This is a genomic window from Streptococcus cristatus, from assembly GCF_001578775.1.
Classification (GTDB): Bacteria; Bacillota; Bacilli; order Lactobacillales; family Streptococcaceae; genus Streptococcus; species Streptococcus cristatus_A.
This window is the reverse complement of the sequence record NZ_KQ969062.1, coordinates 1,163,510-1,221,180: the sequence shown is the minus strand read 5'-3', so window position 1 is coordinate 1,221,180 and position 57,671 is coordinate 1,163,510. Positions and strand designations below refer to the sequence as shown.

Annotated in this window: 54 protein-coding genes and 1 pseudogene (1 of these 55 cut by a window edge); 24 read left to right on the top strand and 31 right to left on the bottom strand. The window is 38.9% G+C overall.

Annotated elements, in window-relative coordinates:
* Both SCRDD08_RS06115 and SCRDD08_RS06110 read left to right on the top strand, forming a co-directional pair.
* Positions 1-264, top strand: partial view of an alpha/beta hydrolase gene (locus tag SCRDD08_RS06115; RefSeq protein ID WP_061422865.1) — the 3' portion only. Its footprint begins 588 nt before the window's first position; only the last 264 of its 852 coding nucleotides appear in the window; the start codon falls outside the window, past its left edge; its stop codon occupies positions 262-264.
* A 169-nt stretch (positions 265-433) separates the two neighbouring features.
* Entirely contained in the window at positions 434-1,414 is a 981-nt protein-coding gene (locus tag SCRDD08_RS06110; protein ID WP_061422864.1) for a DUF1002 domain-containing protein, read from the top strand.
* A 59-nt stretch (positions 1,415-1,473) separates the two neighbouring features.
* Here SCRDD08_RS06110 and guaA read toward each other — a convergent pair whose 3' ends face one another.
* Positions 1,474-3,033, bottom strand: coding sequence for a glutamine-hydrolyzing GMP synthase (guaA, locus tag SCRDD08_RS06105; protein ID WP_061422863.1), 1,560 nt, complete (start codon positions 3,031-3,033; stop codon positions 1,474-1,476).
* A 240-nt stretch (positions 3,034-3,273) separates the two neighbouring features.
* Here guaA and SCRDD08_RS06100 point away from each other — a divergent pair, with 240 nt between their 5' ends.
* From SCRDD08_RS06100 to SCRDD08_RS06065, 6 genes are all read left to right on the top strand, one after another.
* Entirely contained in the window at positions 3,274-3,972 is a 699-nt protein-coding gene (locus SCRDD08_RS06100) for a GntR family transcriptional regulator (protein ID WP_061422862.1), read from the top strand.
* Between the two features lie 120 nt (positions 3,973-4,092).
* Complete coding sequence (locus SCRDD08_RS06095; protein WP_005590307.1) at positions 4,093-4,425, top strand: putative DNA-binding protein; 333 nt, start codon at positions 4,093-4,095, stop codon at positions 4,423-4,425.
* 56 nt (positions 4,426-4,481) lie between these two features.
* Positions 4,482-6,050 carry a signal recognition particle protein gene (gene ffh, locus SCRDD08_RS06090; RefSeq protein ID WP_061422861.1) on the top strand — a complete coding sequence of 523 codons (1,569 nt, stop codon included), beginning with the start codon at positions 4,482-4,484 and terminating at the stop codon, positions 6,048-6,050.
* Positions 6,051-6,111: 61 nt separating this feature from the next.
* Positions 6,112-6,906 carry an alpha/beta hydrolase gene (locus SCRDD08_RS06085; protein WP_061422860.1) on the top strand — a complete coding sequence of 265 codons (795 nt, stop codon included), beginning with the start codon at positions 6,112-6,114 and terminating at the stop codon, positions 6,904-6,906.
* A gap of 52 nt (positions 6,907-6,958) precedes the next feature.
* Positions 6,959-7,402, top strand: a complete 444-nt coding sequence (locus SCRDD08_RS06080) for a MepB family protein (protein WP_061422859.1) — start codon at positions 6,959-6,961, stop codon at positions 7,400-7,402.
* A gap of 1,426 nt (positions 7,403-8,828) precedes the next feature.
* The gene (locus SCRDD08_RS06065) at positions 8,829-9,599 is read left to right on the top strand and encodes an ATP-binding protein (protein ID WP_061422857.1); all 771 of its coding nucleotides are present in this window, start codon (positions 8,829-8,831) and stop codon (positions 9,597-9,599) included.
* A 67-nt stretch (positions 9,600-9,666) separates the two neighbouring features.
* Here the strand turns inward: SCRDD08_RS06065 and SCRDD08_RS06060 are convergent, their stop codons facing one another.
* Entirely contained in the window at positions 9,667-11,937 is a 2,271-nt protein-coding gene (locus tag SCRDD08_RS06060; RefSeq protein ID WP_061422856.1) for an N-6 DNA methylase, read from the bottom strand.
* Between the two features lie 395 nt (positions 11,938-12,332).
* Between SCRDD08_RS06060 and SCRDD08_RS06055 the strand changes: the two genes are divergently transcribed.
* The 9 genes from SCRDD08_RS06055 (at position 12,333) to SCRDD08_RS06025 (ending at position 18,613) form a co-directional block, all read left to right on the top strand.
* Complete coding sequence (locus tag SCRDD08_RS06055) at positions 12,333-13,250, top strand: IS1595 family transposase (protein ID WP_061422855.1); 918 nt, start codon at positions 12,333-12,335, stop codon at positions 13,248-13,250.
* Positions 13,240-13,698, top strand: coding sequence for a hypothetical protein (locus SCRDD08_RS06050; RefSeq protein ID WP_061412771.1), 459 nt, complete (start codon positions 13,240-13,242; stop codon positions 13,696-13,698). Before SCRDD08_RS06055 ends, SCRDD08_RS06050 begins: the two co-directional genes overlap by 11 nt.
* Positions 13,698-13,985, top strand: a complete 288-nt coding sequence (locus SCRDD08_RS06045; RefSeq protein ID WP_061412768.1) for a hypothetical protein — start codon at positions 13,698-13,700, stop codon at positions 13,983-13,985. Before SCRDD08_RS06050 ends, SCRDD08_RS06045 begins: the two co-directional genes overlap by 1 nt.
* Positions 13,978-14,526 (top strand): DUF6036 family nucleotidyltransferase, encoded by a 549-nt coding sequence (locus SCRDD08_RS06040; protein ID WP_061412765.1) that lies wholly within the window; start codon positions 13,978-13,980, stop codon positions 14,524-14,526. Before SCRDD08_RS06045 ends, SCRDD08_RS06040 begins: the two co-directional genes overlap by 8 nt.
* A 222-nt stretch (positions 14,527-14,748) precedes the next feature.
* Positions 14,749-15,060, top strand: a complete 312-nt coding sequence (locus SCRDD08_RS11935; protein WP_231089346.1) for a hypothetical protein — start codon at positions 14,749-14,751, stop codon at positions 15,058-15,060.
* On the top strand, positions 15,012-16,049 hold the full coding sequence (locus tag SCRDD08_RS06035) for a sensor histidine kinase (RefSeq protein ID WP_231089345.1): 1,038 nt from the start codon (positions 15,012-15,014) through the stop codon (positions 16,047-16,049). Before SCRDD08_RS11935 ends, SCRDD08_RS06035 begins: the two co-directional genes overlap by 49 nt.
* Positions 16,050-16,053: 4 nt before the next feature.
* The gene (locus SCRDD08_RS11665; RefSeq protein WP_196756175.1) at positions 16,054-16,758 is read left to right on the top strand and encodes a hypothetical protein; all 705 of its coding nucleotides are present in this window, start codon (positions 16,054-16,056) and stop codon (positions 16,756-16,758) included.
* Positions 16,759-16,773: 15 nt separating this feature from the next.
* Positions 16,774-17,331 (top strand): hypothetical protein, encoded by a 558-nt coding sequence (locus SCRDD08_RS11660; RefSeq protein ID WP_196756174.1) that lies wholly within the window; start codon positions 16,774-16,776, stop codon positions 17,329-17,331.
* 28 nt (positions 17,332-17,359) lie between these two features.
* A complete protein-coding gene (locus SCRDD08_RS06025; RefSeq protein WP_061422854.1) occupies positions 17,360-18,613 on the top strand; it encodes a DNA cytosine methyltransferase in 1,254 nt (417 codons plus the stop codon).
* Between the two features lie 258 nt (positions 18,614-18,871).
* On the opposite strand, the gene SCRDD08_RS06020 is transcribed toward SCRDD08_RS06025, so the two are convergent.
* Genes SCRDD08_RS06020 through SCRDD08_RS06005 form a run of 4 tightly spaced genes read right to left on the bottom strand, consistent with a single transcriptional unit; the run spans position 18,872 to position 21,641 of the window.
* Positions 18,872-19,180, bottom strand: coding sequence for a DUF5960 family protein (locus tag SCRDD08_RS06020; RefSeq protein ID WP_061422853.1), 309 nt, complete (start codon positions 19,178-19,180; stop codon positions 18,872-18,874).
* Positions 19,167-19,535, bottom strand: a complete 369-nt coding sequence (locus tag SCRDD08_RS06015; RefSeq protein WP_061422852.1) for a hypothetical protein — start codon at positions 19,533-19,535, stop codon at positions 19,167-19,169. The genes SCRDD08_RS06020 and SCRDD08_RS06015 overlap by 14 nt, the downstream gene beginning before the upstream one ends.
* A 4-nt stretch (positions 19,536-19,539) precedes the next feature.
* Positions 19,540-20,946 (bottom strand): Y-family DNA polymerase, encoded by a 1,407-nt coding sequence (locus SCRDD08_RS06010; RefSeq protein WP_061422851.1) that lies wholly within the window; start codon positions 20,944-20,946, stop codon positions 19,540-19,542.
* Positions 20,947-20,957: 11 nt separating this feature from the next.
* Positions 20,958-21,641, bottom strand: coding sequence for an XRE family transcriptional regulator (locus SCRDD08_RS06005; RefSeq protein ID WP_061422850.1), 684 nt, complete (start codon positions 21,639-21,641; stop codon positions 20,958-20,960).
* Between the two features lie 143 nt (positions 21,642-21,784).
* Between SCRDD08_RS06005 and SCRDD08_RS06000 the strand changes: the two genes are divergently transcribed.
* The 7 genes from SCRDD08_RS06000 to xerS all read left to right on the top strand — a co-directional run bounded on the left by SCRDD08_RS06000 (position 21,785) and on the right by xerS (position 30,549).
* Positions 21,785-23,053, top strand: coding sequence for a site-specific integrase (locus SCRDD08_RS06000; protein ID WP_061422849.1), 1,269 nt, complete (start codon positions 21,785-21,787; stop codon positions 23,051-23,053).
* Positions 23,050-24,903, top strand: a complete 1,854-nt coding sequence (locus SCRDD08_RS05995) for a hypothetical protein (protein WP_061422848.1) — start codon at positions 23,050-23,052, stop codon at positions 24,901-24,903. The genes SCRDD08_RS06000 and SCRDD08_RS05995 overlap by 4 nt, the downstream gene beginning before the upstream one ends.
* Entirely contained in the window at positions 24,900-26,576 is a 1,677-nt protein-coding gene (locus SCRDD08_RS05990; RefSeq protein WP_061422847.1) for a hypothetical protein, read from the top strand. The genes SCRDD08_RS05995 and SCRDD08_RS05990 overlap by 4 nt, the downstream gene beginning before the upstream one ends.
* A complete protein-coding gene (locus SCRDD08_RS05985; RefSeq protein ID WP_061422846.1) occupies positions 26,551-27,252 on the top strand; it encodes a hypothetical protein in 702 nt (233 codons plus the stop codon). The genes SCRDD08_RS05990 and SCRDD08_RS05985 overlap by 26 nt, the downstream gene beginning before the upstream one ends.
* Positions 27,253-27,268: 16 nt before the next feature.
* Complete coding sequence (locus tag SCRDD08_RS11930; RefSeq protein WP_231089344.1) at positions 27,269-28,159, top strand: zinc-ribbon domain-containing protein; 891 nt, start codon at positions 27,269-27,271, stop codon at positions 28,157-28,159.
* A gap of 9 nt (positions 28,160-28,168) precedes the next feature.
* A complete protein-coding gene (locus SCRDD08_RS11925; protein ID WP_231089343.1) occupies positions 28,169-29,122 on the top strand; it encodes a zinc-ribbon domain-containing protein in 954 nt (317 codons plus the stop codon).
* A 356-nt stretch (positions 29,123-29,478) separates the two neighbouring features.
* Complete coding sequence (gene xerS, locus SCRDD08_RS05975) at positions 29,479-30,549, top strand: tyrosine recombinase XerS (protein WP_061422845.1); 1,071 nt, start codon at positions 29,479-29,481, stop codon at positions 30,547-30,549.
* A 77-nt stretch (positions 30,550-30,626) separates the two neighbouring features.
* On the opposite strand, the gene SCRDD08_RS05970 is transcribed toward xerS, so the two are convergent.
* From SCRDD08_RS05970 to SCRDD08_RS05850, 25 genes and pseudogenes are all read right to left on the bottom strand, one after another.
* The gene (locus SCRDD08_RS05970; RefSeq protein ID WP_061422844.1) at positions 30,627-31,259 is read right to left on the bottom strand and encodes an ABC transporter ATP-binding protein; all 633 of its coding nucleotides are present in this window, start codon (positions 31,257-31,259) and stop codon (positions 30,627-30,629) included.
* Position 31,260: 1 nt separating this feature from the next.
* Entirely contained in the window at positions 31,261-33,270 is a 2,010-nt protein-coding gene (locus tag SCRDD08_RS05965) for a DUF1430 domain-containing protein (RefSeq protein ID WP_061422843.1), read from the bottom strand.
* A 159-nt stretch (positions 33,271-33,429) separates the two neighbouring features.
* Positions 33,430-34,419 (bottom strand): lipoate--protein ligase, encoded by a 990-nt coding sequence (locus SCRDD08_RS05960; protein WP_061422842.1) that lies wholly within the window; start codon positions 34,417-34,419, stop codon positions 33,430-33,432.
* A gap of 59 nt (positions 34,420-34,478) precedes the next feature.
* Positions 34,479-36,179, bottom strand: a complete 1,701-nt coding sequence (gene lpdA / locus SCRDD08_RS05955; protein ID WP_061422841.1) for a dihydrolipoyl dehydrogenase — start codon at positions 36,177-36,179, stop codon at positions 34,479-34,481.
* A 46-nt stretch (positions 36,180-36,225) separates the two neighbouring features.
* Positions 36,226-37,269 carry a dihydrolipoamide acetyltransferase gene (locus SCRDD08_RS05950; protein WP_061422840.1) on the bottom strand — a complete coding sequence of 348 codons (1,044 nt, stop codon included), beginning with the start codon at positions 37,267-37,269 and terminating at the stop codon, positions 36,226-36,228.
* A gap of 335 nt (positions 37,270-37,604) precedes the next feature.
* The gene (locus SCRDD08_RS05945; RefSeq protein WP_061422839.1) at positions 37,605-38,597 is read right to left on the bottom strand and encodes an alpha-ketoacid dehydrogenase subunit beta; all 993 of its coding nucleotides are present in this window, start codon (positions 38,595-38,597) and stop codon (positions 37,605-37,607) included.
* 19 nt (positions 38,598-38,616) lie between these two features.
* Positions 38,617-39,585, bottom strand: a complete 969-nt coding sequence (locus SCRDD08_RS05940) for a thiamine pyrophosphate-dependent dehydrogenase E1 component subunit alpha (RefSeq protein WP_061422838.1) — start codon at positions 39,583-39,585, stop codon at positions 38,617-38,619.
* A gap of 391 nt (positions 39,586-39,976) precedes the next feature.
* Positions 39,977-41,143, bottom strand: coding sequence for an ATP-grasp domain-containing protein (locus tag SCRDD08_RS05935; protein WP_061422837.1), 1,167 nt, complete (start codon positions 41,141-41,143; stop codon positions 39,977-39,979).
* Positions 41,144-41,170: 27 nt separating this feature from the next.
* Entirely contained in the window at positions 41,171-41,911 is a 741-nt protein-coding gene (locus tag SCRDD08_RS05930; protein WP_061422836.1) for an esterase family protein, read from the bottom strand.
* A 26-nt stretch (positions 41,912-41,937) separates the two neighbouring features.
* Complete coding sequence (locus SCRDD08_RS05925) at positions 41,938-42,762, bottom strand: alpha/beta hydrolase (RefSeq protein ID WP_061422835.1); 825 nt, start codon at positions 42,760-42,762, stop codon at positions 41,938-41,940.
* Between the two features lie 115 nt (positions 42,763-42,877).
* Positions 42,878-44,212: a methylenetetrahydrofolate--tRNA-(uracil(54)-C(5))-methyltransferase (FADH(2)-oxidizing) TrmFO gene (gene trmFO / locus SCRDD08_RS05920; RefSeq protein ID WP_061422834.1), complete on the bottom strand. Its 1,335-nt coding sequence runs from the start codon at positions 44,210-44,212 to the stop codon at positions 42,878-42,880.
* Between the two features lie 100 nt (positions 44,213-44,312).
* Positions 44,313-45,257: a hypothetical protein gene (locus SCRDD08_RS05915; RefSeq protein WP_061422833.1), complete on the bottom strand. Its 945-nt coding sequence runs from the start codon at positions 45,255-45,257 to the stop codon at positions 44,313-44,315.
* Positions 45,254-45,754 carry a hypothetical protein gene (locus SCRDD08_RS05910; protein ID WP_061422832.1) on the bottom strand — a complete coding sequence of 167 codons (501 nt, stop codon included), beginning with the start codon at positions 45,752-45,754 and terminating at the stop codon, positions 45,254-45,256. The genes SCRDD08_RS05915 and SCRDD08_RS05910 overlap by 4 nt, the downstream gene beginning before the upstream one ends.
* 41 nt (positions 45,755-45,795) lie before the next feature.
* Positions 45,796-47,889 (bottom strand): type I DNA topoisomerase, encoded by a 2,094-nt coding sequence (topA, locus tag SCRDD08_RS05905; RefSeq protein ID WP_155719765.1) that lies wholly within the window; start codon positions 47,887-47,889, stop codon positions 45,796-45,798.
* An 84-nt stretch (positions 47,890-47,973) separates the two neighbouring features.
* Positions 47,974-48,816 (bottom strand): DNA-processing protein DprA, encoded by an 843-nt coding sequence (dprA, locus tag SCRDD08_RS05900; RefSeq protein ID WP_061422830.1) that lies wholly within the window; start codon positions 48,814-48,816, stop codon positions 47,974-47,976.
* Positions 48,817-48,921: 105 nt separating this feature from the next.
* On the bottom strand, positions 48,922-49,485 hold the full coding sequence (locus SCRDD08_RS05895) for a sugar O-acetyltransferase (RefSeq protein ID WP_061422829.1): 564 nt from the start codon (positions 49,483-49,485) through the stop codon (positions 48,922-48,924).
* 28 nt (positions 49,486-49,513) lie between these two features.
* Entirely contained in the window at positions 49,514-50,281 is a 768-nt protein-coding gene (locus SCRDD08_RS05890) for a ribonuclease HII (RefSeq protein WP_061422828.1), read from the bottom strand.
* Positions 50,268-51,119: a ribosome biogenesis GTPase YlqF gene (ylqF, locus tag SCRDD08_RS05885; RefSeq protein ID WP_061422827.1), complete on the bottom strand. Its 852-nt coding sequence runs from the start codon at positions 51,117-51,119 to the stop codon at positions 50,268-50,270. Before ylqF ends, SCRDD08_RS05890 begins: the two co-directional genes overlap by 14 nt.
* A 105-nt stretch (positions 51,120-51,224) precedes the next feature.
* A complete protein-coding gene (locus tag SCRDD08_RS05880) occupies positions 51,225-52,139 on the bottom strand; it encodes an MBL fold metallo-hydrolase (RefSeq protein WP_061422826.1) in 915 nt (304 codons plus the stop codon).
* Positions 52,140-52,142: 3 nt separating this feature from the next.
* Entirely contained in the window at positions 52,143-53,255 is a 1,113-nt protein-coding gene (locus SCRDD08_RS05875) for an acyl-CoA dehydrogenase family protein (RefSeq protein ID WP_061422825.1), read from the bottom strand.
* Between the two features lie 12 nt (positions 53,256-53,267).
* Positions 53,268-54,182 (bottom strand): LysR family transcriptional regulator, encoded by a 915-nt coding sequence (locus tag SCRDD08_RS05870; RefSeq protein ID WP_196756173.1) that lies wholly within the window; start codon positions 54,180-54,182, stop codon positions 53,268-53,270.
* Between the two features lie 184 nt (positions 54,183-54,366).
* On the bottom strand, positions 54,367-55,020 hold the full coding sequence (locus SCRDD08_RS05865; RefSeq protein WP_061422823.1) for a 3-oxoacid CoA-transferase subunit B: 654 nt from the start codon (positions 55,018-55,020) through the stop codon (positions 54,367-54,369).
* 1 nt (position 55,021) lies between these two features.
* Positions 55,022-55,747 carry a CoA transferase subunit A gene (locus tag SCRDD08_RS05860; RefSeq protein ID WP_005590349.1) on the bottom strand — a complete coding sequence of 242 codons (726 nt, stop codon included), beginning with the start codon at positions 55,745-55,747 and terminating at the stop codon, positions 55,022-55,024.
* Positions 55,748-55,763: 16 nt separating this feature from the next.
* Positions 55,764-56,543, bottom strand: a complete 780-nt coding sequence (locus SCRDD08_RS05855) for an enoyl-CoA hydratase/isomerase family protein (protein ID WP_061422822.1) — start codon at positions 56,541-56,543, stop codon at positions 55,764-55,766.
* Between the two features lie 283 nt (positions 56,544-56,826).
* Positions 56,827-57,671 (bottom strand): annotated as a pseudogene (locus SCRDD08_RS05850) (acetyl-CoA C-acetyltransferase); the annotation flags it as partial.

The window sequence follows — 57,671 nt, the reverse complement described above, 5'->3', positions numbered from 1 at the left end:
AGTGATAGCTATCAAAAACTTCTGGGCTTGCGCGAAATTTATCCGCAAGATCAAGTGGATGTGCTTAATATCTATGGAGATTTTAAAAATCAATCGGATGGTTCTGTTTTAAACGTTTCTTCTCGCAGTCTCAAGTATCTTGTAATTGACAATGCCAAGTCCTATCAGGAAAAACGAGTGACTGGCCCTCTGGCTCAGCATAGCCAGCTGCATGAAAATCCAGAAGTAGATAGGTTATTGATTGATTTTCTTTGGGGCAAATGATTTTAAGAATTGCAGGCTATTCTTTGTCTATAAGAAAACTTTAAGCATTTTATACTATTTTGTTCTATGGAAAGTTTTCCTTTCCTAATTTAATGTGACAGCGCAATCCGCTGATTATAATCGAAGCTTCTCTAAAACCTTATTGTTTAGAGATAGATTGAGGAGTAAAATGAAATTTAAGAAAACATTACTAACGGCAGGAGCTTTTCTAGCTACGCTCTTTACCGTATCTACAGCAACTGCTGACACAAACGTTCAAAAAGTCATTGACGAAACCTATGTTCAGCCTGAGTATGTCTTGGGCTATTCCTTGGATGACAGTCAAAAAGAGCAAACGCTTCAGCTCTTAGGCTACAATGCATCGAGTGATTCTAAACCTCTGAAAACAATGACACCTGATGTCTATTCAAAGATTATGAATGTGGCAAATGATCCTAGTTTGCAGCTATATTCTTCTGTTAAGATTAAGAAGTTGGGCAACAAGAAGCCGCTTCAAGTTAAGATTGTTACGCCGCAAAACATCACCAAGGTTACAGAGGATATGTATCGCAATGCGGCAGTCACCTTGGGCGTACAGCATGCAGAAATCACAGTAGCAGCACCTATCCCTGTAACTGGAGAAAGCGCCCTGGCTGGTATCTATTACTCACTGGAGGAAAATGGAGCAAGCGTCCCTCAGGAAAATAAAGATTTGGCTCAGGAAGAATTAGCAGCCCTTTCAAATATCAACGCTGAGAACCAGGGCAAGGAAGGTTACGATGCTGATAAGCTGAATGTGGCTCTAACAGATATTAAAACAGCTGTTGCCAATGCTAAAAAGAATAACAGCAACTTGACAGAAGCTGATGTCCGTAAAATAGTTGAAGAAACACTGAAAAACTACGGTCTCAGCAGTTCCGTCACAGCTGACCAAATCAATCTGATTATTAACTTTGCTGTCAATCTTTCAAATAGCGGAGTCATCACAAATTCTGATTTCACAAAAACTCTCACCGACTTGAAAAACAGTATTGTTTCAAAGGCTGGTGACACATTCAATAATATCAACCTTAACTTTGATGCAAACGGACTTCTTGAAGATGGCGGTAATTTCTTCAGCAATATCTGGAATGCAATCATCAATTTCTTTAAGGGGTTACTAGGTCAATAAGACTATCTAAAAAATGCAACTAAAAACCAGCTAGATTCTAGCTGGTTTTTGCGTATTTCTTATTCCCACTCCACAGTTGCAGGTGGTTTGCTTGTAATATCGTAGACGATACGGTTAACGTGGTCAACTTCATTGACGATACGGACAGAGATTTTTTGCAGAACATCCCAAGGTATCTTGGCAAAGTCAGCTGTCATACCATCGATAGAAGTGATAGCGCGAATGGCAATTGTGTAGTCGTAAGTTCGGCCGTCGCCCATGACACCAACAGATCGGACGCCAGTATTAACAGTAAAGTACTGCCATATGTCACGGTCAAGACCAGCCTTGGCGATTTCTTCTCGGAGAATAGCGTCTGATTCGCGGACGGTTTCCAATTTTTCCTCAGTGATTTCACCCATGACACGAATAGCAAGCCCAGGACCTGGGAATGGCTGACGCCAGACAATTTCATCAGGCATACCAAGCTCTGTACCCAAAGCGCGCACTTCATCCTTGTAAAGTGTATTTAGGGGTTCAATCAGCTCAAACTGCATATCTTCTGGCAGGCCGCCAACATTATGGTGAGACTTGATCGTTTGAGCAGTGTCAGTACCAGATTCGATAACGTCGGTATAAAGTGTGCCTTGAGCCAAGAATTTCACATCTTTCAGTTTGCTGGCTTCATCGTCAAAGACATAGACAAACTCGTTTCCGATGATCTTACGTTTTTGCTCTGGATCTGATACACCAGCAAGTTTGTCAAGGAAACGCTTCGCTGCATCTGCTTTAATGATGTTAAGACCAAATTTGCCACCTAGCATTTCCATAACTTGATCAGCTTCGCCTTTACGCAAAAGACCGTGATCTACAAAGATACAGATCAATTGATCTCCGATAGCTTTCTGCAAGAGGACACCTACAACAGAAGAGTCAACACCACCTGATAGGCCGAGCAGGACACGTTTGTCACCGACTGTTTCACGGATTTTTTGAATCTGCATCTCGATGAAATTATCCATAGACCAGTCGCCCTTAGCGCCACAGATATTGAGAGCAAAATTGCGCAAAATATCGTAACCGTACTCAGAATGACGAACCTCAGGGTGGAACTGGATTCCGTAGATTTTCTTGTCAGGATTTTCAATAGATGCAAAAGGACAGTCTGCAGATGTACCAGTACGGACAAAATCTGCAGGAATCTCTGTTACCGCATCACCGTGGCTCATCAGGACAAGCTGCTCATCTGGTGTGCCTTCAAAAAGAGGAGAAGTAGCACGTGTCAGTTTGGATTGACCATATTCACGATTGCCGGCATCACCTGCTGGCAATACTTTCCCGCCTAATTTATGAGTCAAAAGCTGCATACCGTAGCAAATTCCCAAAATTGGAATTCCCAACTCAAAGATCTCTGGGTCAATATCAAATGAACCTTCTTCATAAACTGAGTTAGGCCCACCTGAAAGGATAATCCCAACAGGACGGATAGCACGGACTTCATCCGCTGTGATCTTGTGGCTCTTGAGCTCAGAAAATACACCAATTTCACGGATACGACGTGAAATCAGCTGATTATACTGGCTACCGTAATCAAGCACGATGATTTTTTCAACATCTTGCAATTCAGTTGTAGTTGTCATCTTTTCCCTTTCTTAAAAGAAGTAATCTTTTTCCCTCATTCTATCACAAAAATCGAATTTTTCCAAGGTAATAGGACTAGCTGCAAGTAAAATAACTGAGAAATTAAAACATCTGTTCTAAAAAATGATAAACAAATAGGATTTCCCTACATTGATTGATATTTAGTTTGACTTTTAAACTAATTGATAATACAATAAATGTATAAAAAAGCTGCTTAAAATCAGAAAAGAGGACCATGGATGTTACCTGCTTATGTGAAAATACATGATCAAATAAAAAAAGATATTGACGAGGGTATTTGGGAGATTGGCGAGCGTTTGCCAAGCGAACGTGATCTTGCTGAAACTTTCGAGGTCAGCAGAATGACCCTGCGCCAAGCTATTACGCTTCTGGTGGAGGAAGGGGTGCTAGAGCGTCGAGTCGGTAGCGGAACTTATGTCGCAAGCACACGCGTTCAGGAAAAAATGCGCGGAACAACTAGTTTTACAGAAATTATGAAGTCTCAAGGGAAGATACCGTCCAGCCAGCTGATTTCCTACCGTCGGACACTGCCTAGCGAGCGAGAAGTCGAGAAGTTGGGCATCCATAAGACAGAGAACATCATCCGCATGGAACGGGTTCGCTACGCTGACGATATCCCCGTAGTCTATGAGGTTGCTTCGATTCCAGAGAAATTTATAAAGAATTTCAAAAAAGAAGAAGTGACCAGCCATTTCTTTCAAACTCTACAAGAGCACGGCTATAAAATTGGCAAGTCCCAACAGACTATTTATGCTCGTTTGGCCAAGGAAAAGATCGCTAAATACCTAGGAATTCCCCGTGGTCACGCCATTTTAGGACTAACACAAGTTTCCTATTTTGATGATGGAACGGCCTTTGAATATGTAAAAAGCCAGTATGTCGGCGAACGCTTTGAATTCTATTTAGAAAACACATGATTACATAACTTAAATTACGTTGCCCAAAAAACTGTCAATCGGCAGTTTTTTTATAATTCTTCATTTTCAAACCTACCGAAAGAGTGGAGTTTAAAGGGATTATTTGGTATAATATTCTTTATGGAAATTGAAAAAACAAATCGAATGAACGCTCTGTTTGAGTTTTATGCGGCTTTGCTGACCGACAAGCAGATGAACTATATTGAGCTCTACTATGCGGATGACTACAGCCTTGCTGAGATTGCCGAGGAGTTTAATGTGAGCCGCCAAGCTGTCTATGACAATATCAAGCGGACGGAGAAAATTCTGGAAGACTACGAAATGAAACTGCACATGTACTCTGACTATATCGTCAGAAGTCAGATTTTCGACCAGATTATGGAGAAATACCCTGATGATCCCTATTTGCAGGAGCAGCTTGCGGTTTTGTCCAGTATTGATAACCGAGAATAAGACGGATAGAAACCTGTCCATTTCCATCATTTGATAATTAAGAGGAGATATATTTTATGGCTTTTGAAAATTTAACTGAACGCTTACAGAACGTCTTTAAAAATCTACGCAGAAAGGGAAAAATTTCTGAGAGTGATATTCAGGAGGCGACTAAGGAGATTCGTCTTGCTCTCTTGGAGGCTGACGTTGCCCTGCCAGTTGTTAAAGATTTTATTAAAAAGATTCGTGAGCGGGCTATTGGACACGAAGTTATTAACACGCTCAATCCAGCTCAACAAATCATCAAAATCGTAGATGAAGAGCTAACAGCAATTCTGGGTTCTGACACTGCCGAGATTATCAAGTCACCAAAGATTCCGACTATTATCATGATGGTCGGTTTGCAAGGGGCTGGTAAAACAACCTTTGCAGGTAAATTGGCCAACAAACTCAAGAAAGAAGAAAATGCTCGTCCTTTGATGATTGCGGCGGATATCTACCGTCCAGCGGCTATTAATCAGCTGAAAACACTGGGCCGACAGATTGATGTGCCAGTCTTTTCCTTGGGGACAGAAATTCCAGCAGTAGAGATTGTCCGTCAAGGTTTGGAGCAAGCCAAGGCTAATCACAACGACTATGTCCTGATTGATACGGCTGGTCGCCTACAAATTGACGAGAAACTCATGCAAGAGCTGGCTGATGTCAAGGCTTTGGCACAGCCAAATGAAATTCTGCTGGTTGTCGATGCTATGATCGGTCAGGAAGCAGCAAATGTAGCCCGTGAATTTAACAATCAACTCGAAGTAACCGGGGTCATCCTGACCAAGATTGATGGGGATACTCGTGGTGGTGCAGCTCTGTCAGTCCGTCAGATCACTGGCAAACCAATCAAGTTTACTGGTACTGGTGAAAAGATTACCGATATCGAAACCTTCCACCCGGACCGTATGTCTGGCCGTATCCTCGGTATGGGAGATATGCTGACCCTGATTGAAAAGGCCGCTCAAGAGTACGATGAGAAAAAGTCTCTTGAAATGGCTGAAAAAATGCGGGAAAATACCTTTGATTTCAATGATTTCATCGACCAACTGGACCAAGTTCAGAATATGGGGCCTATGGAAGAATTGCTCAAGATGCTGCCAGGTATGGCCAATAATCCTGCTCTCAAAAATATCAAAGTAGATGAAAAAGAAATTGCCCGTAAACGTGCCATCGTATCCTCTATGACACCAGCCGAGCGGGAAAATCCTGACCTGCTCAACCCAAGCCGTCGCCGTCGGATTGCAGCTGGTTCTGGTAATAGCTTTGTCGAAGTTAATAAGTTTATCAAGGACTTTAACCAAGCCAAACAGATGATGCAGGGCGTCCTATCTGGAGATATGAACAAAATGATGAAACAGATGGGGCTCAATCCTAACAATCTGCCTAAAAATATGCAGGGCGGCATGCCTGATATGTCAGCTTTAGAAGGCATGATGGGTCAAGGAGGTATGCCGGATTTATCTGCATTAGGCGGAGCAGGTATGCCAGATATGAGCCAACTTTTTGGCGGCGGTCTCAAAGGAAAAGCTGGAGAATTTCTCATGCGCCGCAGCATGAATAAAATGGCTAAACAAATGAAGAAAAACAAGAAAAAACGGAAGTAATTGCAAACAAGTTACATAATTTGGTTTATGTAACTTGTTTTGTACACTTAGGAAAAAGGAAATGAAAAAGTCTATTAAGTACCTGATTCGGCTCTATAACGACATACAAGCGAAACTCACTTCCCATCCCATCAGCCATCTGCCCTTGAGCAAAGTTGATATTCAGCCCATCATCATGATTCCGGGGAGTTCAGCAACGGAGAATCGTTTTAACAAAATGGTCCAAAAACTCAATCATGGCCAGCATCCACACCATAGTCTGATTCGTATCAAAGTCTGGAATGACGGTCGCATGACTTATCGTGGGCATTTGAAGCGAAAGGACAGAAGTCCCATTTTTGTGATTGGTTTTCAGAATAATCGCGATGGTTACAAAAATATCAAGAAGCAGGCTGCTATGTTCAACGCTGCCATAACTGTTTTGCAAGAAAAGTACTCTTTTAACAGCTTTAAAGGACTGGGACATTCTAATGGCGGACTAGTTTATACAGTATTCCTGCAGCAATACCTAGCAAACCATTCAGGGTTGGGGATGGAAAAGCTCCTGACTATTGGCAGTCCTTATAATCTGAACAAGAAAAATCTCAATCATCGAGTTGCGATGCTAGATGACTTTGTAGCCAACCAGGGAAAACTTCCTAAGAACCTGCAGCATTTGTCAATTTTGGGAATATTTTTCCGAGATGGCGATGGTATTGTCCATAGAAGCAGTGTAGAAGCTGGGAGCTTGATTTATAAAGGAAAGATCGCTTCGCACAGAGAGGTCGTCATCACAGGTAAGGCTAAGGCTGCACATCATTCATCTCTGCCGCAAAATGATCAAGTCATTGATTTAATTCGGGAGTTTTTATTCTAATAATTATATTACATAATTTTATTTCGGTAAAATAATAGAAAGACAAGAAATAATGAAAATGACAAACATTCTTCATAGGTATTATGGTGACTTTGATCTGATAAATGAAAAATGGAATGAAGACTATGAAAGCATTTTGATTAAGCCAAAGGATGATCAAGAATATAAAAGATGCCGTTTGGCAAAGAAAACACCCAAAAAAGAAGGCTACTTTACAGTCTTTTGGAAAAAAGACCAAGACAACAAGAATATTCCTTATACTGATAAAGACTTGGGTGATGAACTGGTTATTGTCGTGAGCGACGGCTGTCATTGCGGTTTATTTATCATTCCCAAAGAGGTGGCTATTAGTAAAAAAATTCTTTCTACAAAGGATTGTAAAGGAAAAATGGCTATGCGGTTTTATCCGTCCTGGTGCAGCAATTTAAATAAAGCAGCTCGGGCAACACAAAAATGGCAACTGGATTATTTTCAAAAATTTGAATTAAAGGAATAAGTTTTAGGTAAAACAAGACAGAGTTTAGTTTTTGAATTTCTCAATTCTCAATTCTGTAAAACTAAAAATTTATGTACAATTGACTAAACTAGAGCTAAACCATTGATACAACTGAATTAGAAGCATAAAGTACATTCTTTAAAAAGTGTACTTTATTTTTGTTTTGTACATTATTCTGGAGTAGTATTTTGTATATTTTATAGTTCATCATATTATCAAATCTAAGAAATTGATTTGTACATTTTTTCAATGATAATCAATGTATAATAAAAAAATTAAAGTTCGAATTCTGAAACTACTTTCATATATAAAAAATTGAATCTAAATTGCTGTAGGCTTATAATAAAGATAGGGATAAAAAGAAATCTTCCTAGAAAGGAGTATACTGTATCATATGTGACAGTATTATTAATGAATCATGAAAAAAATAATTACTATAGTACAGTGCATTTTGTTTCCCGTGTCTCCTTATATAGCTAGAGAACTATGCTTGATGAGTAAAAATCTAGTCGATAATATGTTCCTTACATTCTTTATCATGCTAACAATTTCTTTTTGGCTTGGTATTTGGAAGTTGGGAGATCTTGTGGGAAATCCAAAATAGAAAGTAAAAAGTTGTGCTAGAGATGAGATTTTTATTTATTTTAATTATTTCTATACCTTATTTATTTTATTTAAATTGGAAGGATAAGCATAAGCAAAAAAATAAGTCCTTTTGCTATCTTTATAAGTTTTATATGATTTACTTGTGGTTTATCCTCATAATTTCTATAATGGCTATCGGTATTTTTTCCCTTGGAGTATTAGCTGGTATGGGAAGAAAACTTCCGTTTGGTTTCTTTGTTTTATCTTTTTTATGTGTAGTTCTATTTAGCTTCTATATTTTTAGTATTCTAAAAGAGATAAAGGACTTAAAGCAAATAAAAGGTAAGTAAATATTAACTAAGAGAACTAGCTAACTAGCTTTAGTAAAATATAACACGGCCATGATTCATGAGCCGTGTTTTTGTATGAATGTACAATTGAAAAATTTTTAGTTTTCACTTAAATAAAGTACATTTTACAGTATAAGATCAGCATTTAAAAAAAACTGAAAATTTTTGTACTTTTCCCTAGATAGTAGATAAACACTTAATTCGTCTGAGTTTAAGGCGTAATGTACACTCTCTAAAAAATGTACTTTATAAATGAAATGTACTTTATTTTAAGGTTGAATAAAGTACATTTTGAGTAGTGATTTATGGTGATTAGGTAGCAGGTTCAATTGTATATTTTGGTGGTTATGGAGTGGTTATAATGAGTTGGAATAAAGTACATTTTTGATAGAATTTACACTTTTACAAAAAATGTGGTATTTCGTAAAAGTGTAAATTTTGGTATAATAGGATTATATCGATAGATTGTAGATGGTCAGGAGAGATGTAGAATGAAAAGTTATTTTGAGCCTACTGGCAGACTAATAATGTCAATTGGTAAAGATTTAATTAAAGACCTTTCAGCAGCCATAGTGGAGCTTGTAAAAAATTCATATGATGCAGATGCAAGCTATGTAAAAATAACATATCTAAAAAATGAGAATGAGTTAAAAATTGTTGTTGAAGATGATGGACACGGAATGAGTCAAGATACAGTTCTGAATGCTTGGATGGTTCCATCAACGGACTATAAACTGAAAAAGAAAAATAGTCCAAAAGGAAGGGTTTATCAAGGAAGAAAAGGAATCGGCAGGTATGCTGTTTCTTTACTGGGTAACAAATTAGAATTAATTACAATAAAAGATGGTATTAAAACCATGGCTCATTTTGATTGGGATGAATTTAATTCTGAGAAGAAGTTGAGTGAAATTCCAATTGTTATTACAACATCTGAAACCACGGATGATTCTGGAACTAAACTTATCATTACAAACGAATATGGTAATGTGTTAGCGGATGAAATAAGTGAAATTGATTCACAAAAAGTTGAGAAGGAATTATCAAAGCTATTATCAAATGTAAAAGATTTTAAAATAATCGTTAGCTATGAAAATTTTTATAGCGATGTTAAAAAGAATATTTGCAAAGAAATTTCACAGTTAGAATTCAGTGAAGCGTGGCATTATAAGTTATCTGGTAAAATACATTCTGATTTTAGTTATGAATTGGAATATTTAAATTTTGGGAACTATATACCAGTTTACACTAACCACAAGATATAGTATTTCCGATAATATCAAAAAAGGCGACTTTCTTTTGAATGGAAATCGTCTTTTTCATTGAGGTTACTTAAATTAGGGAAGACATTTCATCTTTGAGTTTTTCTTCTTCTAATTTCAGCTTTTGTTGTAGTTTTTCATAAGGCACTATATATTTTTCCACAAATCTATCCTGCTCCTCGATGGGGAAATATTCTATGTAGTAATCAGGTAGCAAGTCATCTCTTGGAATAGTTAATTTAGATGTACCGTCTGCTAAATCAGATACAAGTTGTTTACGAATGGCTTCAAGATACCAGTTATAAAACTTCAAATTTACAGGGTATTTCTCATTTTTTTGTGTCAGAACAACACATAAATTACTTGGTGTAAACTTTCCGTTAACATATTGAGATTTCCCTAAAGAACCTGCTGCATAAAGTGCATATACAAGGGCTTCTGTATCATAATCATAAGATGAATGTTTTTTCCACTCATCTGAAGCGGTAATAAAATCATATTTTCCGCTAGGGTCATTTTTGGTTGAGGCAAGACTACCTTTTGGAGAAATTTCAAAAATATCGTTAAATTTCACTAATGTTTTTGATGTGTTTTCTTCCAGTTCTATGTAGCCTGAACAATTTAAGACAGAGTTTTTATATATTTTTCGTTTCTCTGATATGCCTTTGATTTCTCTGCTATTTTGAATAGCATCTATGATTTGATTTTCAATGTCATTCCACCGATTGGCAACATCAACTCTTCCTTTATGCTGAATAGATTCAAAGCCATCTTCTTCTAAGTTGTAGAATAATACTTCGTCATTTTCATTGTGCTTTGTCTTTGTAAATCCAAAAATTGATGTGTTCACCGACCGACCTTGTTCAGTAAATAGGTTAAATGGCATTTTGATTACAAAATCCAATTTAGCCATTCGTAAAATTTCCTCTGTTTTTCCATCTACCTCCTGATATTTTCTAAGTGTTGGTGTAGGCATAATGATAATGAGTTTACCATTAGGTTCAAGATATTCAATAGCCTGTTTAGTGAAATCTATAGGGCTCGTTTTTTCGTAGGGAGGATTGATTATACACTTTGTTGGTTTCTTTTCTCTGATTTTTTCGAGAAGAATTGCATCTCTATTATTCACTATTGCTTGCGAGGTGTCTGATAGCAAACTACTCCGGAACATCAAATTAGAGCGACCATCACCATGCAAGAACATATTTGAACACGCTAATGCGAATAATACAGAATCGTTTTCAAAACCTATCAACTGATTTTGTCTAATATAATCTTGTTTCTCAAGGTCATCTTGAGCTAAGCTACTTAAAATTTCAAGTGCTTCCATTAAGAAACCTCCTGACCCCATACAAGTATCTATGACAACATCATCGACATTGAGACGAGCTAATTTTACCATCAAGGATTTTATATGGTCTGGAGTTAAAATAATATTCTTATTTTCAGCTTGACCTGAACGTGATAAGAATATTTTATAGGCTTTTCCTAAAATATCTAATTTTTCATTGTTAATAAATGGAACGAAAATTTTATTTTCTATAAGAGAGATAAGATTTATATAGTCTTCTAAATGATAGTCTATATTTGAAATAAACGAAAATCTATCTCTCCAATTAAACTCTTTTGAAAGATTATTGACTTTTCGTTTTAGTTCTGTTTCTATAGCATCTAATAGAGACTTGTTTAAATTATGAGCTTCTAATATGGTTGCATCTGTAGTAGCGGTATCTTCAACATCAGGTGCAGTAGTATGCTTATATTGGTTTCTGAAATTGTTGTTCCGCAAAGCTATCAATATACCTGAGAAAAATAAACTTCTATCTGTATCTCGAACTTTTCCTCCAGCATGGAATATTTCATTTAACTGTTTGAGTATATTAGTTAATTCCGATTCACTTACAATTTCTCCTTTAAATTTTTGTATGAATAGTTTTTCTAAGTTTTTAAGGCTAAGTAGTTTATCTTTTATATGAAATGGAATAATACCAGATTGAGGAGTTTCCTTGTAATAATAGGTAACTTTAATCTGGCTCAGTTCTTGACCTGATATTGCTATGCCGATTATCCCATTATGCAATAGATTATTTTCCATATACCACTTTACTTCAGCTTCGGCGGAGGAATGTTTTAAGGCTTTTGCTTCAACAATAATTGCAAAGGATTGTTTATCTAAGAAAAAATCAGGAAAACCCTTATAGTCTGTACCTTGTTTTGATTTAAATCCGTATACATCAGGAATAGCACTTTTCTCTAAAAAAGTATTTGGTTCATAAAATTCTCTAAAGATATTTTCTGTCTTCGTTTCAGAGACTTTATTTTCAATTAGTGAGATGACCATTATGCCACCTCACTAATTGAAAGGATATAAAAAACTTCCTCACAAAAATGTGAAAAAGCCTGTTTTAGAGGTTGACAAAAAACACGTCCGATTACATAATCAGCGTGAGCTGTGAGCTGTGAGCTGTGAGCTGTGAGCTGTGAGCTGTGAGCTGTGAGCTGTGAGCTGTGAGCTGTGAGCTGTGAGCTGTGAGCTGTGAGCTGTGAGCTGTGAGCTGTGAGCTGTGAGCTGTGAGCTGTGAGCTGTGATTGCGTTCATAATACTCAATTTCCTTTATGTTTTGATACTTCTATTATATCAAAATTTTTATATTTTGTATAGTAGAAGTTTACACTTTTGTTGACAGATACTCTTTGTTTCGGTATAATACAATTAAGAAGTGAGGAGTAACAGTTATGAAGTTTGAATTTAAGTCATTATTCGATTTACAATCTGCTTTTCCTGACGAACAGTCATGTATAGACCATTTAGAAAATATGATTTGGGGTGATGTGATTGTCAGCCCTTTTGATGCTACTTCAAAAGTATATAAATGCAAAGGTAATAAATATCGTTGCAAGAATACAGGAAAATACTTCAATGTCAAAACTGGCACTCTTTTTGATAATACTAAGATTGAACTGCGTAAATGGTTCATTGCAATTTGGCTTGTAACTTCCCATAAAAAAGGCGTTTCGTCTGTGCAACTATCAAAAGACATAGGTGTTACGCAAAAAACAGCTTGGTTTATGTTGGAACGTATTCGCAAATGCTTTGGTACTGAAAACGGCAATGGTCTTGATGATGTTGTAGAAGTTGATGAAACCTATATTGGCGGTAAAAACAAGAACCGCCATAATTCTAAGAAAGTCAAAAACGCACAAGGACGTTCTTTGAAAGATAAATCTGCTGTAGTAGGCATGGTACAACGCCAAGGAAAAGTCAATGCTCATCATGTGCCAGATACAAAGACAAAAACATTGACCGAGCAAATCGTCAAATATGTCAAAGAGACTGCTCAACTTTACACAGACGAATGGCTGGGTTATAATAAAGTGGCTAAGATGTATCAACATAACTTTGTAAATCACGGTGCTCGTGAATATGTACAAGGTGATGTTTATACTAACACGATTGAAGGCTTTTGGGCTGGATTGAAACGTGGCGTTTTAGGAATTTATCATTCATGGTCTAAGAAATATCTTCAAGACTATGTAGATGAATTTGTTTTCCGTTACAATACTCGTGATTATTCGGATAGTCAGCGTTTTAATCTCTTACTTTCAAATGCCTGTGTCCGTACTAAATATAGGGAGCTGATTTATGGCTACTAATACACTAAATGATTTACATTTTGAATTGGAAAGGTCTATTTCTCGAAGAGTTGATAGTAAACTAATTGGGTATCAGGTTAGTCTTTCTGATAGATTTTATGACAAGTATACGAAATTCTGGAATAAGAAGTACAGTTTTGATTTTGTTACTAACCATCGTTCTTTTTACGCTCAACTAACAAAGACTTGTGTCTACGATGCGTTGAAAGAAAGCCTCAAAAAAGTAGATAGAAAAGCAATCGCTAAACACATGGTAGAGCTAGAAGCCTTGATTGATGTCGCAGAGAATAAAGAGGAGTTTCAAAACTTTTTTGAGAAAAAGTATAGTCTCAAATTCCCTGATTTGAATGACTGCGTTTATCCAAAGAAAAAAGAACTATCTGATTTTGATAAGAAACTTTGGATAGCGATGCACTATAACCCTAGAGAAGATAAGGGAGACGAATAATGACAACATGGTATGATTACATGGTAAGAGCCAGCGAACATGCTGGAAGTGATGGCGATTTATGGTTTCGCTATCTTTATAAGGTTATTCAAGACGACGATACAAAATTGACTAATGATGACGTGGAAAGGTTGTTGAAAAATCCTATCTTGACACCTTTCCAAAAGACAACTCTTCAAGATGCCTTGACAGACGGCACACATACAAGAGAACATGTTTTACAAGCAAATCGTAAAAGTCAACCAAAAGATATTCTGAAGCTGTTTAGAGAGGGGAATTATGGATAAGAAAATCTTATTTGAAGCTCTCAATACTGAATTAACTAAGGAAAACATTGAACTTGAAATTATCTGCGTTGGTGGCTTCGTCCTTGAGTATTATAATCTCCGAGGAACGCAAGATGTCGATGCCTTTTATCAAGAAGATACTAAAATCAGAAGCATTATTGAGAAAGTTGGTAATGATTTCGGAGTGAACGAGCCTGAAGAACTGTGGTTAAACAATAACGTTGCCAATATGAATAGAATACCGCCACGCTCTATCTGTGAGAAGGCATATAGCTATTCAAACCTGACTGTCCTTGTTCCGACACTTTCTTACATTCTCGGAATGAAACTAGAAAGCGGACGAGATAGAGACAGGCAGGATGCTGGGGACATTATTAAGCTGGTTAAAATCCGTTCCATAAAAGATGTTATTCACAAGCTCAAAGAATACGGTTTTCAACCAGACATTTCACTGATATTGGAAGTCTTTGAAATTGCCTATGGTATGGAATGGTTGGCAGAGTATATGAGAGAACACTCTGAAGAGTTTAGACATTATTAAAAGACGATTTCCGTTTGGAAGTCGCCTTTTTTGATAATCTTGAATACTATATATTGTATCTAGTGTAAACTGGTATATAGTTCCCTAAATTTTTATACAAAAGAAGAAAAAAAATTTAAAGATAGCTTTATAGATGAATTACCTAAAGGTTCTGTATCATGTGGGGAAATTAGTATTGATTATAGGGTTTATGATAAAGATCCATCAGGAATAGAAGTGATAATGAATTTTGTTAATGGAAATCAAAATACAAATCTTTCTAAAACAGAAATAAAAAATATGTTGATTGACAAATCTGGTATTAGTATTTTTAGAAATGATTTTAGAATAAGACCATATGGAGATAAGGGGTTTGACTGGTTAAATTTAGACTCTAAGCGTGTACAAAATCCTAGTATGTCAATAGGTTCAGAACAAATTAATGGAAAAATAGGTATAGAATCTGAAGAAATGTCTGGACTAAAGGAAAAAGTGCTAGAGACGGATTGTATGAAAACTCTAATTTTTATACACTGCAGAGAATTGCTGATTTGAGTCTTAGCTTATTAGAAAAGGAAAGATTTAGGTATAGACAAAAAGCAACAAAAAAGAAGCCAGAGGCAATAGATAAACTTTTTGATTTTAGCCATATCAATCAAAAAATGGAAAAAGCGGTTGAAAAAGCATATAAAAATTTAATGAAATCGCCTGAGAAGACTGATGAACACATTACGCTATTAAATAAAGAGTTAACTAAAGAAATAAAGAATTTAGAGAAAGAAAAGGAAACAGAATTTTTAGAAGTTAAAGAAACTATTGCAATTTATCAGAAGCATACAACTCTTGGGAATGTGATAAGTGTTGTGTTACATGAAGGAAGAAAACCTCTTTCTTGGTATACTAACAGAATTCCTACAATTAAAGAATATTTAGATAATTTATATAAGTGTGAAGAACTTGGAGCATCTAGTTACAATAAATTGTCAGATCAAATGAAAAAACTGAGTGATGAAGCTATGAGAATGAGTAATTTTTTTAAACGCTTGGATCCATTATCCTCTAATAAAAGGGGTAAGTGCAAAAAAACAAGTGTTCAGAAACAAATAAACGGAGTTATTGAATTGTTTGAAGAAATTGCTAAAGATAAAGATGTTGAAATACAGTATAACAGTGTAGAAGATCTTTATACAAATATCATTGAAGAAGATTTGTATATGGCGCTGACTAATATTGTTGAGAATGCAATGTTTTGGGTGGAATTTTCTTCTGAACCATTAAAATCAATTGAGATAATGTCTTATGGAGATGATGATAAAATCTACATAGAAATTTTGGATAATGGTCCAGGCATATCTAAAGAAGATTTGGAGGATGATATTCTTTTCACTCCTGGATATTCTGGCAAAAAAAGAGTGTCAGATGATAATGGTACAGGCTTGGGTTTAGCTATAGCAGGAGAAGCTATCCAAAGAAATAATGGAAAGTTAGAAGCTATAGAGGCTATTAAAGGAGCTTGCTTTAGAATAACTTTATTAAGGAGTTAGCTGTATGAGTGAATTTAAAATTTTATTGATAGACGATGATGTAGAGCAAGAACAACAATTAAAAGAAGCGATTGAGAACTTTAATAAAAAATATTTCATAAATAAAGCAAGCAAGATTCTTGGAATTACTGAGGGGAAGCAGATTGCAAAGCTATCTATACTAGATAATAAAGAAGCAGTTTATAATAAGTTAAAAGAGGATTTTAGCTTAAGTAGCGAAATTGATGAAATATTTAATTTTTCAGTAATATATAAAGCTGCTGATACACCAGAGAAAGCAATGCTGTTATTGTATAAAGAGAACTTTCATGCTTTGATTGTAGATTTAAAATTAGAAACTGATGATAATAATAAAGAAGATGAAAATTATTCTGGGAATGTTTTATTGAAAAACATTATTAGTAAGGAAATTATACCAATAATTGTTAGAACGGGTTTTCCTAATAAGATGACTCAAGAGATAAATCGAAATATTATTAAATCTTGTTCTAAAGAGACACCAACATTAGAAGAAGTTGTTGAAGAGTTAATAGATTACTACAATACTTCTATTTTTAGCATATTTGGTTCAAGAGGAAAAGTAGATAAGCATATTAAAGATTTTTTCTGGAATATATTACCAGAGTGTTTTATAAATAAGAAAGAGGAAATTAATGGTTTAGATAAGGGAATTCAAGAAAAAGTGATAATACGTTATGTATCTAGTTAGTTGAATAATAAATATATGTTTAATGATGGTTATTTGGATGTTGAGCCTATCGAAATGTATATGTTCCCAAATCCAATTGACAGGATATGTAATTGTGATATTTACAAAGATGATGATAGTAATGAAAAATTTATAGTATTAACGCCGGCTTGTGATTTAGCTAATGATAAAGCTGAAAATATCTTGTTTGCTAAAATTCAAAGTTATGAAAGTGTTGACGAATTCAATAAAACCATACAAAAGTGTTCTGAGCAACAAAAAACGGAAGAAAAGATTTCAAATGGAAATAGAAATAAGATAGCTTCATGGTCTAGAAATTCTCATGAAAAATCTATGAGATATCATTTTTTACCTAAAGTAGGGTTTTTCGATGGAGGTTTTATAGATTTTAGTTTGTTAACATGCCTAAAATATGATAGAGAAAAGAATGAATTTGCAGAACGAAATTTAGTTAAAATTGGAACAATTACAGATTCGTTTAAGAGAGATATTATTGCAAGATTTAGTTCATATTATCAAAGACAAGGACAACCGACATTTAATGCTGATAGTATATTAAAAAAATATTTATAATTTGAATTTTTAGAAAGGAGGTGTGGTTATGCTAAATATAGTAGATGTGTTTTCAGGAGCGGGTGGATTAACCGAAGGATTTAGGTATAAAGACTATTATAATTTTATTTGTCATATAGAAATGGACAAAGATGCTTGCTCTTCTTTAGAATTAAGAAACATATATTACTATTTAAAAAAAGAAAATAACCTATCTCCATATTTTGAATATATTCAAGGAAAAATCTCGAGAGATGATTTGTACTCGATTATACCAAGAGATCTAACTAAAGATATATTGAATAAGGAAATCAGTAAAGATACCATACCTTCGATTTTTGAATTTATTGACCAAAGATTAGGTAATAATGAGTTAGATGGTATTATTGGTGGACCACCGTGTCAGGCATATTCGACAATCGGTAGAGCTAATAACAAGTCGAAAAAATCTATTGATAAAAGAATTTATCTGTATAAACATTATTTAGATTTTCTGGATAAATATAAACCAAAGTTCTTTGTTTTTGAAAATGTTAAAGGGTTGCTTTCTTTTAAGGATTTATCAGGAGAGTTACTCTTGCCAAAAATAATTTGCGAATTTGATAAGTGCGGATATGAGGTAGATTATCAAATAGTAGATGCAAGTAATTATGGTGTAGTACAAAAAAGAGAACGTTTAATACTTGTCGGACATCGAAAAGATTTAGTGTTCGATAACTCATTTTTTGACTGCTTGGCTGAATATGTTGAAGCTGCCCCAACTATAAAAGAATTATTTGAGGACTTGCCAAGTATAAAGTCTGGAGGAAGTTCTCATAAGTATCGTTGTGATGTTTCAAGTCAGTTTGTTGAAAAATATATTCGTAAAAAAGATGATATTTTAACACAACATGCTGCAAGACCTCATAATGAAAATGATTTGAAGATATATAAATTGGTACTAAAAGCTAAGAAAAAAGGTAAGAATTTAAGGTATATCGATATTCCTGAAGAACTGCAAACTCATTCTAATACAACATCTTTTTTAGATAGATATAAAGCTTTGGATTATGGCTCTGTTAGTCATACAGTTGTTGCTCATATTGCGAAAGATGGACATTACTATATTCATCCAGATTTAAGACAGAATCGTTCAATTACAGTAAGAGAAGCCGCTAGAATACAAGGGTTTCCAGATGATTTTTATTTTGAACATTCACGAACAGCTGCATTTAAACAGATCGGCAATGCCGTTCCACCAATTTTATCTAAAAAAATTGCAATGGCCATTATAGATTTTTTGAGAGGACAAAAAGGAGAATGAATTACCTCTCCATCTCTTTACCCATATACTTCTCATAATTTTTTCTGATTTGATACAGTTCGGTCATATCGGATTTTGCGGAAGAATACTCTTGCATAAGGGTATTCGCCCTTACATTTATAGACAAGAACTTATGATACAGCCCCACTGGACTGCATCGCTTCTATATTCTCTTCTACGAAAACTACAATCCTTGTATTTTGAAATTTTTTGATTTTTTCAAGATAATTTGAGAAAAGGAGTAAGTCCTAGGGCGGACTACTCCTTTTTGTTATATTTTACGCTACAAACAACTTTCTTATAAGCAAACTTTCTTATTGACTTCTGTTCGTCAAGCGTTTCGATAGAAAAGATGAAATAGTGGTCTTGATGATCCTTTGCGTTCTCCTTGTTTAATTTAAAATAGTCCTTCTTTGATTTAAACATAAACAGAAGGATATCATCAATCAAGAAAGTCAAAGGAGTATCTAGGGCAGAGTAGTGGTAGAAATCAGACTCAAAGCGACGGTAGCTATCGCTAAAATAATCTATTTGTAATTCATTACGATGGAATTCAAGCTGATTCATACAAGATATCCTCCAGTAGCTCAATAGTAGTAATATCTTCCAGTAAAATGCGTTTATGCCCTTCAGTTGTTTTTATCAAGATATACTGAGGAGTGATAGTGGGTATTGTACCAGTATAAATCTTCAATTCATTCTTTTCCTGAGCTATAATCTGGGCATTTATCTGATTGGAGTATAGCTGACTAAGTAGCAGTAGTTTTTGCTCAGGTGATAGATGAGTGTGATAAGTCATCCTGTTGGTATCATCTACAAGAGCAGTTGTATGTTCGAATAAGAAAAATCCCATCCATTTCTGCATCCCTGTATCTTGATACTCTCTAGCTGACTGAAATGGTAGATAGGAACGATCAATCATAGTTTTAATCTACGCCGTCGGCAGAGTGTCCACCGACAAGTTTACTCCTTTCAATATTACGGGAACCTTCCATCAGGACGGTTCCTTTTTGAATGGCTAAAAAGCCATATTTTTCTCGTATAGCGTCTACAGCAACTTGTAGCTTCTCTTCTTTCTCTAATGCCTCTACATCATCAAATAGAGAGAGTAATGTATAGTTTTCGTCCACAAAGCCACCATAAGATACTCCAATCTGTCTAATAGCTCCTGAGGTGTATTTACTCCTAAAGAGGTTCAGAACATGGTCAACCATCGTTTTAGGGAGACTAGCGGGCTCTATCTTCATTTGTGCATTGATGGAACTTTTCATCTCCATCTTAGAGTAGGAGATGTGAATAGAAACGACTGTTGCCTTTTTATGAGCATTCCTCAGGCGAAGAGCCACTTTTTCCGCCATTTCTGCAAGGGCGATTTCAATTTCTCGCCTATTGTGATAGTCACGAGGCAGTATCTGAGAATTACCTAGTCCATGAGATTTAGGTTTATAGGGGGTGTGGACATTACTTTCATCCACACCGTTTGCATGGAACCAAAGCTGAACACCTACCTTACCAAATTCCTCTTTAAGCAGGTCAGGATTGCTATTCGCAAGCTCTTTTACAGAAGTGATGCCTAGCTTTCTCAGTCTCTTTTCCGTCCGACTTCCGATTCCCCAAAAGTCAGTGAGGTTGGAAATAGACCATACTTTTGTTTCAATATCTCCATAGGACCAATTCGCTCGCATTGTCACGGTCTTTTTAGCCTCGTTGTCAAGGGCTAGCTTTGCAAGTAAGGGATTGGCATTACTCATACCTATAGTGGAAATAATGCCTGTCTGTCTCCAAATTTCACGCTGTATGAGGGCCGATAGATTATCCAACTTATCCTTACGAGACAATGAATGATTAGGTATAAAGTAGTTCAAAGAGTTGGTCAAGTCAATAAAACCTTCATCTATAGAATAGGGGAGGATGTCAGCCGGTGATGCGAAGTTTTGAAAGATATGTTGGATTTCGATATTCTTCTCGATGTACAGCTCCATCCTTGGTGGAACAATGAGGGTTCTTCTTGCCCAATTCTCGATAAAAGATTTGTATTGGGGAGTAACCTCTATCCCTTGTTTCCAGGCATTCTGGTAATTGAACTTTCTCGTCTTGATATCAAAAGGGAGGTCATAGGAGCGTCCAACATTACTTTTTCCAAAAACCTTCTTAAACACAGGAGAAGCTGCAAGTATAAGCCCAGCACTGTTATCTGCTCGGCTCATAACACATAGAGAGGTTCGAAGAGGATTCAACCCCCTTGCGACACACTCCACACTTGCATAAAAGGATTTCATGTCTATAAAGGTAATGTCCGATTGTGGTTCCCTAGAATAGTCAATGTATCCCATAAAAATTTCCTTTACTGTTCAATCGGTGTGAAGTGCCCCACAATCTTTCCGATAATGCGAGGGTTTTCTTCATAAGGTGCAAATATATCATCGTAGTTCTCGTTGATAGAAACAAGACGGAGATAGGTTTTATGACGGTACACTTTCTTCACATAGGTTTGTTCGTTAAACTCAACAGCGTAAATATCTCCATCATCTAGGTTAGTGGATTGCTTAATCAAGACCACATCTCCATTTGGCAGTTCTGGCTCCATTGAGTCTCCAACAACCCAGGAGGCAAAATCATGAGAGATATTTTCTGTTGAGTAGGTAAGAGTATAATCTCCATCATTGAAGTAGGAGTAGCCTGTTCCAGCTGATAGACCTTCGTAAGTTTTGTAACTATATAGGTCAACGATGTTATCATCATCTGAAATTTGTTGTTCCAGTAATTCGGATGAGTAGTTTACAACCTTGTGCTGGTTTGACTTGTTCAAACGGCTGTAGATACGGATAATTTCTCCGTGCTCAGTGAAGTAGTCGGTATCCACTTCTAGAACCTTCGCCAATTCATTGAGATTATCAAGGGTAGGGAAAGACTTTCCATTTTCCCAATTAGATACCGCTACTTTAGAAATGTTAAGAAGTGAGCCGAGTTTTTCTTGGCTCATTTTTTTCTCTTTACGAAGTGTTTTTAAACGTTGACCTGAAAACATAATTAATCTCTCTTCTGTAACTTTTGTTAATTAACTTTATTTGATATACTACAATTTGTTAACTTTTTTCTTTACAAATATTTTAACAAAAAGTTATAATATACGCAAAAAATAAACTAAATAATTAACCCAAAGGAGGAACTATGAAATTTGTCAGCTATAAACATTCTTTAATTTTAGGTGATAGTCACATTGTGACGAAGCAATTTATTGTCATCAAATCCTCTGACAGTAGCTTGCAGTTTACAAATTTTCATCGCTATGTAAAGTCATCCTCGAAGATTAAATCAATTTCTGATGATGGAAATAAGCGATTTTCTTATGTCATCAAATTTCTCAATTATGTCTTTGGTGAAAAGGGGATTACTAGCTTAAATCATCTAACTCTTGATATGGTCAAAGATTTTCTGATGAATTATGGCTTAGGAACTCTTCCAGGAAACTCTAGACACCGAAAGAAATCTACGGTTAAAATTTGTATCAATACCGTACTTGATTTTCTAACCCTTTACCTTAAGGAACGCAAAGACAAGGCAATTTTATGTCCTAGTGATCTTTATGAAATAACCACCTTCACTAATAGACGAGGGAGATTGATTAAGCGAAAAGAACCTAAATTTGATGTTTATGTGGATGATAGTCAGACCGAACAATCTATTTTTAGAGATATGCCAAACGCTGCCTTTGAAATGTTGTTTGCCCACATTGCAGAATATCACAAAGACTTACTCATGGTGGTAGCACTGGGAGCTTTTGTAGGCTTACGACCATCTGAGGCTTGTAATGTTAGGCGAGAGGATAGCCCGCTAGGAGCAGGTGTTTTGTTTCACCAAAGTGAAGGCGAGACCTTCAAGGTAGAGATCGATCTACGAAAAGAAATGCCTTTGAGGAGTGATTTAAGGCCCACAGGACGAATCAAGAAAGAACGGATGCAGGCAGTGCCTTATATCTTTCTTGAAATATTTTTAGAAGTATATAACGACTATATGAGCTATCTGGAGGGTAAGAAATATGAGAAAGATTATGGACCACTGAATCTAAACAAACGAGGGAAAGCTCTCACCTATGATGTTTATTATCAACGCTTTCGTCGAATTATTCGAGAGGAGATGATACCAATTTATTTGAGATCAGATAATGCAGAAGTGGTATTTTTTGGTCAGCTCTTGCAGGAACACAATATCTCTCCTCATATCTTCAGGCATTGGTACACGACCCAGTTAGTCCTATCTGGCGTGTCAGAAATTAGTGAATTAATGTCAGCAAGAGGAGACAAGTCGCCAGATAGTGCCTGGGTTTATTTACAGAACAAAGGTGAAATCGCTAAACAATATGAACAGGTCAATGATGGAGTATTTGCTTACATGAGATGGAGAGCAGATGATCTATTTAGCAAAGGAGGTAAAGTGTGAGCGTTTTTATAAAAGATATTCTGGAGAAAGTTTTGATTGACTTAGACAAAGACACTCCGGAAGTTAGAGAAATGGTCAGTCAGTTTCTCTTAGATAATGCTTGGTTTGGGTTATCTATCAATAGGAGTAATTTCACCATATCAGAAATAGATGCAGCAGTTTTAAAAGATAAGCTAGAAGGCTACCTATCTGCACAACTAGGAGTAAAATCTATCTCAACTATCTTGAAACAAAGATACTCGGCTACACAGAAGTATTTCAAAGAGTACGTTAAGCTTAACAACTTAGATGAAGCCAGTCAGTTTTACCTACAGGACTTTCTAGCCTATTATCTAACTAAGGATCTATTCTTGTACAATGATAAAGAGTTGGAGAAACTGATTGAGCAGGCTACAGAAATTCTCAGCAAAAACCATGGCGACGACTGTATTGCTTTTGCCTCTTGGCTTTTGCAAAAAGGAGTGACTCGCTATCGCAATACTTATGAGATGACCAGTCGATATACCTTGGAAGATAAAAATGGTGCTTATGAGCTGAATGATTACCTAAAATTGATGTTTTATCTCTTTAATGACAACTATATACAAGAAAATGAGATGTTAGCTCAAGCGGCTTCCTCTAAAGACTATGCAGACACATGGCTGTACCTAGCCCTCCATTTCATTTGTGCCCTTAGAACAACTGACTTAGAAAGAATTGGACATCCACAATTACCGAGAGAGCCTGAAGAAGTGCTAGCTGCTGTCAAAGAAGGGACCTGGGATACTAGCGAGGCAAGAAAAACGCTTCTTAGCATTACGACCCGTTTAACCTATCTCAATATCACACCTAACAAAACACAAAGAGCTTCTAATGTCAGTCAGTTAAAGTTTCATGTACCAGAAAGCTGTCAGGTGTTAATAGGAACTCTTTTAGCCGTATGTGAGGCTCACTATCATATTTTCGAAGAAAATGGTATAGATGGTCCACTCATTCGTAAAATTACTGATTATGAGCGGATTAGCCGTTATATGGGCGAGGAAATTGGGGAGTTTTTCCTAGAGAGGGATTTTAGCAGTCGATCAGCTAATAAGTCCTATTTACAAGCTGTTGCTATGCTAGCTGATGATGTCTTAAATGAAAAATCCGAGCTTAATATCAAAGGTTACTTCTTAGCAGCCCTAGCTAGAAGCCACAAGGGATCTTACGATGAGTTTGCTCAAACTACCACAGCCTACCTCAAAGATGCTCAATTAGGTCAATTACAACCTGAAATGGTAGCAAAGGAACTTTTTGAACGAGGGGTTTTATCAATGGTGCCGTCTATGCTTTTAACCATTGTAACGAGAGGCAAATACAAAGAGTTGAGTCCTAATCAGCAAACCAAAATGATTAAGACATTAAACCTATCACCCGCTGAGATTGAAAAGACCCTGGAACTTAGTGTGCGAGCAGATACTAGGTCTCAGAAGGCTCTGAAAGTGGTAGTAGAGGAGCAAATGGAACCCAAGCAACTTCTCTCAGTTTGTCATCGTATTGGAAATAGTGAGGCTTTTTCTAAGCAAGCCGAGAGTATGTGTCTCTTGTCAGCTCTAGGAAGATTTTGTCCTTATGATGATAGACAGCACTGTGTAGGCTGTACCTATGAGTTACAGACAACCTCAACCTTGTTACTCTTGATTGGCGAGTTTAATCGGCTGAATAGACAATATGGCAAGGTACAGAATGACTTGGAGAAAGGGAAAATTCGCGCTATTTTAGAGAACCAGTTGAAGCCCTGTTTAACAGAAATGTTACAAGCCTTGTCTGACCAATACGGCGAAGAAGTATTGAGCGACTACGAAGAGATTATAAAGGAGTTAGTCAGTTGAACCATCAAGCTAAATTATTCCGAACAGTTAAAACGATTTCAGATTTCGATGATACTATAGTACATCAAGCACAGGAGTATTTTATTGATTATGTAGAAAAGGGAATCATTCTAACGTCGGACTTTGATGCCCATAAATGGCAGACTACCAATGAATATGCCAATATCAGCTTTCTTTTTAACATCAATCTGTTTCATTACAAGAGAGTTTATGAACCCATATTTGGTCTAGGTTACGAGATTTTTGTGAATTACTTAAAGAGTTTCATTATCCTATCAATGGATCAGCATGTATTAGTATCCCTGCAGGCTTTCTTACGTGATATAAAGCGATTGGTCAAAGAGACCAAGCAGAATATCCTAAAAGATGTCTATGATATTAAAATAACGTCACCAACCCTCTGCATTGACTTTTTCTCTAGCCTGCCTTGTTATGAAACACTTATCATGAACCAATTTCTGGAGCAGCTAGATAATTTGATTACCAGTCAGTACGAACTGAAACCACGGAAACAACGTCAGTTAGCTCAGTTTCAATCTTATTTCACTTTCAACGACATTTTAAATGATTACTGGAAGCAACAACTACCTGATGAAGAACGACTGTTCTATTACCCTTTGTACCTCTGGTGGCAGATTACAGCTGTGGTTCCTTTGCGTCCTCGAGAGTTCTTACTAACTCAGAGAGAGTGCTTGTCTGAAGAGCAAGGGAAGTATTATTTAACCCTGAGGCGTAACAATCTCAAAGGGAAGGAAAAAGGTGTCTCTCACAAGATAGCAGAAGACTATTACTTGACCACCTATGAAATTCCTGAAAAGTTAGCTTTAACCATCCAGCACTATTTGGATTTAACCAAAGACTTAGCTTCAACAAAACTGGATACCCTCTTTGTGACGGATACCCACTATAAACGGTGGGAGAGGAGAACGGGGATAAACAACCGTTTTTTGACCTATACCAATCTAAATACCATTCTCAAATACTTTTTCAATGAGGTTATCTCTGAGCAATATGGCCATCACGTTCACTACCTCAATCCGCCTAGTCGATTGAAGGACAATGAAATTAATTTCATCCACATTGGTGATACACGACATATTGCCATGATTAACCTGATTGCTGAAGGTAGTAGTCCAGTGACAGCTATGCTTCTTGCTGGACATGATAATGTTACAACCTCCTCTCACTATTTCTCTAACCTTAGCCAATTCATCGAATGTCGGAGTTATCAAGTCTATCGTAAGCTCACCAGTTCACAAACCACCTACGAGATTAGCAAAGCTCAACGCAAGTATACTGTTGGAAAAGCCTATGTACAATTAGATAACAAAGGACGGTGTTATTCTCCTCTCTACGCAATTGGAGACTTCTCAGACTGTTTGAAGGTCATCAGCAATCATGCAGAGTTGGGAGCTTGTACTAGTTGTCCCTTTTATCGAAAAGTTGGGAAAGACTACTTCACGATGGATAAGACCTTTAAAAAATCTGTCGATCAGGAAGCCTTACTAGTAGATCAAGCTATTAAGCGAGTGCGACAAGGTAAAGGACATATAGAGGACATCGGTGAAGCCCTATTAAAACTGAGTGCTGTTAGTCACTCATATCAAGAATATTTAACCGCAAAACAAGCTAATGAGGAGGAAAAATATGGCAAGGAAGAAGTTCATATCTGACGAAGAATTGATTGAGATGTTTGATCATTATTTAGAGAAGAAGTGTAACAGCAACATCAATCTTTTTAAACTACCTCAGTTCGGTGAACACTTAAGAACAAATGGGTATTCGAAGGTTGCAGATACTACCATCAGACGGAACGTTGCATTCAGAGGTCTGCTGGCGGATTTAAAAGCGAAGAGTAATGATGAAGATTTCCAAACTATTATTACCTACAAAACCTTAGATGTCGAAAACTTTATAAGGACTAACCGTACTCCAAGAGCCATAAAAGCAACATTGATGGAATTAAATCGCCACTACAAACGAATTGTAGAAGTTGCTTTGCAATTTAAAGATGAGGCAGACAAGCTAAGAGAAATAAACAAGAAACTAGAGTTAAAGACTGAAAAGGCAGAAAATGATGAAAAAGAGAGGAAAGAGCTCCAGGATGAAGTAGTGAAGCTACGGTCTATTCTGAAAACATCTGTCTATCCTGAAATTGCAAAAGAACTGCTCAAGGAAGAAGGATTGTTAAAATCTGACACCAAAGTCATCACAGACGAGTTTTTAGCAAGTCAGATTATTACAGTTGACACGGAGATCGATTTCAGCAAAGAAACGATAAGTCAGTCAGGAAGCCAAAGTAAGGTTGTTAATATTAAAAATATGTTGGATAACGCCACAAAGTACTAAGAAGGAAGACAAACCCATGGTTCAATCAATTAAGGAAGTTCCCGAGTTGCTGATGTACTGGGACTTTGAGCGAAATAAATTGGATATCGAATTAACAAAAGCCACGAGTGTTCAATATGCTCATTGGCTTTGTTCACACTGTTCTTATAGTTGGGAGGCACGAATTAATGACGTGTTTAAAACTTGTCGTAGAAGAAAACAGTTTTGCCCTTGTTGCAAGATGGGGAAAGTTTTTAAAAAGGATAAAAATAGCATTCTTGCGATGTTCCCTGATTTAATACGCTATCTTGACTTCCACCACGAGGATATAGATACGATTAAGGAAAAGTTGAGCAAGGAAAAGTTTAACTCTAAACGAGTTTTTCAGTTTAAATGCCCTACGTGCCAAGTTATCTGGAGGGGCGCCGCAATGAACCCCAAATTATTACATTCAGAAGAAGGGGAGCTCTTTCATATTGATTGTAATGAATGGTCTTATCACTATTTTTATCATGAAGTTTATCCTAATCTTACGAAAATTTACCACGACGAACTCAATCAAAAAGAGTTTAAGAATTTAAAACTAAACGAGAATGTTACCCTACATCACCATTGGAAGTGTGATACTTGTCAGCATGAATTTGAACTATCAATAGATAGGTTGTTTGCACGAATAAAAAGGACGGGATACTACTGTACAGAGTGTCATGCTTCATTCAACAAGCCAATAACAGAACAGATGATGACCCCTCCTCTTTCATTTCTGCACTCACAGCACTTGAATGAATGGTCTGCTGAGAATGAAATAGCTGAATGTCAGGTCGATACTCTTTCAAATATAGACGTAAGGTGGAATTGTACGAACTGCGAAGGCACTTATTCTTGTAAGGTTCTGGATAAGGACAATCATAGTTGTCCTTACTGCTAGGATCAGAAAATGCTAAGAGGATTCAATACACTAGAGAAAACACACCGATTTCTAAAAGATTTCTGGAATGCTAAAAACACCCGTAACCTTGATGATTACTGGCACAAGTCAAATGATTTAGTAAGTTGGGTCTGCCCTTGTTGTGGTATCGAATTTGATTGTAGTCCTAAGGAAATGATTATAAGAACTGAACTAGGCAATCGAAATTTTCAAACTTGCCCTAACTTTTGTGAGTGGGTAACTAGTATTTTCAAAAACAATGCGTTGCACAACGAACCAATTTTGGTTGAAGAGTGGAGCGAGAAAAATAAAATGCCTATTTTCCTTGCACAAACAGACATTGAGACTAAAAAATATTGGTGGTGTTGCTCTAACTGCCATGGTGAATACCTATGCTCGATTCCTAGACGGCGGGAAGTAAAAAATAGTTGCCCTTATTGTAGTAACAAAGAACCCTTAAAGGGATTAAACGCGTTACTAGATCTTTATCCTGACTTGAATAGTATGTGGAATGTTGAGAATAATGTTTCTACGGAAGAAATAGTAATAGATACTAAATCTAATAAACGCTATCTTTGGCATTGTAATACATGTCATTGTAATTTCAAAGAAAAACTCAATGTTGTTTTAGAACGATATCTGAAGAGTAATCCACCTAGTACAGATAATGTTTGTCCAAATTGCACAGGTCGGATAATTCCTGCAGTTCAAAATAATCTAAAAGAAACGCATCTACATCTAATGAGCGAATGGGATTATTTAAACAATATACTGCTTGCTAATCCGGAAAGAGTAACAGGTAAAAGTCAAATTAGAGTTTGGTGGAAGTGCCAAAACAATCCTAATCATAGATACAAAAAAATGATCAGGAAAAGAGTTCTATTTGAAAAACGTAGCATGGAACCTTGCATTATTTGTAAAGGTCGTAGACGTAAACGAGAGCATTTTGTTCCATTTAAGTAAAAATCCTATCTATCATGACTGGCATTTTATGATGCAGAGAATTGTGATAACAAAATTTTAAAGGAAGTACACACACGAGATTTATTTGATTTATCGAATTTATTTTCACAAAATATACAAATGAAAAAAATTTAGTTTTCACTTTAATAATGTTCATTTTTAGTGGAAGTTTTGGTTTTAAAAAAATTCAGTTTACCGTGAAATAAAGTACATTTTTTCAATTTTTGGCGGAAAAAATTTTTTTAGTTATGAGGGCTATCTCCTCTCTAACATCTTTCCGAAAAACTATAATTTTCTTGAAAAATATAGCTAGATATGCTATACTTCTTTTATAGAAAAATTATGAGGAAGATGGAATGAAACGCGAGATTTTATTGGAACGAATTGATAAACTGAAGCAGATTATGCCCTGGTACATTTTGGAATATTATCAGTCTAAGCTGGCAGTGCCTTATAGTTTTACAACTTTATACGAATATCTTAAAGAATACGATCGATTTTTCCGCTGGGTTTTAGACTCTGGTATATCTGACGCTTCAGAAATTGCTGAGATTCCTCTCTCAGTCTTGGAGAATATGAGCAAGAGAGATATGGAAGCTTTCATTCTACACTTACGGGAGCGCCCACTTCTCAATGCCAACACGATACAAAACGGTGTTTCCCAGACAACCATCAACCGAACTCTGTCGGCTTTGTCCAGCCTCTACAAATATTTGACTGAGGAAGTGGAAAATGAGCAGGGGGAGCCCTACTTCTATCGAAATGTGATGAAGAAGGTCGCTACTAAGAAGAAAAAGGAAACTCTGGCTGCTCGTGCGGAGAATATTAAGCAGAAGCTATTTTTAGGAGATGAAACCGAGGGATTTCTCCAATATATCGATACGGAGTATCCTAAGAAACTCTCTAATCGCGCCCTATCTTCTTTTAACAAGAACAAAGAACGTGATTTAGCCATCATTGCCTTGCTGCTAGCCTCTGGTGTTCGTCTGTCTGAAGCTGTCAATCTGGACCTAAAAGACATCAATCTCAAAATGATGGTCATTGAAGTAACAAGAAAAGGCGGGAAAAGGGACTCTGTCAATGTTGCTGCTTTTGCCAAGCCCTATTTAGAAGAGTATCTAAACATTCGGAGCAAGCGATACAAGGCCGAAAAGACTGATACAGCCTTCTTTTTGACGGAATACCGCGGCACTCCTAATCGAATCGATGCTTCCAGTGTTGAAAAGATGGTAGCTAAGTATTCTGAGGACTTCAAGGTGCGGGTGACGCCTCACAAACTCCGCCATACACTTGCTACACGTTTGTATGATGCAACAAAATCTCAAGTTCTCGTCAGTCACCAGCTAGGGCATGCTAGCACTCAGGTAACGGACCTCTATACCCACATTGTCAATGATGAGCAAAAGAATGCTCTGGACAAGCTCTAGTTTACAGAACTAAAATTATGACACATACAACAGTAAATGCTCTATGAACAAAAAATCATAGAGCATTTTTACTTAACTTAAATAGTATTTAACCGAATCACTTCATCGGCTTTTTCCCAAATCGCTGGATTATGTGTTGCAATAATCATCAAACGGTCTGGCTTTTTCAATGATAACAGTAAGTTCATAATTTCTTGTGAAGTTTCCGGATCGAGTGCTGCAGTCAGTTCATCTGCCAAAATCAAGGGAGGATCCTTGAGGATGACTTTGGCCAAGGCGACACGTTGCGCTTCTCCGCCTGATAATTCGTAGATTTTTTGATCGAGTGTGAGATAATCCAATCCCACCTTTTCTAGGACTTCTTCTTCTCGCTGCTTCTTCTCTTGTTTAGTACATTTTTGACCAATCAATCCAAGTTCTAAATTGGCAGCTACAGTCTCGTTTTCAAGAAGACCAAAGTTTTGAAAGAGATAGCCTAATTCATTTTTGAAAAAGTGATGAGATTTGATTTGATTAAGCTCTTGCCCTCGGTAGCTGATGCTTCCCTTATCATAAGGCTCTAGCTTAGCCAGAATATTGAGTAGGGTTGTCTTGCCACAACCGCTATTTCCGATTAGGGCATATGCCTTTCCTGCTGCAAATTGCAGATTGATATCCTGAAAGACAGTCCGTTCTCCAAATGATTTTGCCAGGTGTTCTATTTTGATCATATTAGGCTCCTTTCAGAATAATGGGCAAGAAATGCTCTTCTTTATGCGAGCGGTAAAGGAGAATCAGCCATGCATTGGTCGCAAATAATAAGAGCGTGACGAGAGCGATCCACCATTCCTGTGTGAGAAAGAAAATCAGGACACTACCTAATAGCAGCATAGCAATCTCTGATATGAGTATACTTTTGTGAATTTTCAAAAAGTCCATACCCGCAATCTTCTTTAGGAATATCGGTCTTCTAAACTCTTCAAAATAGAGGAAATTCATGGTATTAAAGAGTAGAATGGAGGTCGCCATTCCGAAAACACCGCCAGCAATGGCCATGAGGTTCTCTAATTGAATGGATTGCATCATCTGCTGATAGACAGCCGCTGCATAGTCGTATTGACTCACGTTTTTTTCGAGCCCATTCTCAGCTACTAGCTTCTTGCTTTTTTCAAGTCCATCAAAATACAGATAAGAATTGAGTTGAGAGAAATAAGGATTGTCGTAGCCACCAAAGCTTTTAGGTCGAACAACAACCAAAATCGGATCGGTCAAAAATTGCTGATAGTTCATAGGTGTATTGTTATAAATGAAGCGTTTTTGGTTGTTAGGAAGATAGGTCACCCGTGCTTTCATGGGTAACTGGCTCTTTCCTTGTTCATCTTTAGGAGTCAGATAATCTTCATAGCGTTTTTTCAACTCCTCTTCTTGACCCTTCAACTTTTCAGGGAGCAAGAGTCCAAATTCTCCAGCTTGCAAGTGATTCAAGAGCTCTTTTTCCTCAGGGGAAACTGAGATTCTTTGCATATCAAGGTAATTTGGAGTGACATACAGGGTATTGGCAAGAGGATCGTAATCGGTGATCGAAAGATCTCTCCCTGTTCTAGGATCGTTCATGAAGCCTTTTGAATCAAAAGATGCGAGCTGATGATAGACCAAGAGACCCCCTTTTTTGATGCCAGACTTGATGAGCTTAGACCATTTTGCTCTGTTTTCAATTTGCATCTCTTTGTTTGTATTCTGTGAAACATCCTCCCGATTGACACCAATTTGAACCCAATTCGTCTCTTTAGACCAAGCTACTTTCCCCTCTTGGTAAGTCTGCCAGCTAGAACCATAGATACTGACCCGATGGATAGCAAGGCCAATGAGAGCAACAGCGAGAAATTGACAGGTAAAGAGAAAAACTAAAATCCTTTTTACTGGAATTTTCCCTTTTAAAAGGCTAACCAAGTGCACCGTCTGGATGCTGAATGCAAATATAAAGGACAGGAGAGCAGATACGATGAGCAAGAGCGTATTGTAAATGATACTACTCGAAATGATGAAGGAATGAGCAAAAGGGGTTAATTGTAAACAATAAATCAGAATGGCTCCTAGAGCACTGGCTCCAATACATCCTAAAAGTAGCTCTCTACTATCTTCCATGAGAGAACGCCCAAAGAGTTGGTACCGTCTCATCCCTGCAATGTAACGAATCCCTGCACTCCTCAATTCAAGTGTTTTCTGAATAATGGCCAATGAGCAAAAACTGATCATAAAAATAACTAAAGCCAAGGATTGGGAACCGGATCCAAAAAATGCCATAAAATTCTGCAAGGAATTAGGCTTATTCATGAAAGTATTTGAGAAACCAAGTTTGTGTAGTTTTTGATCCAGCTTTTCAAGTGGTAACTTCCCTGATAGGATATAGTAATTAGTAAGCAAGCTTTCCTTAGAAGCGAGTTCTTTCTCTGCTTTTTTGATGCCCTTTGGAAGATCTCCCTCTCCGTATAGATCATAGGAGAACTTGACCTGACCTTCAGCATCCGTTTGTTGAATCTGACGAGCGATTACACTATTGCTTTCCCTTGCTAACTGATCTAAGTTGGACGAAAGCTCCTCATGGGTGACAGTCCTTTCTTGTTTGAGAACTCCTACCACAGGGAGGCTTCGGTGGATGAGCGTATTTGGTGAGATAAAGGCAATCCAAAGAAGAAAGCTGGTGACAAAAAGATTAGAAAAGATAATAAAGACTCGTTTCATAAGATCACACTTTCTAAAGAGAGATTGAAGAGAGATACTTCAAGTTTTTCAAACGACTTTATCCATCTATATAATACCATAAAAGCAATATATTAGAAACTATTTATATGTAAAAATGAGTTCAAAAAAGAGATCCGCAAAAGCGAATCTCTCATGTCTTTATCCCACTACTGCTTCAGCGATTTCTTCACGGCTAATGCCAGCAAAGTAGCGTGTAATGTCAATTGTTTCCAGTGCTTTGAGGACATCTTCACGTTCATATTTTACTCCACGAAGGACATCTTCTACAGCTGCAACGTCCTCAATACCAAAGAAGTCACCATAGATTTTGATATCTTGGATTTTTGATTCAATGACGTTGGCAAAAACTTCAACCTTACCGCTAGTGAATTTTGTTCCTCGACGGATGTTAAATTCAGGTGATTTACCGTAGTTCCAGTCCCAAGTACCAAACTTGGTATCCTTGATGCGGTTAATTTCCGCCAATTCTTCCTCTGAGAAGACGTATTCAGTCATCTCTGGATATTCTTTTTTCATGTATTCCAATAGCAAATCACGGAATTCTTCAACTGTAATTTTTTCTGGTAATTCATTGACAATATTGGTTACACGGGCACGGACGGATTTCACACCTTTTGATTCAAATTTGTCTTTTGAAACCTTGAGGGCGTTAGCAAGGACTGACAAATCAACGTCAAAGAGCAAGCAACCGTGGTGCATGATACGGCCATTGATATAAGCTTGGGCATTTCCACAGAATTTCTTGCCATCAATCTCAAGGTCGTTACGGCCTGTGAACTCAGCTTTAACACCGAGTTGAGCCAAGGTATTGATAACGGGAGTTGAGAAGCTCTTGAAGTCAAAGGCCTTGTTCTCATCCTCTTTTGAGATAATTGTGTAGTTGAGGTTGTTAAGATCGTGGTAAACAGCTCCCCCACCACTGATACGGCGAACAACCTCAATCCCATTTTCTCGAACATAATCACGGTTGATTTCTTCAATAGTATTCTGGTGACGCCCGACAATGATAGATGGTTTATTGATCCAAAGCAGGAAGATTTGATCCTCATCCAAAAGGTGTTTAAAGGCATATTCTTCCAAGGCGATATTAAAGGCAGTGTCGTTTGAATGATTGATAATATATTTCATGATATCCCTTTATACGATAGAGACTGGAAAATACCTTTCCAGTCTGAACTATCTTCGATTTATTTTTTCTTAGGTGAATGGATGGCCATTCCTAGTACATCTGCAAATGCTTCGTACATCACTTCAGAGTAGGTTGGATGACCGTGGATAGTCTTCAGCATTTCTTCAACAGTGATTTCCATTTCGATAATGCTTGACGCTTCGTTGATCAATTCTGCAGCTGCAGGACCAATGATGTGCACACCAAGGATTTCTCCGTATTTCTTATCGGCGATAACTTTTACGAAACCTTGAGCAGCATCAGATGCAATGGCACGACCGTTAGCAGCAAAGTTGAATTTACCGATGGCTACATCGTATTTCTCACGTGCTTGTTCCTCAGTCAGACCTACTGCTGCTACTTCAGGAAGAGTGTAGATAGCTGCAGGAGTCAAGTTCAGTTTGGCAACAGCATGATTTCCTTTAAGGGCATTTTCAGCGGCAACTTCACCCATACGGAAGGCTGCGTGGGCTAACATCTTAGTACCGTTGATGTCACCTGGTGCATAGATACCTGGAACAGAAGTTTCCATGTATTCATTGACTTTGATACGTCCACGATCCAATTCAAATTCAACATCGCCAATTCCTTCAAGATCTGGGACACGACCGATTGAAAGAAGAGCTTTTCTTGCGATGATATCGTCTTTTCCTTCAACCTTGATACGAAGTTGACCATTTTCCTCGATGATTTCTTGGAGTTTTGTACCTGTCAAGATAGTCATGCCTTTGCGTTCCAAAATCAAGCGAAGATTCTTAGATACTTCCGCATCCATAGCTGGAACGATACGGTCCATCATTTCGATAACGGTTACTTTTGAACCAAATGTCATGAAGGCTTGACCAAGTTCGATACCGACAACCCCACCACCGATGATAACAAGGCTTTCTGGTACTTCGTTCATTTCCAGAATATCATCGCTGGTCATCACAAGTGGAGATTCCATACCAGGAACGTTGATCTTGCTGACTTTTGAACCACCAGCAAGGATGATTTTCTTGGTTTCAAGCAATTCTGAGCCATTTACCAAGACATTCTTGTCTTTAGTTATGGTACCAACACCCTTATGAACAGTAACTCCGTAGCTACGAAGGAGTCCTGCAACACCACCTACCAAGGTATTGACAACTTTAGATTTAGTTTCTAAAAGTTTGTCCATATCAACAGTGAAGTTAGGATTTTCGATCACGATACCACGGTTAGCAGCATGACCGATGTTTTCGATGATTTCAGCGTTGTGAAGGTAGGTCTTAGTTGGGATACAGCCACGGTTCAAGCAGGTTCCACCGAGTTCTGATTTTTCAACAAGGGCAACCTTACCACCGAGTTGGGCTGCTTTAATGGCTGCCACATAACCAGCAGGACCACCACCAATCACAACGATATCAAAGGCATCATCACTCTTACCGTCGTCGTTTGAGGCACTAACTGCAGGCGCTGGACTAGCTTCTGGTGCTGCTCCAGCCGTTGGGATATTTTCCCCTTCTTCACCAAGGTAACCGATGACTTCCGTTACAGGAACAGTTTCACCATCTCCTTTGAGGATGGCAATCAAGTAGCCATCTTCTTCGGCTTCCAATTCCATGCTGACTTTGTCAGTCATGATTTCCAAAAGGATTTCTCCTTCTTTTACAAATTCTCCGACTTTTTTATTCCATTGGACGATTTGTCCTTCTGTCATATCCACGCCGGCTTTTGGCATAATTACTTCTAAGGCCATGTCTTACTTCCTTTATCTATATCTCTAAAAATAAATACTGTATTATTTAAACCAACATTGAGATTGGGTTCTCAATTAAGGCTTTCAAGTCTTTCATAAACTTAGCACCAGCCATACCATCTACGACACGGTGGTCAATGGTTAATCCTAGGCTCATGATAGGGCGAATGACAATCTCACCATTGACAACTACAGGTTTCTCAACTGTTGAGCTAACCCCGAGGATAGCTGAGTTTGGTTGGTTAATAATAGGACCAAAGGACTGAACGCCAAACATTCCCAAGTTACTAATTGTGAAGGTTGAGTTTTGTAGTTCACTTGGAGACAATTTGCCATCCAAGGTACGTCCAATCACATCTTTAAAGGCTACAACCAACTCTGACAAGCTCATTTTTTCAGCATTGTAAACAACAGGTGTCATCAAGCCATTATCCATTCCCACAGCCATAGCAAGGTTGACATAGTTGTGAGTGATAATGGTCTTGCTATCTTCAGTCAATGAAGCGTTGATGTATGGGTGTTTCATTAAGGTCTTCACAACAGCGAGAGAAAGAAGGTCTGTAACCGTGACTTTCTTACCAGTTGCTTCCATGATTGGATCAAGAACCTTCTTACGAAGCGCCAGCATTTCTGACATATCCACATCGTAGTTGAGCGTGAAGGTCGGCGCAGTTAAGTAGGATTCAACCATACGTTGGGCGATAACCTTACGCATTGGTGTCATTGGAATACGCTCAATCTCACCATAAGGAGTGATATTGTCTGGAACTTCTTCCACTTTTTCGATCTGAGCAGGAGACTTAATGGTGTCGTTTTCGATATTTTCAGGAAGTAAGGCCAAAACGTCCTTCTTCATAATTTTACCACGATGACCCGTTCCTTGGATTTCCTGCCAAGCAATGTTATGTTCGAGGGCAATTCGTTTTGCAAGTGGCGAAATGCGAACCACGTTTGTGTCTTTATAAGTTTCCACGTCTTCTTTGTGGACACGACCGTTTGCACCTGAGCCAGAAACGTCGTAGAGGTTGATCCCTAAATCATCCGCTAACTTTCTAGCCGCAGGAGTCGCTCTTAGCTTATCATCAGCCATGACCTCTCCAATTCTATACTAAGATATTAAGGACGAAAAAGGCAAGGAAAAAATAGGAGATTGACGATGTGTTCGATGAACACAAGGAAATCTATCTTTTTTTCGCAGACCTCCGTCCGAATTCAATCACATGATACAAAGGGCGTTAAAAGCGATTGAAAAATAGGAAATCAATTTAGGCTTCAATGAGGCCAAAGAGATTTATCTTTTTCTGAGCTTTTGCCCACACTAAATATAAATATTAAAAGTACTTATTAGGACCTCTACACAAGATTAGATTACATAAAATAATCTATGTAATCTAATCCATGAGAAAGCCTTTTCTTTATTATACCTTATTCTTTATGATATGTCTTCCGAATAGCGTCTTTGATGCTTTCAACAGTCGGAATCATTGCATTTTCAAGGTTTTGTGCATAAGGCATTGGTACATCTTCTCCAGCACAACGGCGTATTGGTGCATCTAGATAATCAAAAGCTTCTGATTCAGAAATAATCGCTGAAATCTCTCCGATATAACCACTTGTTTTGTGGGCATCGTTGACGAGAACAACCTTACCAGTCTTTTTAACAGAGTTGATGATAATTTCTTTATCAAGTGGCACCAATGTACGTGGGTCAACGACTTCTACAGAGATACCTTCTTCTGCCAATTCTTCAGCCGCCTGCATGACACGGCGCAGCATTTTTCCGTAAGTAACAACTGTTACATCAGTACCTTCTTTTTTGATTTCACCAACGCCAAGCGGAATAACATACTCAGGATCGACTGGCACTTCCCCTTTTTGGTTAAATTCTGACTTGTATTCAAGAATGATAACAGGGTTGTTATCGCGGATAGAAGCCTTGAGGAGGCCTTTCATATCAGCAGGCGTACCTGGTGCTACTACCTTGAGGCCTGGAATGTGGGTAAACCAAGACTCTAGAGATTGTGAGTGCTGCGCTGCAGAACCTACTCCATTACCAGCTGCACAACGAATGGTCATTGGAACTTGCCCTTTACCACCAAACATATAACGTGTTTTAGCCGCTTGGTTGACGATATTATCCATAGCAATTACAGCGAAGTCCATGAAGGTCATATCAACAATGGGACGAAGACCTGTCATGGCAGCCCCTGCTGCTGCTCCAGAAATCGCTGCTTCTGAAATCGGACAGTCGCGTACACGCTCAGGTCCAAATTCTTCCAGCATACCAACAGATGTTCCGAAATCTCCACCGAAAACTCCGACATCCTCTCCCATCAAGAGTACATTTTTATCGCGACGCATTTCCTCAGACATAGCGAGGATAATGGTGTCACGAAATGACATTGTTTTAGTTTCCATTTTCTTTTTTCTCCTCTCTTTAGTCTGCGTAAATATCTTCAAAAGCAGATTCAAGCGGTGGGAATGGGCTTTCTTCTGCAAACTTGACAGATGCTTCTACCGCTTCTTTGACACTAGTTTGAATAGCTTCTAGCTCCTCCGCGCTTGCAATGTCATTTTCTAGCAAGTGGTTGCGAAGATTTTCGATTGGATCTTTCTTCTTCCATTCTTCCACTTCTTCACGAGTACGGTATTTACCCGGATCAGAAGATGAATGTCCTAACCAACGATAGGTTACACTTTCGATCAAGACTGGTCCTTTACCACTGCGAACATGCTCGACAGCCTTTTGGAAGCCTTTATAGACATCCAGAACATTATTTCCATCTTCGATGAACATGCCTGGTATTCCATATGCAGCGCTACGTTGATGGATATGTTTTACATTGGTCATTTTCTTGATATCCGCAGAGATTCCATAGCCATTATTGATGCAGTAGAAAATAACTGGCAGATTCCAGATAGAAGCCATGTTCACTGCTTCGTGGAAAACACCTTCGTTGGTCGCACCGTCACCAAAGAAGCAGACAACAATCTTGCCTGTCTTCTGCATTTGCTGAGTAAGAGCCGCACCAACAGCGATTCCCATACCGCCACCTACGATACCATTAGCACCAAGGTTTCCAGCATCCAGATCGGCAATATGCATAGAGCCGCCTTTCCCTTTACAAGTACCATTGTACTTACCAAGGATCTCGGCCATCATACCATTTAGGTCAATGCCTTTGGCAATGGCTTGACCATGTCCACGGTGATTAGAAGTGATTAAATCATCCGGATTCAAAGCTAACATTGCACCAACGTTGGCCGCTTCCTCACCCACTGAAAAGTGAGTCATGCCTGGAACTTTCCCTTTTTTTACAAGTTGTGCAATTTTTAAGTCCATACGACGGATTTCTTCCATCTTACGAAACATCTCTAATAAGAGAGATTTATCTAAAGTTGCCATTTCTGTGCCTTTCTAAAACCCCATTCAATCGTGTGTACAGGCAGCTGCAACTGTTTAAGTTGTACTAGGACACATGAATATTCCAAGCGCTCTAACTGTCCTATCATTCCGAATGATACAGGGTATAAGCATTATTTATTTCTCTTCTATTCTAGCGAATATTGAAAGCACTGTCAAAGTTTTTGCTCAAATTTTTTCACAAAGAAAAATCAGCATATCGCATGGATACGCTGATTGATAAATCAAAAATAAATATTTCACAAACTATCATTCTTAGATTTTTTGAATGGTTCAATAGATTCAAAACTATCTTATCATTCTATTTCCGCAACACTATTAAATATGCTGACTAGATGTTCACCGCTGTAAGAGAACTATTTGCTATAAAAAATTATTCTGCTTTCTTTCCAAAGTCCGCAATCATCTCTTCCATCTGCTCCCGACTTGGAGTGGTCAGCATGTAGAGGTAGTCTCCTTGCAACTCAGCAAAGGCCGCTGGCATGTCTTTTTTGACTTTAAAGTTATCTCGATATTTCTCTACCAACTCTGCCTCTGAATAGGCATAATGTGAGCTTGCGCGACGAGACGTTGCCAAGCAGAATAACGGCTCCATGTCCGACTCAGGGAAGGACTCACCCGCAACAATATTCGCGTATCCACGATAGAGATCAATCGAATGAGCGTAATTATAAACATCGATGGTAAAACCACCTGCTGGACGATTATTGTATTCGATAGCTATGTAATCATCGTCTTTGCGGAAAAATTCGATATGGAAAAAGCGCTCTTTCATGCCAAATGCTTGGACGATGGCTTCTCCATAAGCACGAAGTTTTGGATCCATCTCCTTGAGGACATAGTAAGAATTATCCATTTTATAAAGCATGAGGTCTAGCGGTGTGTAGGCGTAATCAAAAGTTGTTGAAAAGACAATATTCCCCTCGGAATCAATCAGTCCATCAAATGTGCAGATCTCACTAGAAGTCACAAATTTTTCAAAGAAATAGACGGTCTCCTGATCCCACTCAGCCTTAAAATGTTCAACATCCGCAGCTGTTTCAATCTTAAATGTGGCTGCAGCTCCTACCCCGTTGTCTGGTTTAGCAATCAGAGGAAGGCCGATTTTTTTGACTGCCTGTTCCACATCCGATAGTTTTTTGACAACCTGACCTGGAACGACTGGCACACCAGCTTTCTGGAAGAGTTTCTTCATTTCAGACTTGAACTTGGTCTTTTTCAGGTCATCCGGCTTGGCTCCAAAAACGTTAAATTGTTCCCGTAACTGGGCATCTTGCTCCAGCCAGTATTCATTATGGGATTCAATGCGGTCAATCGGTCCATGTTTGTAGAAAAGGAATGCTACCGCTCGTTTAACTTCATCCAGATTTTCCAAATTGTCAACACGGAAATACTCTGTCAAAGCGTTCTGGAGACCTGGTCCTAACTGTTCATAAGGCTCCTGTCCGATACCAAGCACCGTAATACCTTTGTTAGCCAGCTCAATCGTAAACTGCTGGAAATTTTCTGGATAATAAGGTGAAATAACAATATAATTCATAGTAAAACTTCCTTTCTACTTAACATTTTAGAGATTTAACTGGCTCAAGAAATAAGGCATCTGCTTGCGCCACCAAATCCAATCATGAGACACATCGTGACCCCATTCAGCAAACCAAGCTGGAATATTTTTGTGCTCGCAGGCTTCTTTCAGTGTGTAAAATGAAGGAAGGCCATCCTGCTCCCAGTCGCCCAAACCGGTACAAACAATAATATCAGCCTGCCGATAGCGGTCAATAAACCAACCATCATTTTGGTTCCAAATATAGTCAGCTGGTGAGTTTTGATAAATGGCTTCGTCGTTCAAATTGTTACCGACAAAGAAACGTGCATCGTAGACACCACTGAGGGCGATTACTTTATTGAAAACATCTGGATGTTGGAGGAAGAAATTGACAGCATGATAAGCGCCCATAGAGCAACCTGTCGTCATCATTGGATCAAACCAGCCCGTCTTGTGTTTGATAAAAGGAATCGCCTCTTCAATAACATAACGCTCATAAGCACGGTGCATCTCAGCGCGGTCATGGGGATGTTTCCAGTCTGCCAGCCAGCTTTCGCTATCGACGCTACTCAAGGTAAAAAATTGCACCTTCCCTGTCTCGATGAACCAAGAGCAGGATTCAATCATGCCGAAATCAGCATATTCATTGTGAGAACCGCCTGACGAGGCAAATACTACCACTGGAATACCAGCATGACCGTAACGATTGACATACATTTCACGGTTCAGATGACCGCTCCAATGACTTAAAAATTCTACATGCATTTGTTTTCTCCTTTTAGCTTCTTTTCCTACCACTTTTCACTGATAAAGCGGAAACAGTCAGGTAGATTTTCCGCCCAATCCACTTCATTGTGAATCGCTCCTGACTGGATTTTAATGTGCAAATTGTCCAGCCCCACACCAGCAGCAATCAGCTGACGGTAATAACTGAGTGAAGAATCAATATAGGCTTGTTTGATATTGCCTGCCATGAGGGTCTTATCTGTATCATCAGCTTCCTCCGTGCCAACATAGATGAAAACTCGCTGGTCTGGATGTAACTTCTGACGCTCTATGTAGCGGTCAAAAGCTTCTTGGTGGAGCCAGTTGGCCGATGAAAAAACACCTAGACAGCCGACCTGATCCTGATATTCAATCCCGATAAACTGGGTAATATTACCACCCAATGAAGAACCAATCATAGCTGTATGCTGGCGGTCAGCTTTAGTCCGATAGTTTTCGTCGATGAAAGGTTTGACGACATCCATGACGAACTCAGCGTACTCTGTGCCCTTACCACCAAATTGCATGCCAGGAATATTGGATTCTTGGAACTTCCAAGCTGAATATTCATTCATCCGACGCGGCCCATCATTGTCAATGGCCACGACTACCATTTTTTCAATATCGGGATTGCGCTTGATTGTTGGAATCACTTTCCAAGAATGCCCACTGAAAGACTCCTTGCTGTAAAGGACATTTTGGCCATCGTGAAAATAAACGACAGGATAGGTCTTTTCAGTATCTTCTTCATAGTTTTTAGGAAGCAGCACTCGAACGCGCCGCTTTTGCTTGGTGTAAGGAACCACCAACTCATGGGTTTTCATATCAAGATAGAAATAGGATTTATTCATTTTCAGAAAACTTTCTATTTTCAAAATTTTTATTTATTATATCACAAATTAAGCAAAAAAGTTAGGAAATTCCTAACTTTTTATTGATTTTTATTAGATAATGATAGAAAATAGATTATTTATCCAAATAAGGCTGTAAATCCTGCAAGGCACGCTCAGCGATCTTCTCATAGCGCTCTTTCTTATCACGAATCCGAGGGCCATCTAGCTCTTTGATAATACCGAAATTGACATTCATCGGTTGGAAGTGCTTGCTATCAGCGTGAGTGATATAATGTGGCAGACTGCCGATAGCCGTTGTTTCTGGAAAAACAAGTGCTTCTTCTCCATTGAAGAGTCGAGCGGCATTGATACCAGCAACTAGACCAGAAGCCGCTGACTCAACATAGCCTTCAACGCCTGTCATTTGACCTGCAAAGAAAAGATTTGGCTGTTTCTTAGAGCGGAAAGTCTGTTCCAGCAGATTTGGAGAGTCCATATAGGAGTTACGGTGCATGACACCATAGCGGACAAATTCTGCATTCTCAAGACCTGGAATCATCTGAAAGACTCGTTTTTGCTCGCCCCATTTGAGATGAGTTTGGAAACCGACAATATTGTAAAGACTGCCCGCTGCATTGTCCTGACGAAGCTGCACCACAGCGTATGGCATCTTAAAGTCTCTGTCGCGAGGGCCTTGGTAGTCATCTGGGTATTCCAAGCCAACCGGCTTCATCGGTCCATAAAGCATGGTTTTAATGCCACGTTTGGCCATAACTTCAATAGGCATGCAGCCTTCAAAGTATTTTTCCTTCTCAAAGGAATTGAGCGGTGCTTCTTCGGCATTGACCAAAGCCTCATGGAAATCCATAAATTCTTGTTTGGTCATGGGAGCGTTGAGATAGGCAGCCTCGCCTTTGTCATAACGAGATTTGAGATAGACCTTAGTCATATCGATGGTATTGACATCGATAATAGGCGCTGCTGCATCGTAGAAATAAAAGCCGTCGCCGCCATTGAGCGCGTGGATTTTTTCGGCCAAAGCATCGCTGGTCAGGGGTCCCGTCGCAATGACTGTGATGGCATCCTCTGGAATTTCAGTGATTTCCTCACGAATAACTTCAATCAATGGATGATTGGTCACTTGCTCCGTCACCATCTGCGAGAAGCCTTCTCTATCAACCGCTAGAGCGCCACCAGCCGGTACCCGAGTCGCTTCTGCAGCTCTTAAAATGATCGAGTCCAGCCGCCGCATTTCTTCTTTGAGTAGGCCGACTGCATTGGTCAAGGCATCTCCTCGCAGGGAGTTAGAGCAGACCAGTTCTGCAAAGTTCGAAGTTTTGTGTTGAGGTGTCGACTTGACACCTCGCATTTCATAAAGTTTGACGGGAATTCCACGCTTAGCGATCTGGTAAGCCGCTTCGCTGCCAGCAAGACCAGCACCGATAACAATGATATAGGATGATGACATGATACTCTCCCTTGGATATTTCTAAATTTTCACTCTGACCATTATAACAAAAAGATAGTAAAAAAGACAGACAGGAGGATTCCTGAAAGTCTTTCCAAAATTATTCTTTATTAAAACTGAATGTCTTATAAGCATACAGATGACTATTGTCTTCGTAACTTATACCAAATCCTACTTCTGTATTCCTAGGTAGTTTTTCAATTTCAACTATTTGAGCAAGTAAATATTGGAAATCAGAGTCTGTCCAATTGTCAATATTTTCATTAGTTACTTGGAGATTTTGTTTTCGTACCTGTTCTATATCAGTGTGTATGTGGATACTAAAGGTCGAACGATTATCAACAACTCTTTTTAAGAGTATATCTTGATTTCGAACAAACGTTTCTTCATCGAGATTATTGACTCCACTTGGGTCTAAATCCTCGATTAACGGAATTAGTTCTTCTACATCCGTCTTCAAAATTGTCTCTCTTTTTTCTCTCTCTTCAAGACGTGCTTTAGGATTGCCACTATATTCTTCTTTCGGAACCAAAGAATAAATCGAGTTAAAGTAGTCCAATTCAACTGAGTTTTTAATATAAAGTTTCCTAATCGCATCATCGCTTAAATATGTTGAAGTCAAGCTACCACTTTGAAGTAACTTATTGTAAGCTTCATCAAGTCTATCATAATTGTCATCTTCAGAAACATACTCCATTTCTAAACGGTAGACTGTTTTCTTGGAAAAACCAAAGAATTTTTTCTTTTCAACTTCTTTAAGCCTCGGATTGTATTTAAGGACTGGAGTGCTCTCAACATAATCTTTTTCAAAATCCACATAGACATCAACAAATTGTTTCGTTCCTTTAATGTAAATTGGAGATCCCTGATAACCAAAGGTATCAGCTGTCGAGTATCCTTCTGCTTCTAACCCTGCAGCTTCTACTACGGAACGAATATTGGATATTGCTGTATTAGCTAAATCACGATTTACTCTGTTGTTGCATGCTGACAAAATAAATAATGCGAGAATAGAAAACAGCACACTAATTATTTTCTTAATCACTTTGCTTTTAACATCTCCTCTAAATAAGCAATCTTAGCAAAATCCTTATGATTGTTATTTTCATTTCGATAAGAATCTTGGGAAGAGGCACGGTAGATTGCTAAAAATTGCTCCGCAGTCGGCAGTAAAAACTCAATACCATCAACCTCTTTTTGAGTTAGTTCAGCTATTGGTACACCTGAAAATGCCTCTAGCGTTTCCATGACTCCAAATTCAATAGACAAATCTTCCTTTTGAAATTCATGCTCGTGCAGATCGACTAAACGATAACCTAGACACCCCATCATGGGTTCAATCTTATCCATATCGTAAATACGCTCTTCATCTGGCGCTTCCCAGCCACGCTCATCACCATGAACATGAATGTCGATATCACGCGCTTGCCAGTCCTGACCAGTAACCTGTTCCAGCCCCAAAGAGCCCATTAGCAATGGAACGATTCCCATCTTGTTCAGTTGAGACGCGATTTTAAGAAACTCTGCAAATTTATCTGTCATAGCCTGTTCCTTATTTTTTTAAATAGATTGAACAATACAACTTATTTCACTTTTTCCTCTTGATAGTCTCCATTACTGCAGATCACTTGCTTGCCGCCACCACGAACTTTCTTTTCAACTAGATAGTGGTCGCATTTTGGACAGTTACGTCCGACCGGCTTGTCCCAAGATGTGAAATCACAGTCTGGATAACGATCACAGCCATAGAAAATGCGATTTCGCTTGGTCTTACGCTCGATAACTTGACCTTTCTGACACTGTGGGCAGGTCACGCCGATTTCCTTGACGATAGCCTGAGTGTGACGACAGTCTGGGAAATTGCTGCAGGCATAGAACTTGCCAAATCGACCCAACTTGATGACCATTGGACTGCCACAAACCTCACAATCAAAACCGGCTGGCTCATCCTTGATTTGGATTTTTTCCATTTCAGACTCAGCTTTAGCTACTTCCTTTTCAAAAGGTTTGTAAAATTCGTCAATAATCTTCTGCCACTGTTCTTTTCCAACTTCTACATCATCCAGTTTTGCTTCCATTTCGGCTGTAAATTTCACATTTACGATCCCTGGGAAGAATTCGACAATCAGCGCATTGACTATTTCACCCAATTCTGTCGGTTCAAAGCGCTTGGAAACCAATTTAACATAGTAGCGTTTCTGAATGGTTTCAATGGTCGGTGCATAGGTAGATGGACGACCAACGCCATTTTCTTCCAAAGTCTTAATGAGCGTTGCTTCAGAATAGCGAGCTGGCGGCTGGGTAAAGTGCTGTTCTGGATTGGTATTGACACGCTTGACGGTATCACCCTTTTCCATATCCGGCAGCATTTTATTCTTGTCAGAGTCATTATAGATAGCCAAATATCCATCAAACTTGACCTGACTACCATTGGCGGCAAATTGGACACCGTTTTGCTCTAATTTGACATTCATGGTGTCAAAGACTGCTGCTGTCATTTGGCTGGCTACAAAGCGATTCCAGATTAGCGTATAGAGCTTAAGCTGATCCTTATCCAGATATTTTGCAATGCTTTCTGGTGTATTGAAGACACTGGAAGGGCGAATGGCCTCATGGGCATCTTGGGCACCCGAAGCATTTTTCACCTTACTGCCATGTTTAGAATATTTAGCACCAAATTTATCTGTAATAAAGCTAGCTGCTTCATTCTGAGCTACTGGGCTGATCCGAGTCGAGTCGGTACGCATATACGTAATCAGACCTTGCACGCCAGAGCCGATATTAATACCCTCATAGAGCTGCTGAGCTACCATCATGGTCTTACGAGTCCGGAAATTAATCTTATTAGCAGCATCCTGCTGCATAGAGGAAGTCGTGTAGGGCAGTGGAGCATTGCGTCGACGCTCTTTCTTTTCAACACTGTCGACTGTAAAGTCATCTCCCTTAAGATGAGACAGAACTTCTTTGACATCTTCGTTATTAGTCAGCTTCATCTTCTTGCCGTTCATGCCGTAAAAGCTGGCTTGAAACTGACGAGTCCCTTTCTTGAAGGTTCCGTCAATTGTCCAGTATTCTTCTGGTTTAAAGGCATTGATTTCATTTTCACGGTCAATAATCAGCTTGAGAGCAACGGACTGCACCCGACCAGCTGACAGGCCTTTTTTGACTTTCTTCCAAAGAATAGGGGAAATAGAGTAACCAACCAAGCGATCTAGAACTCGGCGAGCCTGCTGCGCATTGACCAAATCCATATCAATCTGACGCGGCTCTTTAAAAGCATTCCTGACCGCATCCTTGGTGATTTCATTGAAGACGACACGGTTTTTCTCTTTCTCATCTAGATTGAGAATGTGGGCCAAATGCCAAGAAATAGCTTCTCCTTCGCGGTCCGGGTCACTTGCCAGAAAGACTTGCTTAGCTTTCTTCGCTTCCTTTTTTAAGTCATTAATCAAAGGACCTTTACCACGAATATTAATGTATTGTGGCTCGTAGTTGTTCTCAAAATCGATGGACATAGTGGACTTTTTCAGGTCACGAATATGCCCGACACTGGCTAGAACCTTGTAGTTTCGTCCCAGATATTTTTCTATTGTTTTTGCCTTGGCAGGCGACTCTACGATGACAAGATTTTTCTTGGTCGTAGACTTTTTCTTTGTTTTTGTTACCAAATTAGACACCTTCTATAAGAAATAAATCTCATAGAGTGTAAACTATTTTTTGATAGATGTCAACTCACAACATTCTCTATAGGAAAACTTGTTTTAGAATTGGAACTCAGATAAGACGTCAGAGCCTGATGTGATGCACTTTGCACCCTCTTGAATCAAATGATGACAACCGTCAGATTTTCCATCTAAAATTGACCCCGGAATAGCAAAGACATCCCGCCCCTCTTCCATTGCCCGCTCACAGGTAATCAGGCTGCCTGAGCGCATCTTGGCTTCCGCCACGATGACTCCTCGACAGAGACCAGCGATGATGCGATTTCGCTCTGGAAAATGGAATTTCAAAGGTTGCTCACCTGGCCCATACTCCGTCAGCAATAAATGATTTTTGCCAATATAAGCCTGCAGCTTTTGATTGGCCTTGGGATAGAAAACATCTAACCCCGTCCCAATGACAGCAATAGTTTGGCCACCATTTTGCAGGGCAGCCATGTGGGCCACGGTATCAATTCCGCGTGCCAGTCCGCTGACGATAACCAGTTCATTATTCAACTCCTTGATGATTTTCTGCACAGCAGCATTGCCCTGCTTACTGCTGTCTCGACTGCCAACAACCGCTATCTTAGGCATTTCTAGCAAATTTAAATTTCCTTGATAAAATAGCAAAGTCGGTGCATCGTAAATTTCACATAAGTCCCAAGGATACACATCATCCAAGATTGAAAAGGACAGAAATCGTTCAAACTCTTCTTTCAAAGCTGGTAAATTAAGTCGCTTGTACTTTTCCATAAAGAGTGCGGGATTGCGGCACTCAGAGACGACGGCCTTATCTCGCAAAGATAGCTCTCCCTCTTTATTTTCTGCATATCTCAAGATATTTAAGACCTGTTGATTGGTTAAGCCAGCTTTTTTCATTTTATAAATTTCAAAATTATTCATTTTTATCACCTCACTTTCTTATTCGTAAAAAAGTTCAAAAAAAGAACTGCAATACAGTTCCTTCTTTCTTATTCGATTAATGCTTGAGAAAATGGTTGAGTTCTTCTATTCTTTATGAACAGGAATTTCCTTAATAATCTTAGCAGGATTGCCGGCTAGGACTACATTATCGCCGAATGATTTGGTCACCACTGCACCAGCTCCAACTACGACATTATTTCCTAGCGTCACGCCTGGCAGAATGGTTACACCACCACCAGCCCAGAAATTGTCGCCAATCTTAATCGGCGCCCCGTATTCAATACCGGAATTTCTTTCCACTGGATCAAGCGGATGCAGCGGCGTCAAAAACTGGCAATTAGGACCCAGCATGGCATTCTTTCCAATGGTAATAGGACAGACATCCAGCATGGTCAAATTCCAGTTGGAATAAAAATTCTCCCCCAAGTGAATGTTAACTCCGTAATCACAGACTAAATCTGGATGCAACCACAGATTCTCCCCTGTACTGCCGAACCACTCCTTGGCGATAGCGCTGCGTTTTTCAACATCTCGTTCTTGGTTAAAACGATACTGAAAATCTCTCGAGCGAGTAGCCAATGCTCTCAATTCAGGATCTTGAGAGCTGTAGTTCTCTCCTGCAATCATTTTTTGGTATTCACTAGTCATACTTGTCTCCTCAAAAGATTAGGATTTCTTATAAATTTATCATGGATTTGATCGGTTCAAAGCTTCTACGGTGAATCGGTGTGACACCGTATTTTTCTAAGCCTTCCAGATGCAGCTTGGTGCCATAGCCGGCATTTTGGGCAAAGTCATAGCCTGGATAAACCTGATCAAAATCTGCCATCATCTTGTCCCTCGTCACCTTGGCTACGATAGAAGCCGCAGCGATGGATAGAGAATTGGCATCGCCCTTAATAATGGACTGCTGGGGCAAGGGCAAGTCTAACTTCATAGCATCGATTAAGAGGTAATCCGGATTTATCTTGAGCTGAGCTACCGCTTCTGTCATAGCTAGCTTGGTCGCTTCATAGATATTGATTCGGTCAATCATTTGATTGTCCATAATGCCCAAGCCAACGGATAAAGCCTGATCTAGCACTGCTTGATAAATTTCCTCGTGCTTTTTCTTGGGAATCTTTTTACTGTCATTCAGCCCTTTGATTTTGCAGTTAGGAGGCAGAATGACTGCTGCCGCGACTACTGGCCCAGCTAAGGGGCCTCGTCCGACTTCATCAATGCCAGCAAGGGCTTGGAATCCTTGACTGTAAAGTTCTTTTTCATAGCGCAGCATGTACTCTAGGCGTAAATCTTCGTCTAGCTCTGCTTGGATTTCTTTTTGGCGCTTGAGTAAGAGTTTTTGAACACCGCTCCGCTCATCCTGCTTCAATTCTCGAAAAAGCGGATCCTGCAAGTCAGAAACTTGAGCCAGTTGCTCTTGGATTTCCTTAATCGTGGCCATCCAATTCCTCCAATGTATCCAGTGTATAGCGACCTAAGCGCCCATCACGCACTTCTTTGACAAAGAGGCTGTAAAAGCGATCATAGTCCTCTCTAAAGCCCAGTTTCTGCGTCATATCCATAATCATGTCTGGCGCTTCCAGCTCTAAATCCAGCTGCTTAAAGCGCTCCTGCAGTGCCTTAGGATAATGCTCTTTGAAATAATTGAGTCCAAAAATAGTAACTTCGTCCATGGGCAGCAAATTGTCCTTGATAGCACCCGTCAAAGCGAGCTTCAAAGCCACCATTTCATCTTCAAATTTTGGCCAAAGAATCCCCGGTGTGTCTAGAATTTCCAAATCCTTATTGGACTTGAGCCATTGCTGCCCTTTGGTTACCCCTGGTTTATTGCCAACTATCGCAATTTTCTTACCAGCCAGCCGGTTCATCAGCGTTGACTTTCCAGCATTGGGAATCCCGATAATCATGGTCCGCAAGGTTTCGATTTGAATTCCTCTTTCCCGCTGGCGAGCTAGTTTAGCAGCCATTAATTTCTTGGCTGCTTCGGTCACTTTTTTGACTGCCGATTGCTCCTTAGAGTTAATAGCCAAGGTTTTGATGCCCTGAGCTTCAAAATAGGCTTGCCATTCCTTGGTTAAGTTTGGATCCGCTAGGTCGGCCTTGTTTAAAATCAATAACTTGGGCTTGTCCCCAACAATTTTGGTCAACATGGGATTTTGACTGGACAAGGGCAATCTCGCATCCACCAAAATCGTCACAAAATCTACAAATTTAATACTTTCTTGAACCTGTCTCCGAGCCTTGGACATGTGCCCCGGAAACCATTGAATCGTTGCCATTAAAAACCTCTTTCTTACAATCTTCTAGTATCTCATTATACCAAAAAAATAGAGAATAAAATAGTAAAATCGCTCCCTCAAACTGACAGAAGCGATTCTCTATTCTTATAAAAATGACGGTTTACGATCCTGCTTATCTGTGAATGGAACTCGCGGTTCACGAATCCTAGTCACATAATCAACAAACTCCTCGCCAGTCTGGTCAAACTCAGCAACTGCGAAAAATTGATCGTGGTAAAAGAAAAACTTATAGTGGTTTTCAAAAGCTTCGTTAAGCCATTTGTCCTTAGCTACGATTGAACGCATTGGATAATCATCTACCGCAGCAACCCATAGGGGTTTCCGATGAGCATGAGTCAGCACCAAATCAGCCATATGAATCATGGTTTCCTCGCCCTGTTTGAGTAAGATGATGCTGTGACCATTACTGTGACCGCCTGTATGAACCATTTGAATTTCTGGAATGACGTTTAGATATTCAGTGAAAGTTTCAACCTGATCCTGGATTGGCTCCCAATTTTCCCTTAGATAAGTTCCCTTTGTCCGACTGTTGGGATTTCGCATTTCGTACCATTCCATCTCATTTACAAAAATCTTTGCATTTGGGAATTTTGAAACAAGCTGATTGTTTTCATCTAGTCTAGTCAAACCACCAGAGTGATCATGGTGCATATGCGTCATTAAAATATGGGAAATATCTTCTGGCTTTAATCCCAAAAGTGCCAAGCTTTCTTCAACGCGGCTCTCAGAAAGAATACCGAGATTACGGCGTTGTTTATCAGACAGCTTAGCCGTATCAAAACTCGCATCAATTAAATAATTCTGCCCCTTGTATTGAATCAAAATCGGATCTGTCAGTTCAGCCATCATATTTTCTTCTGTTGTTGGATAATAACGTGACCAAACAACCTTTGGTACCGGGCCAAACAAGGTGCCTGCATCTGTGAGCTTATCCGCTCCACGCAACCAAGTCAGCTTCATTTCCCCAAACTGATACTCTTGTAATTTGAGTTCTGTCATCTTTTACTCCTTTAACCATCTCTCTGCGATTTCTTTTCTGATCGAATTTCCTGACCGTCCATAATTCTCAATAATTTCAGCATCTTTAAAATAGCGTTTGATATTCACATGATCAAATTTTTGTAGAGGCCCGATAAGACGGAGAATTTCATCTGTAACCTCTAGCGCTACCTTAGTCATATATAGCTTTATCCGTGCAACAAACTTGGAATCTTCTTCTATTTGATTAGGATAGGATGAGAAATAAGCATCTGCAGCACAAATTTTATTGTACAGATCTGCGAACTTGTACTGATGCAACTCAACATCCATCAGTCGCTTGCCGAATCCTCTTTTTACACGTGCAAACTCAAGACCCTTATGAAAAGCACCTTCGGCAACTCCTAAAGCAACCGCACTCAAGCCAAGTTGCATATTCTTTATGATATCATTAAATTGCTCATTTCCAGCCAAGACTCCGCCTAATAAGGCAGTTTCCGGCAGGTGTACATTATCTAAGGTAACAGAACTTAGTGGAAGTCCTAGTAAACCTTGCTTTTCTATCTGCTCACCAATGAGCACACCCGAAGCAGTCGTCTCCACAATGAAGAAGCCGTAAGAATCAGGCTTTCCATCCTCCTTTACTTTAGCTAAGACCAAGAGAATGTCCGCAATGCTGCTATTTGACACTTTGGCTTTTTCTCCCGAAAGTTGCCAACCTGTCTCTGTCTTGATCGCATAGGTCTCCAAATCTGCTAAACTATTTAGATGTTTGGACTCAGAAAACCCAAGACCGGCTTTACAAGTTCCTTTTACCAACTTGTCCAGATAACGCTCTTTCTGTTGCCCCGTACCAAACTTCAAAATCGGATAAACACCATAACAACCTTGGGTCAGCAATATAGTTGAAAGAGCTGGAAACTCATTCGAAATCATTCGAATAGAGCTGATAAAATCAGAAGCCAAAGCCTGATCATCTTCTGACAAAATCGGTGAAAAAATATCCAAATCCGTCGTCATTACTTCCCAGATCTCCTGAGGAAATTCGACTGACTCATCATGATTTTTCATGTAGTCTCTAATAGCTGTATGTACATATGAACTCAATGCTGCTGTTTTGGTACTGGACTTCATCATCAATTCTCCCCCCTATGAATGTGGCTCAGAAAGAGGCTGATAATAACCTTTTAAAAGCTCTTCATATACGTATGCTTCTACCTCATTGTAGCTTGCTTTATAAGGCCGGCAGAACCAAATATTGAAAGGCACTGGGTCCTTAAAGCGCACAACCTTGAATTTATTCTTATCGACAAAATACTCTAAAGGACGAGGTAACAGTGCAATCATATCGTTTTGATAAGTTGACTCTATCAAGAAATCCCATGTCGATGATAAATAGGCAAAATTTGCTTTTATCTTTTTACTCTTTAATTTTTCAGTGATTAAATCGTAGGTTGTAAATGATTTATTAAAGGTTGCTAAACCGTACTGAGCGATATCTTTCCATTTCAACAATTCTTTGTTTGCCAAGGGATGATTCTTATCCATATAGGCCACGTATTCATCAACTTGAATGATATACTGTTCATATTTTTTAGGATCCAGATTGGTAGGTTCGATTAATACTGCAAAATTCAGATCCCCTGCAACCAGCTTTTGACGTAATTCATTACTTCCATCCTCAGTAACCTGAATGTTGACTTGCGGATTGTCCTGTAAAAATTTTGGTAAAATACTAGAAAAATATACACGTAAAATCAATGACGGAATGCCCAAGTTAAAGGTACCTTTTTGTTTAAGAGCTTCCATATGAATCATTGACTGCATCTCTTCATGCCGATTGACAATCTCTGTGGCAAAGCGGTAAATCTTACCACCAGCTTCCGTCAGACTCTCTAATCTTCCATTTCTGCGATTGAAGAGCTGGACTCCTTCCGTTGATTCAAAATTTGTGACAAACTGACTCAAGGCTGACTGGCTGATATGAATTTTCTTAGCTGCGATAGAAAGATTGCATCCACATTCGACGATATTGATAAAGTAAGTCATTTGAATTATATCCACTTTTCGTCTCCCATCTTTCAAATTTCACGAGGTAATTTGCCATAAATAAAACAGCAACTGGCCCTCGAAACCATGATGACCAGTTGCTAGTATTCTGATTAAAAACTAATCATCGCTCAAGTTGTTATAAACACATAGTAACACACTTTCATAGAAAGAGGAGATTAATTGCTTACTAACCTTATTAGATTGACATCGTTTTCAAGTCTTCTGAAACAATTACTTCTCCTGCTGTCTTCTCAAGAACTTCCTCTAGGGTAACGCCGGGAGCAAGCTCTTTCAAGAGGAACTTACCATCTTGGAAACCAAAGACAGCCAACTCTGTAATGACTAAATCAAGAACTCCTTTGGCAGAAAGTGGCAAAGTACACTCTGGCAAGAGTTTAGATTCACCGTCTGAAGTAGTATGCTGAATTGCACCGATAACACGCTTCGCTCCAACCAACAAGTCCATCGCTCCACCCATTCCTGGGGCAAACTTCCCTGGAATAATCCAGTTAGCAATACTGCCATCTTGACTGACTTCCAAAGCTCCTAGCACGGTCGCATCAACGTGTCCACCACGGATGATAGCGAAGGAAGTCTGTAAGTCAAATAATGCTGCTCCAGGTAAGAGAGTGATTGGCGCTCCACCAGAGTTTGCTAGGTTTGGATTGTAAGTATCTTTCGTTGGTGTTTCACCAAAGCGAAGGGCTCCATTTTCAGCCTGAAGAATAACATTTACTCCCTCAGGAATATAGTCAGCAGATGCGTTTGGAATACCAAATCCTAGATTGACAACATCTCCATCTTTAAATTCTTGTGCAACACGTCTTGCAATAATTTCTTTTGCTTTCATATTAGTTCACCCCCGCCAATTTTTTAGTCTCTGTCCAAAGATCACCCATCATTTTATGGTGTTCTTCTGGAGTCAAGCTTTGGACGACATAGTCAACAAGGATGCCCGGAATATAAATATCATTCGGATGAATTTCGCCAGCTTCAACAATTTCATTCGCTTCAACGATAACAGTATCTGCTGCGAGAGCTAATTGCAAGGAAATGTTTTTCGTAGTGCCATCGATATACAAGTTGCCGTATTTGTCAGCTTTAGTCGCTTTGATTAAGGCAACATCAATTTTAAGTGGATCATAGACCAAGTATTCACGGCCATTACGCTCTACTTTTTCATAATCTTTTTCTAAGATTGTTCCGACTCCTGTCGGAGTCAAGACAGCTCCTAAGCCAGCTCCAGCTGCATGGAGACGCTCGACAACAGTTCCCATCGGTGTAAATTCGACTTCCATCTTCTTTTCAAAATACTCACGTTGAGCTGCTGCAGATGTTCCTACGTGGGCTGCAATATATTTTTTCACTTGGTGATTTTCACAAAGTCGTCCAACCCCAACTTCTTTACCAGGATGAGATGTTACCACCGATACCAAAGTCAAGTCTTGCTGGTTTTGTTTTACTAATTCTTCAATCAATTCAAAAGGTTCACCGACTCCGAGGAATCCAGAAATTCCAACGATATCACCCGATTTGACCTTAGAAATAGCGTCTGATAATGATACAACTGATTTCATGCTGATACCTCCTCTTTTACTTACGATTGAAAACAGCTTTGCGTTTTTCAACAAAAGCACGCATTCCTTCTAGTTTGTCTTCTGTAGAGAAGAGCAGGGCTTCTGCTTCTGTTTCCAGACGGATTGCATTTTTAAGAGGAAGTTCCGCACCAACTTGAATGACATGTTTCGCTTTTTCAACAGCTAACGGTGCATTCTTCATGATGGCTGCAGCTAATTCTTCAGCTGAAGACATCAATTCTTCAGCAGGAACCAGTTTGTTAAGAATGCCTAAGTCATAGGCTTCTTGACCTTTCACTGTACGAGCAGTGAAGATAAGCTCTTTGGCACGGCTAGTTCCAATCAAGCGAGACATCCGCTGAGTACCGGCAAATCCTGGAATAATACCCAAGCCAACTTCTGGGAAGCCAACCACTGTTTTTTCAAATCCAATACGGATATCTGTTGAAAGTGCTAGCTCCATACCACCACCGAGTGCATAACCATTGAGGACTGCAATCGTTGGTTGGCGTAAATCTGAAAGGCGAGTAAATGTATCATTTGCAAATGTCATGTATTCAAAGGCTTGAATAGGTGACATCAAATCCATTTCCTTGATGTCTGCTCCGGCGACAAATGCTTTTTCTCCTGCTCCAGTTACGATGACAACGCGAATTTCTTCGCTTTTCTCAACTTGATCAAGAACTTCATTCAAATCAGCCAAAACTTGAGAACTCAAGGCGTTCAAAGCTTCAGGACGGTTGATAGTGATATATCCAATCCCATTTTTAACTTCTAATAAAACAGTTTTACTCATTTTTATGCTCCTACTTATAAAATTGAATGACTAAGTATGGTGTCAACAAATACTTAAACTACAAATGTAAGAGCTTACATTCTTATGATATACCATTTCTCACACTTCGTCTACTTAATCATCATTTATACATCAATAAGCTAAGCTTATTGTTTTGATATTCAAATTAATTTTTCGAAAAATAAAACAAGTCCTATCAAGGCTTGTTTGCAAAAAACAGCTCATCAATAGGACTTGTTTATATAGTAGAAGCAAATGGAAAACTTCAAAAATGAACTAGGTTTTAGCGTTCTACGATGACCGCTGTACCCATTCCGCCACCAATACATAGGGTAGCAAGGCCACGTTTAACGTCACGTTTTTTCATTTCGTACAGAAGAGTTACCAAAATACGGCAGCCTGAAGCACCGATTGGATGACCAAGAGCAATCGCACCACCATTTACATTGACTTTTTCAGGATCAAGATTCAGTTCTTTACCAACGGCACATGCTTGCGCTGCAAATGCTTCATTGGATTCAACCAAATCTAAATCTTCCACTGTAAATCCGCCTTTTTCAAGGGCTTTGCGAGATGCGTAAATCGGACCACAACCCATAACTTTTGGATCTAATCCAGCGCTGGCGTAAGATTTGATCGTTGCCAAAACTGGAACGCCCAATTCTTTAGCCTTATCAGCACTCATAACAACAACTGCTGCTGCACCGTCGTTAATACCTGAGGCATTACCAGCAGTTACGGTACCATCCTTCTTGAACACTGGACGCAATTTTCCCAATCCTTCAAGAGAAGCATCTTTTCTTGGAAATTCATCTGTATCAAATACGATAGGATCGCCTTTACGTTGTGGAATTTCAACAGGAACAATTTCTTCTTTGAAACGACCAGCTTCGATCGCTGCAACTGCACGTTTTTGAGATTGCACAGCAAAGTTATCTTGGTCTTCACGTGTAATACCATATTGTTCAGCAACGTTTTCAGCTGTAATTCCCATATGGAAGGATTCAAAGGCATCTGTCAAGCCATCGCGGAGCATAGTGTCTACTACTTGAGAATCTCCCATACGGGCGCCCCAACGTTGGTTTTGAAGGACATAAGGAGCTTGGCTCATGTTTCGGCCCCTCCAGC

What these genes read in the sequence shown, in the direction of transcription:
- SCRDD08_RS06110 (WP_061422864.1), top strand. Translation starts at nt 434, where the DNA reads ATGAAATTTAAGAAAACATTACTAACGGCAGGAGCTTTTCTAGCTACG.
- guaA (WP_061422863.1), bottom strand. Translation starts at nt 3,033, where the DNA reads ATGACAACTACAACTGAATTGCAAGATGTTGAAAAAATCATCGTGCTT.
- SCRDD08_RS06100 (WP_061422862.1), top strand. Translation starts at nt 3,274, where the DNA reads ATGTTACCTGCTTATGTGAAAATACATGATCAAATAAAAAAAGATATT.
- SCRDD08_RS06095 (WP_005590307.1), top strand. Translation starts at nt 4,093, where the DNA reads ATGGAAATTGAAAAAACAAATCGAATGAACGCTCTGTTTGAGTTTTAT.
- ffh (WP_061422861.1), top strand. Translation starts at nt 4,482, where the DNA reads ATGGCTTTTGAAAATTTAACTGAACGCTTACAGAACGTCTTTAAAAAT.
- SCRDD08_RS06085 (WP_061422860.1), top strand. Translation starts at nt 6,112, where the DNA reads ATGAAAAAGTCTATTAAGTACCTGATTCGGCTCTATAACGACATACAA.
- SCRDD08_RS06080 (WP_061422859.1), top strand. Translation starts at nt 6,959, where the DNA reads ATGAAAATGACAAACATTCTTCATAGGTATTATGGTGACTTTGATCTG.
- SCRDD08_RS06065 (WP_061422857.1), top strand. Translation starts at nt 8,829, where the DNA reads ATGAAAAGTTATTTTGAGCCTACTGGCAGACTAATAATGTCAATTGGT.
- SCRDD08_RS06060 (WP_061422856.1), bottom strand. Translation starts at nt 11,937, where the DNA reads ATGGTCATCTCACTAATTGAAAATAAAGTCTCTGAAACGAAGACAGAA.
- SCRDD08_RS06055 (WP_061422855.1), top strand. Translation starts at nt 12,333, where the DNA reads ATGAAGTTTGAATTTAAGTCATTATTCGATTTACAATCTGCTTTTCCT.
- SCRDD08_RS06050 (WP_061412771.1), top strand. Translation starts at nt 13,240, where the DNA reads ATGGCTACTAATACACTAAATGATTTACATTTTGAATTGGAAAGGTCT.
- SCRDD08_RS06045 (WP_061412768.1), top strand. Translation starts at nt 13,698, where the DNA reads ATGACAACATGGTATGATTACATGGTAAGAGCCAGCGAACATGCTGGA.
- SCRDD08_RS06040 (WP_061412765.1), top strand. Translation starts at nt 13,978, where the DNA reads ATGGATAAGAAAATCTTATTTGAAGCTCTCAATACTGAATTAACTAAG.
- SCRDD08_RS11935 (WP_231089346.1), top strand. Translation starts at nt 14,749, where the DNA reads ATGAATTTTGTTAATGGAAATCAAAATACAAATCTTTCTAAAACAGAA.
- SCRDD08_RS11665 (WP_196756175.1), top strand. Translation starts at nt 16,054, where the DNA reads ATGAGTGAATTTAAAATTTTATTGATAGACGATGATGTAGAGCAAGAA.
- SCRDD08_RS11660 (WP_196756174.1), top strand. Translation starts at nt 16,774, where the DNA reads ATGTTTAATGATGGTTATTTGGATGTTGAGCCTATCGAAATGTATATG.
- SCRDD08_RS06025 (WP_061422854.1), top strand. Translation starts at nt 17,360, where the DNA reads ATGCTAAATATAGTAGATGTGTTTTCAGGAGCGGGTGGATTAACCGAA.
- SCRDD08_RS06020 (WP_061422853.1), bottom strand. Translation starts at nt 19,180, where the DNA reads ATGAATCAGCTTGAATTCCATCGTAATGAATTACAAATAGATTATTTT.
- SCRDD08_RS06015 (WP_061422852.1), bottom strand. Translation starts at nt 19,535, where the DNA reads ATGATTGATCGTTCCTATCTACCATTTCAGTCAGCTAGAGAGTATCAA.
- SCRDD08_RS06010 (WP_061422851.1), bottom strand. Translation starts at nt 20,946, where the DNA reads ATGGGATACATTGACTATTCTAGGGAACCACAATCGGACATTACCTTT.
- SCRDD08_RS06005 (WP_061422850.1), bottom strand. Translation starts at nt 21,641, where the DNA reads ATGTTTTCAGGTCAACGTTTAAAAACACTTCGTAAAGAGAAAAAAATG.
- SCRDD08_RS06000 (WP_061422849.1), top strand. Translation starts at nt 21,785, where the DNA reads ATGAAATTTGTCAGCTATAAACATTCTTTAATTTTAGGTGATAGTCAC.
- SCRDD08_RS05985 (WP_061422846.1), top strand. Translation starts at nt 26,551, where the DNA reads ATGGCAAGGAAGAAGTTCATATCTGACGAAGAATTGATTGAGATGTTT.
- SCRDD08_RS11930 (WP_231089344.1), top strand. Translation starts at nt 27,269, where the DNA reads ATGGTTCAATCAATTAAGGAAGTTCCCGAGTTGCTGATGTACTGGGAC.
- SCRDD08_RS11925 (WP_231089343.1), top strand. Translation starts at nt 28,169, where the DNA reads ATGCTAAGAGGATTCAATACACTAGAGAAAACACACCGATTTCTAAAA.
- xerS (WP_061422845.1), top strand. Translation starts at nt 29,479, where the DNA reads ATGAAACGCGAGATTTTATTGGAACGAATTGATAAACTGAAGCAGATT.
- SCRDD08_RS05970 (WP_061422844.1), bottom strand. Translation starts at nt 31,259, where the DNA reads ATGATCAAAATAGAACACCTGGCAAAATCATTTGGAGAACGGACTGTC.
- SCRDD08_RS05965 (WP_061422843.1), bottom strand. Translation starts at nt 33,270, where the DNA reads ATGAAACGAGTCTTTATTATCTTTTCTAATCTTTTTGTCACCAGCTTT.
- SCRDD08_RS05960 (WP_061422842.1), bottom strand. Translation starts at nt 34,419, where the DNA reads ATGAAATATATTATCAATCATTCAAACGACACTGCCTTTAATATCGCC.
- lpdA (WP_061422841.1), bottom strand. Translation starts at nt 36,179, where the DNA reads ATGGCCTTAGAAGTAATTATGCCAAAAGCCGGCGTGGATATGACAGAA.
- SCRDD08_RS05950 (WP_061422840.1), bottom strand. Translation starts at nt 37,269, where the DNA reads ATGGCTGATGATAAGCTAAGAGCGACTCCTGCGGCTAGAAAGTTAGCG.
- SCRDD08_RS05945 (WP_061422839.1), bottom strand. Translation starts at nt 38,597, where the DNA reads ATGGAAACTAAAACAATGTCATTTCGTGACACCATTATCCTCGCTATG.
- SCRDD08_RS05940 (WP_061422838.1), bottom strand. Translation starts at nt 39,585, where the DNA reads ATGGCAACTTTAGATAAATCTCTCTTATTAGAGATGTTTCGTAAGATG.
- SCRDD08_RS05935 (WP_061422837.1), bottom strand. Translation starts at nt 41,143, where the DNA reads ATGAATTATATTGTTATTTCACCTTATTATCCAGAAAATTTCCAGCAG.
- SCRDD08_RS05930 (WP_061422836.1), bottom strand. Translation starts at nt 41,911, where the DNA reads ATGCATGTAGAATTTTTAAGTCATTGGAGCGGTCATCTGAACCGTGAA.
- SCRDD08_RS05925 (WP_061422835.1), bottom strand. Translation starts at nt 42,762, where the DNA reads ATGAATAAATCCTATTTCTATCTTGATATGAAAACCCATGAGTTGGTG.
- trmFO (WP_061422834.1), bottom strand. Translation starts at nt 44,212, where the DNA reads ATGTCATCATCCTATATCATTGTTATCGGTGCTGGTCTTGCTGGCAGC.
- SCRDD08_RS05910 (WP_061422832.1), bottom strand. Translation starts at nt 45,754, where the DNA reads ATGACAGATAAATTTGCAGAGTTTCTTAAAATCGCGTCTCAACTGAAC.
- dprA (WP_061422830.1), bottom strand. Translation starts at nt 48,816, where the DNA reads ATGAATAATTTTGAAATTTATAAAATGAAAAAAGCTGGCTTAACCAAT.
- SCRDD08_RS05895 (WP_061422829.1), bottom strand. Translation starts at nt 49,485, where the DNA reads ATGACTAGTGAATACCAAAAAATGATTGCAGGAGAGAACTACAGCTCT.
- SCRDD08_RS05890 (WP_061422828.1), bottom strand. Translation starts at nt 50,281, where the DNA reads ATGGCCACGATTAAGGAAATCCAAGAGCAACTGGCTCAAGTTTCTGAC.
- ylqF (WP_061422827.1), bottom strand. Translation starts at nt 51,119, where the DNA reads ATGGCAACGATTCAATGGTTTCCGGGGCACATGTCCAAGGCTCGGAGA.
- SCRDD08_RS05880 (WP_061422826.1), bottom strand. Translation starts at nt 52,139, where the DNA reads ATGACAGAACTCAAATTACAAGAGTATCAGTTTGGGGAAATGAAGCTG.
- SCRDD08_RS05875 (WP_061422825.1), bottom strand. Translation starts at nt 53,255, where the DNA reads ATGATGAAGTCCAGTACCAAAACAGCAGCATTGAGTTCATATGTACAT.
- SCRDD08_RS05865 (WP_061422823.1), bottom strand. Translation starts at nt 55,020, where the DNA reads ATGAAAGCAAAAGAAATTATTGCAAGACGTGTTGCACAAGAATTTAAA.
- SCRDD08_RS05860 (WP_005590349.1), bottom strand. Translation starts at nt 55,747, where the DNA reads ATGAAATCAGTTGTATCATTATCAGACGCTATTTCTAAGGTCAAATCG.
- SCRDD08_RS05855 (WP_061422822.1), bottom strand. Translation starts at nt 56,543, where the DNA reads ATGAGTAAAACTGTTTTATTAGAAGTTAAAAATGGGATTGGATATATC.